This is a genomic window from Bartonella clarridgeiae ATCC 51734 (assembly GCF_000518185.1).
GTDB lineage: Bacteria > Pseudomonadota > Alphaproteobacteria > Rhizobiales > Rhizobiaceae > Bartonella > Bartonella clarridgeiae.
Genome location: NZ_JADC01000009.1, coordinates 346030 through 403700, shown reverse-complemented (window position 1 = coordinate 403700; position 57671 = coordinate 346030). Strand labels below are relative to the sequence as shown.

50 protein-coding genes, 1 tRNA gene and 2 pseudogenes (2 of these 53 only partly in view) are annotated in these 57671 nt (G+C 35.7%); 28 read left to right on the top strand and 25 right to left on the bottom strand.

The annotated features are described in order from the left end of the window. The 5 genes from T420_RS0102200 to T420_RS0102180 all read left to right on the top strand — a co-directional run. Positions 1 to 142: the 3' portion of a BAB2_0123 family type IV secretion system effector gene (locus T420_RS0102200; protein WP_155914827.1), read on the top strand. The gene continues 326 nt to the left of window position 1, outside the view; 142 of the gene's 468 nt are visible here — the last part of the coding sequence; its start codon lies beyond the left edge, outside the window; the stop codon is at positions 140 to 142. A gap of 229 nt (positions 143 to 371) precedes the next feature. Next, on the top strand, positions 372 to 707 hold the full coding sequence (gene fliN / locus T420_RS0102195; RefSeq protein WP_081475859.1) for a flagellar motor switch protein FliN: 336 nt from the start codon (positions 372 to 374) through the stop codon (positions 705 to 707). A gap of 28 nt (positions 708 to 735) precedes the next feature. After that, positions 736 to 1818, top strand: coding sequence for a flagellar motor switch protein FliG (locus tag T420_RS0102190; protein ID WP_013544798.1), 1083 nt, complete (start codon positions 736 to 738; stop codon positions 1816 to 1818). A gap of 17 nt (positions 1819 to 1835) precedes the next feature. Further along, a complete protein-coding gene (gene flhB, locus T420_RS0102185; RefSeq protein WP_013544797.1) occupies positions 1836 to 2906 on the top strand; it encodes a flagellar biosynthesis protein FlhB in 1071 nt (356 codons plus the stop codon). A 111-nt stretch (positions 2907 to 3017) separates the two neighbouring features. Next, complete coding sequence (locus T420_RS0102180) at positions 3018 to 3443, top strand: hypothetical protein (RefSeq protein ID WP_013544796.1); 426 nt, start codon at positions 3018 to 3020, stop codon at positions 3441 to 3443. Between the two features lie 742 nt (positions 3444 to 4185). Here T420_RS0102180 and T420_RS0102175 read toward each other — a convergent pair. From T420_RS0102175 to T420_RS0102135, 8 genes are all read right to left on the bottom strand, one after another. Continuing rightward, positions 4186 to 4653, bottom strand: a complete 468-nt coding sequence (locus T420_RS0102175) for a hypothetical protein (RefSeq protein ID WP_026501100.1) — start codon at positions 4651 to 4653, stop codon at positions 4186 to 4188. Next, entirely contained in the window at positions 4650 to 5093 is a 444-nt protein-coding gene (locus T420_RS0102170) for a hypothetical protein (RefSeq protein ID WP_013544793.1), read from the bottom strand. Before T420_RS0102170 ends, T420_RS0102175 begins: the two co-directional genes overlap by 4 nt. Before the next feature lie 72 nt (positions 5094 to 5165). Then, a complete protein-coding gene (locus tag T420_RS0102165) occupies positions 5166 to 5684 on the bottom strand; it encodes a rod-binding protein (RefSeq protein WP_013544792.1) in 519 nt (172 codons plus the stop codon). A 131-nt stretch (positions 5685 to 5815) separates the two neighbouring features. After that, entirely contained in the window at positions 5816 to 6205 is a 390-nt protein-coding gene (locus T420_RS0102160) for a hypothetical protein (protein WP_013544791.1), read from the bottom strand. Further along, complete coding sequence (locus tag T420_RS0102155) at positions 6205 to 6984, bottom strand: flagellar biosynthetic protein FliR (RefSeq protein ID WP_013544790.1); 780 nt, start codon at positions 6982 to 6984, stop codon at positions 6205 to 6207. Before T420_RS0102155 ends, T420_RS0102160 begins: the two co-directional genes overlap by 1 nt. A 7-nt stretch (positions 6985 to 6991) precedes the next feature. Beyond that, complete coding sequence (flhA, locus tag T420_RS0102150) at positions 6992 to 9073, bottom strand: flagellar biosynthesis protein FlhA (RefSeq protein WP_035450878.1); 2082 nt, start codon at positions 9071 to 9073, stop codon at positions 6992 to 6994. Positions 9074 to 10119: 1046 nt separating this feature from the next. Next, a complete protein-coding gene (locus T420_RS0102140; RefSeq protein WP_013544787.1) occupies positions 10120 to 11112 on the bottom strand; it encodes a bifunctional riboflavin kinase/FAD synthetase in 993 nt (330 codons plus the stop codon). Beyond that, positions 11112 to 11957 (bottom strand): TIGR01459 family HAD-type hydrolase, encoded by an 846-nt coding sequence (locus T420_RS0102135; RefSeq protein ID WP_013544786.1) that lies wholly within the window; start codon positions 11955 to 11957, stop codon positions 11112 to 11114. Before T420_RS0102135 ends, T420_RS0102140 begins: the two co-directional genes overlap by 1 nt. Before the next feature lie 1034 nt (positions 11958 to 12991). On the opposite strand from T420_RS0102135, the gene murJ reads away from it, so the two are divergent. From murJ to T420_RS0102110, 4 genes are all read left to right on the top strand, one after another. Beyond that, positions 12992 to 14554: a murein biosynthesis integral membrane protein MurJ gene (murJ, locus tag T420_RS0102125; RefSeq protein WP_013544785.1), complete on the top strand. Its 1563-nt coding sequence runs from the start codon at positions 12992 to 12994 to the stop codon at positions 14552 to 14554. A gap of 125 nt (positions 14555 to 14679) precedes the next feature. Beyond that, a complete protein-coding gene (trpS, locus tag T420_RS0102120; RefSeq protein WP_423775980.1) occupies positions 14680 to 15696 on the top strand; it encodes a tryptophan--tRNA ligase in 1017 nt (338 codons plus the stop codon). A 46-nt stretch (positions 15697 to 15742) separates the two neighbouring features. Beyond that, a complete protein-coding gene (locus tag T420_RS0102115; RefSeq protein ID WP_013544783.1) occupies positions 15743 to 16234 on the top strand; it encodes a universal stress protein in 492 nt (163 codons plus the stop codon). A gap of 54 nt (positions 16235 to 16288) precedes the next feature. After that, the gene (locus tag T420_RS0102110) at positions 16289 to 16879 is read left to right on the top strand and encodes a NifU family protein (protein ID WP_013544782.1); all 591 of its coding nucleotides are present in this window, start codon (positions 16289 to 16291) and stop codon (positions 16877 to 16879) included. A 573-nt stretch (positions 16880 to 17452) separates the two neighbouring features. On the opposite strand, the gene T420_RS0102105 is transcribed toward T420_RS0102110, so the two are convergent. Beyond that, positions 17453 to 18388 (bottom strand): heme o synthase, encoded by a 936-nt coding sequence (locus tag T420_RS0102105; RefSeq protein ID WP_013544781.1) that lies wholly within the window; start codon positions 18386 to 18388, stop codon positions 17453 to 17455. Positions 18389 to 18788: 400 nt separating this feature from the next. On the opposite strand from T420_RS0102105, the gene T420_RS0102100 reads away from it, so the two are divergent. Together T420_RS0102100 and tldD are read left to right on the top strand one after the other, a co-directional pair. Then, positions 18789 to 19325: an invasion associated locus B family protein gene (locus T420_RS0102100; RefSeq protein ID WP_026501098.1), complete on the top strand. Its 537-nt coding sequence runs from the start codon at positions 18789 to 18791 to the stop codon at positions 19323 to 19325. A 95-nt stretch (positions 19326 to 19420) separates the two neighbouring features. Further along, entirely contained in the window at positions 19421 to 20839 is a 1419-nt protein-coding gene (gene tldD / locus T420_RS0102095; protein WP_013544779.1) for a metalloprotease TldD, read from the top strand. A gap of 74 nt (positions 20840 to 20913) precedes the next feature. On the opposite strand, the gene T420_RS0102090 is transcribed toward tldD, so the two are convergent. The 8 genes and pseudogenes from T420_RS0102090 to T420_RS0102055 form a co-directional block, all read right to left on the bottom strand. Continuing rightward, a complete protein-coding gene (locus tag T420_RS0102090) occupies positions 20914 to 22167 on the bottom strand; it encodes a class I SAM-dependent RNA methyltransferase (protein ID WP_013544778.1) in 1254 nt (417 codons plus the stop codon). Beyond that, positions 22145 to 22872: pseudogene (locus tag T420_RS07490) on the bottom strand (SAM-dependent methyltransferase). The gene T420_RS0102090 and the pseudogene T420_RS07490 overlap by 23 nt, the downstream one beginning before the upstream one ends. 6 nt (positions 22873 to 22878) lie before the next feature. Next, positions 22879 to 24801, bottom strand: a complete 1923-nt coding sequence (gene dxs, locus T420_RS0102080) for a 1-deoxy-D-xylulose-5-phosphate synthase (protein WP_013544775.1) — start codon at positions 24799 to 24801, stop codon at positions 22879 to 22881. A 456-nt stretch (positions 24802 to 25257) separates the two neighbouring features. Beyond that, complete coding sequence (locus tag T420_RS0102075) at positions 25258 to 25512, bottom strand: exodeoxyribonuclease VII small subunit (RefSeq protein ID WP_013544774.1); 255 nt, start codon at positions 25510 to 25512, stop codon at positions 25258 to 25260. A 7-nt stretch (positions 25513 to 25519) separates the two neighbouring features. Then, entirely contained in the window at positions 25520 to 26638 is a 1119-nt protein-coding gene (gene ribB / locus T420_RS0102070) for a 3,4-dihydroxy-2-butanone-4-phosphate synthase (protein WP_013544773.1), read from the bottom strand. After that, a pseudogene (gene aroC, locus T420_RS06860) lies at positions 26628 to 27742 on the bottom strand (chorismate synthase). The gene ribB and the pseudogene aroC overlap by 11 nt, the downstream one beginning before the upstream one ends. Before the next feature lie 164 nt (positions 27743 to 27906). Then, the gene (fabI, locus tag T420_RS0102060; RefSeq protein ID WP_013544771.1) at positions 27907 to 28725 is read right to left on the bottom strand and encodes an enoyl-ACP reductase FabI; all 819 of its coding nucleotides are present in this window, start codon (positions 28723 to 28725) and stop codon (positions 27907 to 27909) included. A 131-nt stretch (positions 28726 to 28856) separates the two neighbouring features. Next, positions 28857 to 29747, bottom strand: a complete 891-nt coding sequence (locus T420_RS0102055) for a DnaJ C-terminal domain-containing protein (RefSeq protein ID WP_013544770.1) — start codon at positions 29745 to 29747, stop codon at positions 28857 to 28859. A 319-nt stretch (positions 29748 to 30066) separates the two neighbouring features. Here T420_RS0102055 and pdxH point away from each other — a divergent pair, with 319 nt between their 5' ends. Then, positions 30067 to 30690, top strand: coding sequence for a pyridoxamine 5'-phosphate oxidase (gene pdxH, locus T420_RS0102050; RefSeq protein ID WP_013544769.1), 624 nt, complete (start codon positions 30067 to 30069; stop codon positions 30688 to 30690). Positions 30691 to 30777: 87 nt separating this feature from the next. On the opposite strand, the gene ubiA is transcribed toward pdxH, so the two are convergent. Further along, on the bottom strand, positions 30778 to 31785 hold the full coding sequence (ubiA, locus tag T420_RS0102045) for a 4-hydroxybenzoate octaprenyltransferase (RefSeq protein ID WP_013544768.1): 1008 nt from the start codon (positions 31783 to 31785) through the stop codon (positions 30778 to 30780). A 90-nt stretch (positions 31786 to 31875) separates the two neighbouring features. Between ubiA and purD the strand changes: the two genes are divergently transcribed. Next, entirely contained in the window at positions 31876 to 33150 is a 1275-nt protein-coding gene (gene purD / locus T420_RS0102040) for a phosphoribosylamine--glycine ligase (RefSeq protein ID WP_013544767.1), read from the top strand. Here purD and T420_RS07120 read toward each other — a convergent pair. The 6 genes from T420_RS07120 to T420_RS0102010 form a co-directional block, all read right to left on the bottom strand. Further along, positions 33134 to 33706, bottom strand: a complete 573-nt coding sequence (locus tag T420_RS07120) for a YcxB family protein (protein WP_155914826.1) — start codon at positions 33704 to 33706, stop codon at positions 33134 to 33136. The two genes, purD and T420_RS07120, sit on opposite strands and share 17 nt — an antisense overlap. A gap of 138 nt (positions 33707 to 33844) precedes the next feature. Next, the gene (locus tag T420_RS0102030) at positions 33845 to 34375 is read right to left on the bottom strand and encodes a DUF6101 family protein (protein WP_013544765.1); all 531 of its coding nucleotides are present in this window, start codon (positions 34373 to 34375) and stop codon (positions 33845 to 33847) included. A 147-nt stretch (positions 34376 to 34522) separates the two neighbouring features. Continuing rightward, positions 34523 to 35932 (bottom strand): FAD-binding oxidoreductase, encoded by a 1410-nt coding sequence (locus tag T420_RS0102025; RefSeq protein ID WP_013544764.1) that lies wholly within the window; start codon positions 35930 to 35932, stop codon positions 34523 to 34525. Positions 35933 to 35934: 2 nt separating this feature from the next. Next, on the bottom strand, positions 35935 to 36897 hold the full coding sequence (locus T420_RS0102020) for an L-threonylcarbamoyladenylate synthase (protein WP_013544763.1): 963 nt from the start codon (positions 36895 to 36897) through the stop codon (positions 35935 to 35937). Next, positions 36897 to 37535, bottom strand: coding sequence for a ribonuclease HII (locus T420_RS0102015; RefSeq protein ID WP_013544762.1), 639 nt, complete (start codon positions 37533 to 37535; stop codon positions 36897 to 36899). The genes T420_RS0102020 and T420_RS0102015 overlap by 1 nt, the downstream gene beginning before the upstream one ends. A 712-nt stretch (positions 37536 to 38247) precedes the next feature. Beyond that, positions 38248 to 39006, bottom strand: coding sequence for an energy transducer TonB family protein (locus T420_RS0102010; RefSeq protein WP_013544761.1), 759 nt, complete (start codon positions 39004 to 39006; stop codon positions 38248 to 38250). Between the two features lie 258 nt (positions 39007 to 39264). Between T420_RS0102010 and T420_RS0102005 the strand changes: the two genes are divergently transcribed. The 5 genes from T420_RS0102005 (at position 39265) to T420_RS0101985 (ending at position 45580) form a co-directional block, all read left to right on the top strand. Continuing rightward, on the top strand, positions 39265 to 41466 hold the full coding sequence (locus T420_RS0102005) for a TonB-dependent hemoglobin/transferrin/lactoferrin family receptor (protein WP_026501097.1): 2202 nt from the start codon (positions 39265 to 39267) through the stop codon (positions 41464 to 41466). Between the two features lie 258 nt (positions 41467 to 41724). Further along, positions 41725 to 42768 (top strand): hemin-degrading factor, encoded by a 1044-nt coding sequence (locus tag T420_RS0102000; protein ID WP_013544760.1) that lies wholly within the window; start codon positions 41725 to 41727, stop codon positions 42766 to 42768. Positions 42769 to 42782: 14 nt separating this feature from the next. After that, the gene (locus tag T420_RS0101995) at positions 42783 to 43685 is read left to right on the top strand and encodes a heme/hemin ABC transporter substrate-binding protein (protein ID WP_026501096.1); all 903 of its coding nucleotides are present in this window, start codon (positions 42783 to 42785) and stop codon (positions 43683 to 43685) included. A 6-nt stretch (positions 43686 to 43691) separates the two neighbouring features. Next, the gene (locus T420_RS0101990) at positions 43692 to 44789 is read left to right on the top strand and encodes a FecCD family ABC transporter permease (protein WP_013544758.1); all 1098 of its coding nucleotides are present in this window, start codon (positions 43692 to 43694) and stop codon (positions 44787 to 44789) included. Beyond that, positions 44786 to 45580, top strand: coding sequence for a heme ABC transporter ATP-binding protein (locus T420_RS0101985; RefSeq protein WP_013544757.1), 795 nt, complete (start codon positions 44786 to 44788; stop codon positions 45578 to 45580). The genes T420_RS0101990 and T420_RS0101985 overlap by 4 nt, the downstream gene beginning before the upstream one ends. 343 nt (positions 45581 to 45923) lie before the next feature. Here T420_RS0101985 and T420_RS0101975 read toward each other — a convergent pair. Next, positions 45924 to 46014 (bottom strand) — tRNA-Ser (locus T420_RS0101975). Positions 46015 to 46311: 297 nt separating this feature from the next. Here T420_RS0101975 and T420_RS0101970 point away from each other — a divergent pair. The 10 genes from T420_RS0101970 to T420_RS0101925 form a co-directional block, all read left to right on the top strand. Beyond that, positions 46312 to 47544: a porin gene (locus T420_RS0101970; RefSeq protein WP_013544755.1), complete on the top strand. Its 1233-nt coding sequence runs from the start codon at positions 46312 to 46314 to the stop codon at positions 47542 to 47544. A gap of 602 nt (positions 47545 to 48146) precedes the next feature. After that, on the top strand, positions 48147 to 49973 hold the full coding sequence (thiC, locus tag T420_RS0101965; protein WP_013544753.1) for a phosphomethylpyrimidine synthase ThiC: 1827 nt from the start codon (positions 48147 to 48149) through the stop codon (positions 49971 to 49973). After that, on the top strand, positions 49970 to 50920 hold the full coding sequence (locus tag T420_RS0101960; RefSeq protein ID WP_013544752.1) for an FAD-dependent oxidoreductase: 951 nt from the start codon (positions 49970 to 49972) through the stop codon (positions 50918 to 50920). Before thiC ends, T420_RS0101960 begins: the two co-directional genes overlap by 4 nt. A 3-nt stretch (positions 50921 to 50923) precedes the next feature. Further along, positions 50924 to 51121 carry a sulfur carrier protein ThiS gene (thiS, locus tag T420_RS0101955; protein WP_013544751.1) on the top strand — a complete coding sequence of 66 codons (198 nt, stop codon included), beginning with the start codon at positions 50924 to 50926 and terminating at the stop codon, positions 51119 to 51121. 4 nt (positions 51122 to 51125) lie between these two features. After that, the gene (locus tag T420_RS0101950) at positions 51126 to 51899 is read left to right on the top strand and encodes a thiazole synthase (protein WP_013544750.1); all 774 of its coding nucleotides are present in this window, start codon (positions 51126 to 51128) and stop codon (positions 51897 to 51899) included. Beyond that, positions 51896 to 52501: a thiamine phosphate synthase gene (locus T420_RS0101945; RefSeq protein WP_013544749.1), complete on the top strand. Its 606-nt coding sequence runs from the start codon at positions 51896 to 51898 to the stop codon at positions 52499 to 52501. Before T420_RS0101950 ends, T420_RS0101945 begins: the two co-directional genes overlap by 4 nt. Then, complete coding sequence (locus tag T420_RS0101940) at positions 52492 to 53250, top strand: hydroxymethylpyrimidine/phosphomethylpyrimidine kinase (RefSeq protein ID WP_026501095.1); 759 nt, start codon at positions 52492 to 52494, stop codon at positions 53248 to 53250. Before T420_RS0101945 ends, T420_RS0101940 begins: the two co-directional genes overlap by 10 nt. 126 nt (positions 53251 to 53376) lie before the next feature. Beyond that, positions 53377 to 54201, top strand: coding sequence for a uracil-DNA glycosylase (locus T420_RS0101935; protein ID WP_026501094.1), 825 nt, complete (start codon positions 53377 to 53379; stop codon positions 54199 to 54201). Positions 54202 to 54285: 84 nt separating this feature from the next. Then, positions 54286 to 56913: an aminopeptidase N gene (pepN, locus tag T420_RS0101930; protein WP_013544746.1), complete on the top strand. Its 2628-nt coding sequence runs from the start codon at positions 54286 to 54288 to the stop codon at positions 56911 to 56913. A 298-nt stretch (positions 56914 to 57211) separates the two neighbouring features. Continuing rightward, positions 57212 to 57671, top strand: the beginning of a protein-coding gene (locus tag T420_RS0101925; RefSeq protein WP_013544745.1) for a PAS domain-containing sensor histidine kinase. The gene runs 1850 nt beyond the window's last position; 460 of the gene's 2310 nt are visible here — the first part of the coding sequence; the start codon lies at positions 57212 to 57214; the stop codon falls past the right edge of the window.

The following is a 57671-nucleotide window of genomic DNA, read 5'->3' as shown; positions in this document are numbered from 1 at the left end:
AACTGCACAAGCTCATGGACCTTCAGCAGCATCTGGTGCAACACATGCTCTTCGCCGGCAACCAATTATTCCTAAAGGCCTGCCTGTTTTTGTGCAACGTAAAATTCATAAGACATCTCTTAACAATAAAATACAACTTTAAAAAATAAAATTTAATACCTTTTAAGATAGAAAAATAGTACGGTGATAGAATGACGAATGACATAAACAAACCGGGAGCTCCTAAAGGAATCAATCCTACAGCAGTACCTCACCCCACAACTCCAAAAGTTGGAGAAGGTATAACGCCAAAACCTGGAATGCCAGGAGGTTTGGGAGCTGGAGCACCACGATCAGGAACAGCAGCTCCTAATCTTGGATCAAAACCTGGAATGCCAGGAAGTTTAGGAGCTGGAGCGGCAGGAAAAACAAATATTGGAGGTCTGGGTGCTCAAAATGCATCAAACAGTACAGGTGACACATCCAGTAATAAAGAACTCATTATGAGTATTCCTGTTGAAGTTCAAGTGGTCCTTGGTTCAACAACTATGCCAGTCGCAACCTTAATGGATTTGGGACGGGGTGCAGTTATTACACTTGACAAACAAATTGGAGATCCTATTGATATCGTCGTGAACGGTCGTATTATCGCACGCGGTGAGGTCATTGTTCTAGAGGATGATCCTTCTCGTTTTGGGATTAGTCTTACCGAAATTATTGATAAATAACTGATTTCAAATATTATGAAAGAGAAATATGACGCAGGTAAAGCAAATAAAAACTACAGAAGAGATCAATGATGTATCAGATAATATATCTTCTGATACAGAGAGTTCTTCTACAATCATCGATACACTCTCTGGACAACAAAAGGTTGCTGCGCTGCTTGTTGCTTTAGGAAAACCTGCCGCTGCACGTCTTTTAAAACATTTTACACCAGATGATTTACGCCGTCTTAGTGGGCAAGCACATACCTTACCTAATATCTCTCTTGCTGATTTTGAAATTTTGGTTCGTCAGTTCGAAGATGCTTTTGCAGAAGGAGTCTCTTTTTCAGAGGCTGGTGCAAAATTCGATAATTTGGTACAAGAAACGTTGCCAGAAGATGAAGCTGCGTTAGTTTTTGATCCTTCAAAAGCACCAGCACTACCTCAAGAAAATATTTGGGATATCATCAAAAAATTAAACATTGATGTTTTACAAAAACATCTTGTACAAGAACATCCACAAGTGATCAGCTATATTATTTCTCGTCTTCCTTCTGAAATAGCAGCAAAAATTTTGATGGCACAAACAATGTCTGTGCGTAGCGATCTTACGCGCAGAAGATTACATTTGCGCACAGTTTCACCGGAAATAGAAACGCTTCTTGATCAAGCGCTACGACCTATACTTCTAAAGAATAATGATGAAGGAGACAAAGCGCATCACAGTCAAGTAGCCATCATTTTTAATGAGCTTGATAAAGCGGATATTGACGAAATGTTAGCAAATCTCGATAATCTAAATCCAGAAGATATAGAAAAAATCAAAGCCAAACTTTTTGTTTTCGAAGATATTCCACGTTTGACAGAACGGGCACGATTGCTCCTTTTTGATGGAATTGCAGCCGATACTATCATTACAGCTTTGCATGGCGCAGAGAATCTCATGAAAGAACTTATTTTAAATTCTCTTTCACAACGGACACGCCGCATGGTAGAAACAGAGCTTTCTACAGAGAATGAAGCTATCCAACAAGAAGCCATTATCAATGCGCGTCGTAGTATTGCTCAAACAGCCATTAAACTATCAGAACAAGGAACAATTAATCTTTTAGGAGAAGAGGGAACGTCCTAAAGGCGCACTGAATCAACATGTCAGATGAAAAACCCGATAAAGAAAGCCAAACAGAAGAACCAACCGAATATAAAATTCGGAAAGAAGAAGAAAAAGGAAACCTTCCTTTTTCTCGTGAATTACCTATCTTTGCTTCACTTGTAAGCTTTAGTCTCATTTGCATTTTTATCTCCTTTCCAGCTATTTCAAAACTTACATTTTTTTTAGTCCAATGGTTTGAGCGTCCAGAATCTTGGCGTATTAACACTGCAGAAGATATCAAACATTTGATTTATCTGGTAGGTGGAAGCGTAGGCCTAGCCTTAGCTCCTATCTTAATTCTTATTCCCCTACTCAATATCGTTGCATCAGCAGTACAGAATGTACCAAGATTTGTCATAGAACGTATTCGTCCGCAGTGGTCGCGTGTCTCTCCTGCCAATGGATTTAAACGAATTTATAGTAAAGCAGGATTGGTTGAATTTTTAAAATCACTCACCAAGCTCATTGGTGTTAGTTTAATTGTTTATATGATATTTTTCAAAAGCAATACAATTTTTATCAATGCACTTTTAACAGATGCATCAGCTTTACCAGAATATATTCGTAAAGAATTGATTAGCCTATCGCTCTCTTTTACTGCAGCCGTTGTTGCTCTTGTAGGTTTAGATCTTGCATGGTCACGTTTTCACTGGCGTCAACAATTACGCATGACTAAACAAGAAATTAAAGAAGAACATAAAAACCTTGAAGGGAACCCTATGGTCAAAGCACGAATGCGTTCCTTAGCACGAGACCGTACCCGCCGACGAATGATCGCTAATGTTCCTACAGCAACCCTCATTGTAACAAACCCTACCCATTTTTCTGTTGCTTTGCGCTATAAACCACCGCTCGATTACGCACCAGTTGTGATTGCAAAAGGCCAGGATATTCTAGCATTACACATTCGTGAAATTGCTATCAAAAATGACATCCCCATTTTTGAAAATGTTACTTTAGCAAGAACGCTGTACAAACAAGTTGAAATCGATCAAACAATCCCAACCGAATTATATGAAAGTGTTGCTGCTTTAATTCGCTTTATCAACAATCAAAAAAAGTATTAAAATAATAATCTATCAACTTTCTTTCTTAAAATTTAAAAATAAAGAAGCATAAGTTTTTTAAAAGAAAAAATTAATAAATAATATTTAAGCAATAATATATAAAGTCAAAAGATGAAAAAAGATTATATAATTGAAATTCGTGAAATGGCTCTAGCAAAACAGGTCGCACAATTTATTCCAGAACTACGATTAATTGACGTGGGTGATTTTATTGCTTGCATTCACGCAGAGCGTTTCAATTATCTTTCTGATCTTATTGAGAGCGCAACGGAATTGCGTTTTTATCCTCATACAATGCGCTTTGCTCGAAATGCCAGTTATGAACTCGATTGGAATACAACACCAAGTATACTACTTCACATGGAATTTTCTAATGAAGGGGTCAACGCTTTTTTCCGCATCCTCATGTCTGCTGAAGAATTTGGAGTTGAACTGGATAATTGTATTTTTGATAATCCTTCCGATGAAGAAACCAATACCAGTGCTTTCATGAATGCGCTCAATAATGCACGAATACAAAAACCACTTGCGCATTAAGACAAAGCTATGCTTACCTATAAAAGTGTTTATTTACAAAATGAGAAAAAATTATGCGTAAAAAATTCTCTCCTCCTTACAAATGAGTATAAACTTAAAACACTATGCATTTTAGAAATAAACCTGAAATCTGAAAGCAAACGATAAGGTAAAGCTGAAAATTTTTTGATTCTATTCTGTTTTTTGTGATCCAATCACGCATGCTTTAGAAAAGAAAACTTCAAATCATACTATTATTGTCAGCAAAAAATATACAATAAACAATATGAAGGATATATCTGTTATTTGTCTCTCAGATCAAATTAATGGAGAAGAATGCAAGTTTCTTACAAGAGAAAAAATTGAAAATTCTTTCCACAATAGGTAATAGGATAGGCAATAGGTACATGATCGATCTTTTATAATTATAAACCTTATTCAACAGTATTTATATATTAAGAATAACTATTCATAAAAAAGAGTAAATTAAGTACACTTGCTATAATTTCCAGATTCATTATAGATTCTTCAGTGATAATAAGTCCTCTTTTTATGAATCTTATGAATTTTAGTTTTGAGATATAAAATTTGATAATTACGAAGAACATTAAAAGTAATATGAAAATTGATAAAAAACTAAAAAATAAGTAAAAAAAAACCAATTAACAGATAAGAGATTTCTTAAGAAAATATTATTCCCCAAATATAATCCTTTGGGAATTTATTTCTTTATATTAGTCTTTTAAAAAACTGACAAACATCTTTACTGTGTATTTTTCATGCCACGTATTTTATCAACTGAAAGATAATTAAACTGTTTAACAAGTAAATCTTTTAGGACGACTTTTGAAAAACGCTGATTGACATCATCAATAATCCGTTTTTTGATCATCTGAAATTTCACTTTTTCGATTGCACGTACATCAGAATAGCTCCCCCAAAAATACTGAAAAATAATATCATTAATCAAAACTCCTACTGGAATAGATATTTCTTTTTCAATTGTTTTGTCTACTACATAGGTGAGTTGCACAATGACATACCCCTGCACATCACCATCAACCAAAACTGGAACACTCATGATTTCCGTATTATTAGAACCAACCTCTACAGGAATGGGAGCAGTCTCTTCCGAACTGTTAGGGTCAACTGCACTCATTCTAAGGCCAAAAACTAAAGCACCTAACGCCACCAAACAAACCCACAACCCCATTGCAATCATTCTAATCATTTAAAACGCCCAGCATTAACCAAAACTGGATCATAAGTTCCATCTGTCTCTTCAGCGCGAGCAGCAACTTGCATAATTCGAGATAAATCTCTTACTGCTTCTAGATGAATACGAAGGAGTTCACTATTACGATTTAATTTGTCTTGTAAAGACGTTAACAAGGGTTGTATCTCAGCTTCAATATCCTGATCCATATAACGTTTTACATCGTTCATTGATTTATTAAGATCACGTAAACCACGTGTTTTACGTAAATTAATTTCTTCATAATCTGGAACACCATGATTTTCCAGCACATTGCTTTCATAGTCAACAACTTCTGACAGCCCCTTAATAGCAGCAGTAAGTTTAGTCATTGCCCAATCACGACCAATAAGATTATTATTAAGAATTTTTGTTTTCAATGTAATATTTTCATCATCATATTGTGTTACAGACATTTTCATTCCCCTCTAACAATATTATTCAATTCTCATCCTATTAAAAGATGATCGATTTATTTTTATTTGATGCTAACGCGTCAAATCTAGTTCATTTTTATAAATAACTGCATCGGCTAGTAAATGATGATCTTTGGCATCCAATGCCTGATCTGTTTCTAACGCAGACAATGATGAATCCGCTTCTTTCCTCATTTGATCAGAAACCAACATCTGTGCAATGCCAATTCCACCAGATATTGCAAATTCTTTAGCCAATTGTTCAGCCATCATTGATTTCCAAATTTGTCCTGCTTGTCCCTTTCCAAAAATCGATTGTATATCGGTTGCAAACATATTCTCAACAAAAGTTTGCAACACAAAAGCTTCAAAATCTCTAAAAACTGCAGTTTCCTTACTTTCTACAGATTGTGGTTTTACGTGTGTCTGTTGCACAATCCTATCAGCAAAACTATTCCCTTCGCGTTCAATCGCCTGTGTACGTGCAATTTTTTGTAAAGAGTACAATTTATCAACAGAAGTCCGATATTCAAGTGGATCTGCCGCACGGGCAACATCAAGCACAATATCAGAAGGAAGCTGAATAGCCATAGATTTCCCCTTTTTATTTAGCTCTTGCTTTTCTTTGCAATCAAGTTCTGTCTTATAAGATTTCTCTCCCTTTTTAAAGAAAGGAAGAAATCCTTATAATTAAGTTAATGATATAAATACCCAAACTTACGTCAAACTGATATCCCGCGCGTTTTATTTGTAATATACTCTTCTATCATATCATTAAATTGTTTTCTTTTTTCTATTGATTGCACTTTTTTACACTTATCCCCTAATTTTTTTGAACGACTAGAAGCTTCACGCACAACTTGTTTTTGCTGCACAATTCGCCCTTGGAGTTTCTCTTCAGATTTAGCAGTATGATGCAAACGCTTTGCTAAAAAAGGAGCATTCCAAAAATTGAAAGCCGAATCTTTTTCCATCAATGAAAAGAGCATACGCGTCTCTTCCTGACAAGAAAAAAGCTGGCCCTTCATATGTTCTAATTCAGCTGTATGATGTGCTTCAATAAGACTTTGTACTTTTAGAAGTCTTCTATAACGTTTGCTTTTTTGTATCATTAAGGCCCTTTCTTAAGCCAATCATGTAATTCAGAATTAAACAAGTGTAAAAGTTCTGGCATTAAAATATAAAGTAAAAATAAGCCTCCACACATAACAAAAGGTAATGAAATAAAATAAACTGGAATGGTAGGCGTTAATTTATTTAGTAATCCGATCGCAATATTAATCAAAATTGCATAAATAATAAAAGGTGCTGCTATCGATAATGTAGTTAAAAATGCACGCGATAAAGCTTCACGATAATCTGTCAAAGCAGCTTCTGGATTTGGAATAAAAGCCAGAGGTACAATATCATAAGATGCCAAAAGACCCCGAATGGTGATGATATGTAAATCGCTTGCAAAAAAAAGCATGATAGCCGCAAAAACTAATATATTCGCAACATGCGACTCGGGTGTTGAATCAATAATACTATGACCAGGTTGACCGGAAAATCCTATCGACATCCCAATAATTGAGGACATAAATTGCAAAGCCCATAAATAAGCATGAGCAATTACCCCAAAAGTAGCACCAATTAACATTTCAGCAAACAAAGCGCGTATAAGCAGTGCAAGATCCGATTTATCACTGAAAACCTTAAAGAAATCTGTGACCATAGGAAGAATAGCAAGTGAAAAAGAAATGCCAATAAATAAACGTAAGCTCATAGGAATACGTACACTGGAAATTCCTGGCATCAACATTAAACAAGTTCCTACCCGTGAAAAAATTAACAAAGCAATAGTCACCGATTGCTCAATTGAAAAAGATGTTAGGGGAAGAAAAAATGACATAAACCTCTTACCCTTTAGAGATAGTTCCCAATGTTTTAACTTCAACCCCACGAGCAATTTCTGCATGCGAAAGTACAGGCAAAGTTGGAAAAAGACGTTCGATAATCATACGTACATACGGCCGTGCTTCAGGAGATGTGATCAGCGCAAAACGCGTTGCTTTTTCCATATGTTGTCGAATAAGTGTTGTCGCATCCGTCCCAAACTTTTCAAGTTCAACTGGATTAATATCAAATTCAATAATGTCACCCTTTGTATCACGCTTTAACGCCTTATGAAAAACGAGATCCCAATGGCTTCCCATTCGCAACACATTCAAAATGCCATTTTCAGATAAATCACCACAAATCTGTTGTGACATACGCAACCGCACATGCTCAGCAATCAGTTCACAACGCCGCACATGAGGTGCTATTTCAGCAACCGCCTCAAGAATAAGATTAAGATTACGGATAGAAACACGTTCTGATAATAAAAGTTTTAAAATCGATTGTAAGCCTGAATAAGAAAGATGTGCAGGACAAATCTCTTCCAATAATTTACGATATTCGCTCCCCAAACGCTCAAGAAGAATACGCATATCTTTATAAGAAAATAATTGTGCTAAGTTATTGCGTAAAACCTCACTTAAGTGCGTTAACAACACAGAAAGATTATCGACTGCCATATAGCCTTCACGAATTAGTTCAGAACGAAATGTTTCTGAGGTCGAAAAAGCACGCATTCCAAAAGCCGGCTCAGACACATATTCACCTGGAATATTGGGAATAGGCTTATTGCCTGGCATAATAAGAACATCACCGATACGCATTTCGTAAGAAGCGATAACCGTACCATACAATTTGATCCAATAGCTTTTTCCCGGAATTGTATAATCATCGGATATCTGAATTTCAGGAATAACAAAACCATACTCCTGTGCAAATTTACGGCGCATTTTTGCAACACGATTAGCTAACTCAACTTTTTTCGGCAATAAATGTTGAGATAATTGCTTACCCATAGCAATTTCAACCTGCACTATTTCAAGAGATGCTTTTACTGATTGACTTTCTTCCAGATGAGCTATCTGGTTCTCTTTTTCATGCAAAGCTTCTTTTGCAAGTGCTTCTCTTTTTAAACGACGTGGAATAGAATAACCAATCGAAGCCATCAGAGCAGATAAAAGCAAAAAAGGAAAAGAAGGTAAACCTGGCATCAATCCCAACATCAATAACAGTAATGATGATACAAAAAGAGCTTTAGGATATCCTCCAAGCTGCCCCAAAACAGCTTTTTCAGCAGAACCGCGGGTTCCCCCTTTTGAAACCAAAAGACCAGCAGCCAAAGAAACAATCAATGCTGGTATTTGCGTAACAAGGCCATCCCCCACAGACAGCTTAGTAAAAACATCTGCTGCACCAGACAATGACATCCCATGCCGGGTTACACCAATAACAATACCACCAAAAATATTAACAGCCGTAATAATAAGACCAGCAATAGCATCACCACGTACAAACTTCGATGCCCCATCCATTGCCCCGAAAAATGAACTTTCTTCCTCAAGCTCCTGACGGCGATGCTGCGCTTCTTTTTCATCAATAAGACCTGAAGAAAGATCAGCATCAATAGCCATTTGCTTTCCTGGAATAGCATCCAGTGTAAAACGTGCTCCCACTTCAGCAATACGCGTTGCACCCTTGGTGATCACCAAAAAGTTAACAATAATTAAAATGGCAAAAACAACAAGACCAATAACAAAATCCCCACCCATAACAAATTGTGAAAAACCTTGAATCACGTGCCCTGCAGCTTTATAGCCTTCATCACCATGGGTCAAAATCACGCGGGTAGTTGCAATATTAAGCGATAAGCGCAATAAGGTTGCAATCAACAAAACTGTTGGAAAGGCTGAAAAATCAAGAGGCCGTTGGATCCATAACGAAACCATCAAAATCAAAACAGAAAATGCAATAGAAAAAGAAAGCCCTAAATCCAAAACAAAAGCAGGAACTGGCAAAAAGAGAACAGTAAGAATAATGATAATTCCTGCTGCAAATGCAACATCTCGACCAGAAAACTTATCTTGGTGAGCGATATTGATAATTGGACTATGCTGCTGCACATTTTTCTCCTTATACAATTACACTGAATACCCTTAATGAAAAGCATTTTAGCTCATTTTCAAAGCACATCCAGTTAATTTTCTTCGGCTTATCTTTGCTCCTAACTCATTACCCCATTGTGTAAAATAAGTAACAAAGCTTGTGCGAAAATGGTGTTTTACTACACAACTCTTCTAAATCAAAACGAAGATATAAACACAAAATATATCAAACTCTAAATAGACAAAGAATTATTTTAAGCTTGCCGAGTGGCTTATATCAGCATATATTACATCCTGTAACATTACGTGAATCATAAATTAATTTGAAGAGGAGAACTTGGTGACTGATATTATCAAAACTACTATGCTTTATTCGACGCTGATTGTTGGTATTAATGTTGCTATTGTAATCGCTTTAGTTGTGGGAGCACAATAAATAGCTATAGGCTTTTTTGATATTTTCTTGTTTTTGTACTCCATTTTTAAGTGATCTCAATAAAAAAATGAAGGTGTGATAATAAATTGAGTATTATCTTGTACCAGTATGCAGATAAAGATTGAAAATTTAATATACGAACAAAAATTATCTTTAAAATGGCGGTTTGCAATTGAATCCATTAAGAAATTTTTTTTATTTACTTCGTTTTCTTCAAACAACAACTCATACTCATGAAATAAAGACTATTATATCTCTATTGACCTCCAATCATATAAAAAGAAGCACTAAAATTATCAATTATTTTTAAAATCTCCTCTTTCCTTCTTCAAACCTGTCACTGATAAAGAATACAATTGATGCATCATGATCATTAAACACATTCTTCATTTCTTTATCAATTAGAAAGAATAAAAATTAAACATTGTGAAATATATCTTACACAAACAGCAAAGAAATAAACAATGATTAACTCAGATCTTAAAATATTTGTTTCGCCCACCTATAAACGAAAGCTCCATATTATCCATGATATTTTGGAATATAGTCTCGTGCTCATAGTAAGTTTAAGCACCATTTTTTCTGCTCTTTTTTCCTTTGCAAATTATTTCTAAGGTGTATTTTTAAAAGTCAATACTCTATCTAGCAATGAAAGCGGTTGCTTTGTCTTCAAAACCATTTGTGCTTCTTTTTCATCGTGTTGCATTTGCGTTATCAAAGGTTCTAACCCATCAAATTTTTTTTGTCCTCGTAAAAATTGTAAAAAAGAAACTGTACAATTTTCACCATAAAGATCATCATCAAAATTAAATAAATAAGTTTCCAGCACTGGTGCTCCATTAACAACAACGGTTGGTCGACGTCCAAAACTCGCAATACCATCATGTAAAGCACCGTTAGCACGACGAAATCGTACCGCATAAACACCATGTGCCAAACTCGTCTGAGGAGGCAAAAACTGATTGGCTGTAGGAAAACCCAAATGCCTCCCCAGCTTTTCACCTTGTACAACATTTGAACTTACCCGATAGTGATAACCTAGCAAATGAGCTACTTGTGACACTTGCCCTTTCAATAAGAGTTTCCTAATAAAGCTTGATGAAATCGTTTCTTTTTGTCGAGTACATAAGCAAGGAATTTGCACCACTTCAAAACCATATTCTTTACCTTTTTGACGAAGAAAGTTCAAATTTCCACTTTTTTGACAGCCAAAACGAAAATTGTCCCCCGTCACCACAACAGAAACATCAAAAGCTTGTTTTAAAATTACAGTGATGAATTCATCGGCCGAAAGAGCAGAAAATTGTTCATCAAAAGGTTGCTCTATTACTCCATGAAAACCAAGAATTTTAAAAATTTCAGCTTTTTCAGCAGCTTGTGTTAAACGATCAACAGAAGCTGAACCTTGAAAAAAACTTTTTGGATGTGGTTCAAACGTTAAAACAAGGGCTGGCCTCTTTTTTTCACGTGATAAATCAAGGGCTTTTTGTAAAACGGCTTGATGACCAAGATGAACACCATCAAAATTACCAATTGCAAGTACCCCACCACGCCAAGCTAAAGGAAGAAAATTATATTCCTGAAAACGCAAGAAATCGGACATTACTGAAGCATCCACATCATTGCATTTGGCTGATAACCATAATGATCGAAAAAAGCATGCAAAGCTTCTTTATCCACTACACCATTGTGCCTATAGTCATGATGGTGAATTCCCCCCATAATATAAAGGGAATCAAGACCGAAATGAATCGCCCCTTTAACATCGGTCAAAAGACCATCACCAATAGCAAGAATCCGATCTTTGTCTACTACCCCGCGGATTTTCTGCAATTTTTTAAAGGCACACTCATAAATTGGAGCATGAGGCTTTCCAGCAATACGTACTTCACCTCCTAATTTTTCGTACAAGCGCGCCAAAGCGCCAGCACACCAAATTTCTTGATTTCCAAAATGAACGACAATATCAGGATTGGCACAAATGAAAGGTAAATTCCTTCCCTGCAAACGACGAAACATCTCTTCATAAGCATCTGGTATTGCCTCTAAATCTTCAAGAAAACCACTACAAACAATCGCAGAAGCTTCCCATTCTTCAACCAATTCGCAGGATAACCCTTCTAATAAAACCACATCACGTTGTGGACCAATGAAAAAAACTTTACGTGGTGCAGAGCGAATAAGATCACGTGTCACATCACCTGAAGTGACAATTGCATCATAACACTCTATATCCACTTGCATCCTTTGTAATTGGATGGCAACCCCTTCTTGTGATCGAGGAGAATTCGTTAACAGAATAATACTTTTTCCCATTTGTCGAATTTTTTGTAATGCTTGCACTGCTGTTTCAAAGATCTGCACACCATTGTGTACAACACCCCAAACATCACAAAAAACAGCATCATATTGTCCTATCAGAGTATCGATATGCGTGAGTTCTTTCATAATACACCTGCTGATGTGTTCGCTATTTTTAAGCTACCTCTTATGTTTACATATCAATCGGTATATGCGAATTCTTTTATTTTTAATATATTGATTTATCTATATTTTAAAAAATTTAGAAACAATATCATAGGACCAAAGAAGAGCATTTTCAAACTCTCCTCTACATAGCACGTCTTTTTTTTTTCAATTGTTTATATTCATTTTTTGAACTCTTTTATGTCTTTTGTGCAAGATGATCAGAAATTATTATAAATATAACAACAAATTAGCAATTAAGATAGTTATAACAAGCTAGTTAAATAAATTACAGAGTGTTAAATGCTTTCTATGAGATAAATTCGTAATATAATACGAACTAATATTGATTTAATATATATAACAATATTTTTTAGATAAATTATGATATTTAATTCTGTTGTATTTATTTAATTTTAATAAAGATAATAATTTATCTTTCTCAAATCATATATAAATATAAAAAAACTGATGGAATTAGGTCCTATATGGATGATGAAAACAACTGTTACAGTTTCTATCAAAAAGTCAGTCTTGTATTAACAAAGCACACAGATTACAAGAAAATTTGATAGTTGCTTCAAGCAGAAGTTCCATACGCAAAGATTGCAAAGAAAACTATGAACCTTTTAAACAAGTTTTTTAGAAGGAAATGCGAGAAATGTGATTTTATACAGAATTTCATTTTCTTTTTTCCAATCTCTTCTCTCTTTGAAATTAATCGATCATAAAAGAAATTCTCTTTATGAACGAGCATCAAGTTAACAGAAAATATAGGATTTACATAACTCTCTTTTTGTAAAACTATACAGCTCCCTTTATTAAAAAATAATTGATCCATTTATACTCGTGAAAGAAAAACAGTATAATAACACAGGTGAGCTGTGCACTCTTCGCTCTTATTGACAGAAAAACAAATATCGTCATAGAATGCCCTTTTAATATTATATACGTATTATATTTATTATCGAGAATAGCTTTTATATTCCCCTTTATTACAAACCCGATATATCCTCATGAGCCTGATTAAAAAATTTGCAACAGTCGCTTCCGGAACTCTCACGAGCCGTCTTTTTGGCTTTATCCGTGAAATGCTCATGGCAGCGGCTCTTGGAACAGGTCCTGTATCCGATGCGTTTAACGCTGCTTTTCGTTTTCCCAACACCTTCCGTCGTTTTTTTGCTGAAGGAGCTTTTCAAGCAGCTTTTGTTCCTCTTTTTTCTAAAAAAATCACAAAAAATGGAACAGAAAATGCATGCAAATTCGCAGAAGAAGTCTTTGGTGTTTTGTTTTCATTACTCTTATTTTTGACCATTATCATGGAATTGAGTATGCCTTTCTTGGTCCGCACGCTGATTGCACCAGGTTTTACGGAAGATGCTACAAAATTTGACGCAACAATTCGTTTTACCGCTATCATGTTCCCCTATTTAGCCTGCATGTCGTTGGTAGCGATGATGGGGGGAATGCTTAATGCACTTCAGCATTATTTTGTTGCAGCCATTGCTCCTGTCTTTTTAAATATTATCTTGATATGTGTACTCGCCTACGCTTGGATCTATCAACTTGATGCGTGGCATATTGGATTAAATCTTTCCTGGGGGGTAACAGCAGCAGGTCTTCTTCAATTGACTCTGCTGGCAATAGCTTTACGTAAAAGCGGAATGAAAATTTCCCTCCGTTTACCCCATTTTAGTCCCAATGTACGTCAACTGTTAATTTTAGCTTTCCCTGCTGCCATCACAGGGGGGATTACACAAATCAATCTATTGATCAATACCAATATTGCCTCTAGTCAATCAGGTGCTGTCTCTTCTCTTGTTTATGCTGATCGTCTCTACCAATTACCACTTGGAGTAGTTGGAATCGCAATTGCAACGGTTCTTCTCCCCGAGTTAACAAAAGCCCTACGCAACAAAAAACATGGAGACTCCAATGAATTGCAAAATCGTGCAATTGAATTCTCTTTATTTTTAACCCTTCCTGCATCAGTTGCTTTTCTTTTGATCTCTAATCCCATTATCAGTCTGCTCTTTGAACGAGGTCAATTTACCAGCGGATCAACAAATAGTGTTGCTCAATTGGTGCAACTTTATGGAATCGGTCTTCCAGCTTTTGTGCTCATAAAGGTTTTTATTCCTAACTTTTTTGCTCGCGAAGATACAAAAACACCCATGATTTTTGCAGGCATTTGCGTTTTTATCAATATCAGCCTATCCTTAATATTATTCTCATTGTTGTCAGCACAAGGTATCGTCATCGCAGAAATCACCGCCGGCTGGCTTAATATCCTATTGCTTTGTAGTGTTCTTCTTAAACGAGGCTATTGGAAATATGATGCACAACTGATAAAGCGGATAATATCTCTCATGATTGCATCTTTCTTCATGGCCCTAACCTTGTATTATTCTATTAGTTTCTTCTCTGTCACTTTATCATCACAGACCTCATTTTTCCTCCGTGCAAGTACCTTAGCAGGGTTAATTTTTGTTGCAACATCGGTTTATTTTATCATTTGTCTTTTATTTGGAACCAATTATTTATCGCTCTTACGTCAAAATGTGAAACAGCGCCTCTAATATTTCTCTTGTTTTCAGAAATATGCTTCGCCACAACATATTAAGCACATGATATCATAAGAAAGGCCTTTTCTATGGACACCTTCACACCCCTTGTTTTTTCCGGTGTACAACCAAGCGGTCATCTGCATCTTGGCAATTATCTTGGAGCCATCAAACAGTGGGTAGATCTGCAAGCATCCTATAAGTGTCTCTATTGTGTTGTCGATATGCATGCTCTGACCACTAATCCGGATTCACTTAGTTTGGCAGAGTCCACCCGTATGGTAACAGCAGCCTTCTTAGCGGCTGGCATTGACCCTCAAAAACAGATTATTTTTAATCAATCACGCGTTTTTCAACATGCGGAATTAGCATGGATCTTTAATTGTATTGCCCGTATTGGCTGGCTCCAACGCATGACTCAATTTAAAGATAAAGCAGGAAAAAACCGTGAACAAACATCCCTTGGACTTTTTGCCTATCCAAGCTTGATGGCTGCTGATATTTTAGTCTATCGTGCGACACACGTTCCAGTAGGAGAAGATCAAACACAACATATTGAATTAACACGTGATATCGCACAAAAATTCAACAACATTTATGCTAACCGTATTGCAAATTTAAATTTTGGTGTCTCCATGCAAAATGGTCAACAAAGTGAGCAAGTTTTTTTTCCAATGCCAGAAGCCCTTAGAAATACAGCTATGCGCATTATGTCTTTACGTGACGGCACAAAAAAAATGTCAAAATCAGATCCTTCTGATTTTTCACGGATTAATTTGATCGATGACGCTGATCTTATTGTACAAAAAATACGTAAAGCAAAAACCGATTCTATTCCTCTTCCTGATACATTAACGGATTTACAAAAACGCCCAGAGATTAATAATTTATTGGGTATTTATGCTGCTTTTGCTGAAATCAGCAAAGAAAAAGCACTCTTAGAGTTTTCAGGCAAACAATTTTCAATTTTTAAATCAGCTTTAGCTGATATCATTGTTCATAAACTTGCACCAATAACACAAGAATTACGTCGTCTTTATCAAGAAAAAACCTATATTGATTCTGTTCTGTTTGATGGTGCACAACGTTCAAGTCTTTTAGCAGAAAAAAATATGAAAAAAATTCGTGAAATTGTCGGTTTTGTACACAATATATAAATCAAAATGGTCAAATTTTAACCGTAAATATTAGAAATAAGATGACATGCTCTCTAAGCGAAAAAGTCAAGAAATAGATCACAAACGAAAAATTCTGGTTATCATTGATGAAACACCAGAATGTCGGCGCGCTGTTATTTTTGCTGCGCAACATGCTAAAAACACGAATGGTACCTTAATTTTACTCTCTGTTATTGACAGCTCAGGATTTCAACATTTTCTAGGTGTCGATAAAATTATGCGAACCGAATCAACAGCCCATGCTTGTGTAATTCTGGAAAAAATGGCTGATGATGTGCGCACTACTCAAGCTCTTGAAGCAGAAACAATTATGCGTGAAGGAAAAAAAATTGATGAAATTTTCAAACTGATTAATGAAGATCAGGATATCGCTCTCATTGTTTTAGCTGCAAGTTGTCATACAGAACGACCAGGACCGCTTATCCAATCCATCGCTCATCGGGGAAGTACTTTTCCTATCCCCGTTACCATTATACCAAGTGACCTCCCTGAAGAAGAAATTGAAGTAGTTGCCTAAAACAGTACTTTTGTATGAATTTCTTCTGAAATCTTAGTAATGAAAGAATAATGTATGTTTATTCAAACTGAAAGCACACCAAACCCTACAACACTCAAATTTTTACCAGGCTGTATTGTCCTTCCTCAAGGTGTCTTGGAATTTTATAATCGCGAAGAAGCTGCTAAAAATTCTCCCCTTGCTGCCAAATTATTTAATATTCCAAATGTAAAGAGTGTTTTTTTGGGTTATGATTTCATTACTATAACCAAAAATGATGGAGAGTGGCAACATCTCAAACCAGCAATTTTAGGTACAATTATGGAACATTTTCTTTCCAATGATCCTGTTATTACCACAAATGTGATCACACAAACGGAAGCCCATATGCTTGATAAAGAATTTTTTGATGAAAAAGATGCTGATATTGTTGTTGTCATCAAAGAGTTGCTTGAAACGCGGATACGCCCAGCTGTAGCGAATGATGGGGGTGATATTACCTTTTGCGGTTTTGAAAACGGAATTGTTTACCTCAACATGCGGGGTGCTTGTGCTGGGTGCCCTTCCTCAACAGCAACCCTTAAACATGGTATTGAAAATCTTTTACGGCATTTTATTCCAGAAGTTTTAGGTGTTGAAGCTATGCCGCAAAAAGCCACACTGTGAAAGAACATTTGATAAAAAAGTACTCACTAAAAATTTTTTAATTGAATAGAAAGTATCTTTAACAGTTAAAAAATCAATATATTTTATTTTTCCCACATTCCAGAACAATAAGTTTTTTTATGATATAATTTAATAGGCCTTGCCTTGCAAATCTTGTCTTTGTATAAGAAGATTATAAAAAATAAATAAAATGCAAGTATTTTATAAAGAAGGAATTCTAAGCTTACAAATATTCCTGGCGTATTCTATAAGCATATTGTGAATAATAAATTTGCTGTTGTGTAAGTAATGGGATCGTAATTTATAAAATTAATAAAGAAAATAGAATTATTAACAATAATAATCATTATACTGTTGATAACTGAATTTATTTATTAGAATTTTTTAAATGAGTCATTACTTGTCAGTTAAAAAACAACAAAAATCACCCATAATTTTTCCAAAAATTGGAAATTAAAATCGATAAAAATTATATTTCGAGGAACTTTAGATTTCTCCAATAGAAACGCGGTATCTCTAGCATGCAATCACGGTATTCTATTAATATAGAACTTTTTCATCTATTTAAAAACACTACAGAATAATAAAACGCCCAATGATGGATTCAAGCAAAAGAGTGCCGAATATAGCAGACAAATAAAATAGTGAAAAGAAAAATACTTTCTTCGCCATAACGACGGTTTCGTCATTTTTCTTAGCTTTCCATAAACGATAAGAAAAATAAATGAAAATAGTGCTTAAGATTGTTGAAAAGATACCATAGATAATACCTGCAAAATCTATAATATAAGGACCAATAGCGCATATCGCCATAATAATAGCATAAATTAAAATCTGATTTTTTGTGGATTGCTCTCCCCGTACATTAGGCATCATAGGAATACCTGCTGCGTCATAATCAAAAGATGAGAACAAAGAAAGAGACCAAAAATGCGGTGGAGTCCACATAAAAATGATTAAAAATAAGAGGAAGCTTTCAAAACTCACCGTACCTGTTGCAGCTGCCCATCCAATCATTGGTGGAAAAGCCCCTGCTGCACCACCAATCACAATATTCTGAGATGTTACACGCTTTAACCAAATTGTATAAATAACAACATAAAAGAAAATTGTAAAAGAAAGAAAAAATGCTGTAAACCAATTAATGAAAATCCCCATAATCAAAACTGAAAACATAGAAAGAGCTAAGCCAAAAATAAATGCTTTTCTACGACTGATTTTACCAGTTGGAATAGGACGCTTTTGGGTACGTTTCATCACCGCATCAATATCAGCCTCATACCACATATTAAGGGCTCCCGCACCACCACCACCTAGAGCTACACACAAAATAGCTAAAAAACCATGTAATGGGCTCATAACATTAGGTGATAAAATTAACCCAACCAGAGCAGTAAACACAACAAGCGACATAACCCGTGGTTTCATTAATGTAACATAATTATAAACATCAGCTGCTATTGAGCTTAATTTACCATTTTTAGCCGGTAATTCTCTTGAAACAGACATTCCGTCACAGGACCTTTTTCATCTATGTTATCCACAAACAAACATTATCTAAAATATAGGAATAACCAATTAACAGTGTTTTTAAGTAAGAATGTATAATACACTTAATCTTCCCCATACCCAATACAGATTAGGAATGTTTGTAACAAAAATACATTTTTCCAATTGTATTCAAGAAATGTACTACAAAAACAATCTACCAAATATCGCATAGCAACGCTAAAAGATTATACTTCCATCGAATACTATCCTTTTTAAATTTTTATTTCTGTTCTGTGCATATAAATTTATATTTTCGAAAAAATATTGACTTTGTATTATATTTAAAAAAAATTCAAAATTTTACTTTTCATGAAAATCTATACACAATAATATGGTATCGATTCGGATAGGGCCTTCTATGACACTTCATCAATTTCTCAAAAAAAACTTTTTTAGCATTCTTATTTTTTGCATATTTTGTAATGTTACTACCAATTATGTCATTGCACAAACGTCCAATATGCAGAGTGTTCCTACCCCACAAACTTATGGTGCATGGACGAAAATTTGTTCTTTGCCACCAGGTACACCGAATGTACAATGTGAAATTGTACAAGATGTTCGTGCACAAAAGCGTCGTGATATTACTTTCCGTGTAGCATTTTACAAATTACCTCAAAACAAAGAAGTTTTGATGCGTGTTTTTGTTCCTATTCGCGTTGAATTACGATCTGGAATTATAATTAAAATTGATGATAAAGATGTGGGAAAAATGGATTATCGTCGTTGCTCAGGTGATAATTGTGTCGCTGAAGCGCTTCTTAAGGAGAATGTAGTAAAACACTTTTTAGAGGGTAAAATAGCAACTTACATTATCTTTACAACTCCTGAGCAAGGAATTGGAGGTTTGGTTGATCTCAATGGCCTTAAAGATGCCTATGCGACTTTACCATAATAAATAACTCACTACTAATATACCTTTGCTTTTTGTTTCCTAAATAAAATGAACAAATTCTCAGCTCTAAACACTAATAAAATAGGATAACTACTATGCAATCGCTGATTGACCGTTTTGATATTTCTTCATCAAAAGTGCAATCACTTATACAAAAAGCACTTCATAAGGCCGATGATGGTGAACTTTACCTTGAATATACAGAAAGTGAAGTTCTTTTATTTGATAATGGACAGCTTAAAAATGGTTCATTTCATCAGGATATAGGGTTTGGTTTACGTGTTGTTGCTGGAGAAACAACTGGATATGCTCACTCTGGTGAACTATCAGCTGCTGCACTTAAACGTGCAAGTGAAATAGCTAAAACTGCAACTTATAATAATCATGCGGGACCTTATAGTGTAGCTCCTAAACCGACAAATAAAAGACTTTATAAATCAGAAAGTCCTCTTGTTTCTCCCTCATTTGAAAAAAAAAGTGCGCTTTTGCAAAAAATTGATGCATATTTACGCGAAAAAAACGACAAATTGCATCAAGTAACTGTTGCTCTTTCCGGCTCATTACAGCATGTCGAAATCTTACGAGCTGATGGACATCTTGTTTTTGATATTCGTCCTCTCGTACGGCTCTCTATATCAGTGGTCGCTGCCAATGGTAATCGGCGCGAAAATGGCTCCTATGGCTGTGGTGGAAGACAAATGTTTGACCAGTTCATTTGTGAAGAAAATTGGAAAAAAGCTGCTGATGAAGCTTTACGAATAGCCTTAATCAATCTAGAAGCAGAAGAAGCACCAGCAGGAACATTTGATGTTGTATTAGGCAATGGATGGCCTGGTGTTATGCTTCATGAAGCTGTTGGCCATGGTTTAGAAGGAGATTTCAACCGTAAAAAGACATCTGCTTTTTCTGGACTTTTAGGCCAACAAGTTGCAGCACAAGGTGTTACCATTGTTGATGATGGTACAATCCCTGAATGCCGTGGTTCACTTACAGTCGATGATGAAGGAACACCATCAAATCGTAATGTTTTGATTGAAAATGGAAAACTCGTTAATTATATGCAAGATAGATTAAATGCCCGACTTATGGGAATGAATCCAACTGGGAATGGCCGTCGTGCATCATATGCACATGCACCAATACCACGAATGACTAATACAATAATGCTGGGTGGAGATAAGACACCTGAAGAAATTTTATCCTCATTAAAAAATGGTATCTATGCTGTTTCGTTTGGTGGAGGACAAGTAGATATTACTTCGGGAAAATTTGTATTTGATTGTACCGAAGCTTATCGAGTAGAAAATGGCAAAATCATAGCTCCAATCAGAGGTGCGACCCTTATTGGTAATGGACCAGATGCTATGAAACGTATCACAATGATTGGTAATGATAGCAAACTTGATAATGGCGTAGGAATGTGCGGAAAAGCAGGACAAAGCGTTCCTGTTGGTGTTGGACAACCTCATTTGCGAATTAATAACATGACAATTGGTGGAACAGCAGTTTCATAGAATGAATTGGATAAACTTAATCTGGAAATTTTTCAGTCTTATTCAAATTCAAAAGAGTCTTTTTATTGTATTAACTAAAGCTTCCAATTTGTCTTCGTTTTTCGTTTGCTTAAAGTTGCAACAATTTCAATGTGAGGTGACCATAAAAATTGATCAATTGGTACAACTTTTTCTATTGTATAACCGCCAGTAACAAGAATAGATAAATCACGAGCCAATGTAACAGGATTGCAAGAAATAGCCACCACACGTACCACTGTTGTTTTTGCCAATTCATTTACCTGTTTCTCTGCACCAGAACGTGGTGGATTAAAAACAATGCTATCAAAGCATTCGAGCTCCTTTGCAGAAAGTGGACGACGAAATAAGTCACGTTTTTCACAAACCACTGTTTTTAAACCGGTAGCAATACGTGCTGCCTGATCCAGATTGGCTAATGCTTTTCCATCATTTTCTATTGCATGAACATTCATCTTTTTAGCCATACGTAAAGTAAAAGTTCCTACTCCTGCAAATAAATCAGCAGCATTTTTTGCTTTTTTTAAATGAGTTAAAATAATATCACCCATAATAGTTTCCGCTTCAAAAGTCGCTTGAAGAAAACCACCAATAGGAGATTCAACACAAACATCTCCAAAATGAATCAATGGTTTTTCTCGTTCAACTAAGACTTCACCTTCAACAGATAAACGTGTAATTCCACATGAAAGAGCTGCACGTATCATTTTTTGACAGACAAACTCGTCTTGCACACCACAGCCCATTAAAGCAACATCAAAACCGTTTTCAACAGCTGTCACTATCACATGAAACCGTTTAGCGTTATTTCTTAAAAGAGCACATATCACCCTGATATTATCCAGTTTAGATAAAATCTCTGAACGAGTAACCGGACATTCTTTAATAGCTATAATATCATGAGACCGATAACGATTAAAACCAACAATATGACTTTTTTGAATCACAGATGCTGTTAAAGTAACTCGTCGACGGGTATAATTTCCACATTGAATTAATGGAGAAATAACAACATCAAGGCCATACTTTTTAAACGCATCAACAACCAATTGTCGCTTCCAAAGGTGATAAGCATCAAAATGCCAATGCTGAAGCATGCATCCTCCACATGCCTCAAAATGTTGACAAACAGCATCAACACGTTCTATTGATTTCTTTTTTAGAGTAATAGGTATACCGTATTTTCCATGAAGAGCAACATTAACAATCTCTCCAGGCAGAGTAAAAGGTACAGAAATTGAACCATATGCTGTCTTGGCAATACCAAGACCGTCCACGCCAATATGGTCAATTATAACATCGTTGCTCACTTTTTTCTCCGAATAACAAATATTCTAAATTACTATCACCACCTGTAATAGGTGAAGGAAGCAAACCTTTTGCAGTCCATCCTTATTAAGTATTCGACCAATCAAAAAGCTCTTTAGCAGTTTTTTTTCCACTAACGGATCTTTCAATATTTCTCTCTTACCAACACCCGCTCGACCAATTTCAAATTGAGGTTTTACCAATAAAACCGATTGAGAACTCTTCTGATTAAAGACAAAACAGATGGTAATGCAAGTTTAAGAGAAATCACACTGACTCCAATACAATAAGATCAATCTCATGACCACTTAAAATGTTCCTATTTCAAACACCTAACATTCAAGCCCTTTAATAAGATTACATTACTGTTGTCAAATAAACGAGCATCAAATTGATTGTGACCAACATAAACGGCTCTTCGTTCTAAAAGAACTTACGTAAATTCACCTGTCGATGCATCAATATCAATTGCAGTAATTTTATTTGTTATTACTGAGAACATATCAAGTGCATAAATAAGTTTTAATGCTGCACAAAATACATAACTTTACTTTGTACAGAGTCAGAAACTATAATCATCCCATCATCAGAAATCATTTTTCCAGCTTTAAAAACGATTTTTCTATCTACTTTAACTGTTTTCCGTGCAACTGCATCACATGCTCGTGAATGAGTTGCAAATTTTTTTCAATTAAAAGGATATCCAGTCTTTTTTATACTCGAGTTCGCAATATAGGCCGAAGTTTACGTCCTAAAGCACTAAAAACAGTATTAATAATACCTGTCGCATCAAGTCCAATTTGTGAGAGAACCTTATCTGGCAAACCATGATTTAAATATTTATCAGGAAACTTTAAGGTACGGACTTTTAAACCATGCTCTAAGAGCCCTTCTTGCGACAAAAACTGCAGTAAGTGTGCTCCAAATCCACCTATCGCTCCTTCTTCAATTGTCACTAAAACCTCATGCTCCCGCGCTAACCGACGCATCAAATCCCTATCCAAAGGCTTCGCAAACCGGGCATCTGCAACAGTCGTAGACAATCCTTCTACCACTAATTCGTCAGCTGCGACCAATACTTCAGACAATCGTGTTCCAAAACAAACCAGAGCGATCTTACTTCCTTCACACAAAACCCGCCCTTTCCCAATTTCAAGCAATTCACCCCGCTGCGGCAAATCCATACCAATACCCTCACCACGCGGATAACGAAAAGAAATGGGTCCCTGATCATAAGCTGCCGCAGTACGCACCATATGCATAAGTTCAACCTCATCAGAAGGTGCCATAATCACAAAATCAGGAAGAGTTGCCAAAAAAACAATATCAAAACTCCCCGCGTGCGTTGCACCATCTGCTCCAACAAAGCCTGCTCTATCAATGGCAAAACGCACCGGTAATTTTTGGAGCGATACATCATGGATAATCTGATCATAAGCACGCTGTAAAAAAGTAGAATAGATCGCAACAAAGGGTTTATATCCCTCACTGGCAATACCTGCAGCAAAAGTTACAGCATGCTGCTCAGCAATACCAACATCAAACATCCTTTTTGGAAATTTTTCAGCAAAAAAGTCAAGTCCTGTTCCATTTGGCATTGCTGCCGTGATGCCAACAATTTTATTATCATGTGTAGCCTCCTCTATTAAAGCTTTAGAGAACACTTTAGTATAAGAAAGAGAGTTACTTTGTGCTTTAACTTGTTTACCTGTAATGACATCAAAACGATTAACACCATGATATTTATCAGATGATGCTTCTGCAGGTGCGTATCCTTTGCCTTTATGCGTTACCACATGCACTAAAACAGGACCATCAGGACATTCGCGAACATTTTTCAACACAGGCAACAAATGCCCAAAATTATGACCATCTATCGGTCCAACATAGTAAAAACCAAGCTCATCAAATAAGGTTCCCCCAACAAAAAAACTACGCGCAAATTCTTCTGAATAACGTGCTTTCTCCAAAAAGAATTTTGGTAATTTTTTGCTTAAAATCTTTATCCGTTGACGTAAGTTACGATAAGATGGACGGGAAACCAATCGTGCAAGATGAGCACTCATAGCACCAGTAGGAGGTGCAATAGACATATCATTATCATTAAGGATAACAATCAAGCGTGCATCTAAAGCACCAGCATTATTCATCGCTTCATAAGCCATACCTGCAGATATAGCACCATCACCAATCACAGAAATAATGTTGCGTCTTTCCTCAGCTTTCAATGCACTAACCATCGCCATACCAAGACCAGCTGAAATTGAAGTAGAAGAATGGCCAGCACCAAATGGATCATACACACTTTCTGAACGCTTTGTAAAACCTGATAGACCACCCTCTTGACGCAATGTGCGAATTCTATCTCTGCGACCAGTTAAAATTTTATGGGGATAGGTTTGATGACCTACATCCCAAATAATCCTATCATCAGGTGTATTAAAAACATAATGTAGCGCAATAGTGAGTTCAATGACACCGAGACCCGCCCCAAGATGACCGCCCGTTACAGAAACCGTATCAATTGTTTCAGTGCGCAATTCATGAGCTAACTGTAGCAAATTAGACTCAGGTAACGCCCGCAAATCTTGTGGCAAATGTATCAGATCAAGTAACGGCGTTAATGGGCGAGACAAAAAGAACTCCTTTTTTAGTATAGAGCAATAATTATGTTATTTTGTTCTTTTGATATCTTTTTAGAATCCATACCTTAACTTAACAAGTGTTTCAATTGCTGGTTCTTTATAAAAAATTGCTATGTATGAACAGAATATAAAAAAATAAATAATAATGTAGATATCATCATGTATGTGAATATTCAATGAAGTGTAAAGAATTCTCATCATAACAGTCTATACACTGCATAATCATAATAACGTTTTTATCAATCACTTATTATAAAGAAAAAAGAACAATATTGATAAAAACAATGAGTGATAATTAATTGATATAATTACAATTATAAGCATATGTTTTGAGGATTCATACAAACCCTTTTGACTCATTTATGTTAAGAAATGAGATTAATAAAATCTGTTTCACATAAGTTTTTTGTACTTCTTGCGCTTAATAAAACAAAAAAATTACTTATATCATTCAGGATCCAGTGGTTCTACACCTTCCGGTTTCCCCTCACCTGAAAGTTGAATTTTTTCAACTTTAGCTTCAGCTACTTTTAGTAATCTATCGCAATGATTTTTAAGAGCTTCACCACGTTCATAAATATCAATCGATTGCTCTAAAGGAACATCTCCACGTTCTAAATTTTCGACGATCGCTTCAAGTTGCTTAAGTGCTTCCTCAAAACTCAACGTAGCAATATCTCCTTTGTTTTCTTCTTGTTTCATGTAATCCTCACAATATATCTATATCTGTTCTAGATATACGAATTCCAAAACCTTCTAAACCAACATAATGACGTTCTTTAGAAGCGTAGACAATAACAGAACTAATCCCTAAATGTCTCAAAATTTGCGCTCCTAAACCAATTTGGCGCCACTCTTTTTCACGTTCAATCGCCTGAATATGACTTTCTAAATCTTTTGTTGTTATTTCCTGATCATTAATAGCTGATTGACAACCAACACCAACAGAACCTCCTCGCAGATAAACAAATACACCGCGTTTCTCTTCTTCTATCATACGACGCATAATAACTTCAATATTTGACGCTCGACCAAAAACATCATTCAAAATGTTTTCACGGTGCAAACGTACCGGAATATCCTCACCATCACGGATATCACCAAAAACAATCGCAACATGCTGAACTGTTTCCCAAGGAAGTTGATAACTTTGGACCACAGCTGGCCCTACAGATGTTTCAATTTGCATTTCTCCGACATGTTTTATTAGCGTCTCTTTACGCCGGCGATAAGCAATAAGATCAGCAACTGTTATGGTATGCAACTGATGATCCTGTGCAAATTTTATAACCTCATCTCCATGTTTGACACTCCCATCATCATTGACTAATTCACCAATAACACCAACCGGTGGCAAACCAGATAATTTACATAAATCAACTGCAGCCTCAGTATGTCCTGACCGCATCAAAACACCACCTTCATGTGCAATTAAAGGAAAAATATGCCCCGGACGCACAAAATCATTAGCATTAGCATTTGGATTAGCAAGATTACGCACTGCTAATGTACGGTCATGCGCTGAAATCCCTGTTGTTATTCCATATTTAAAATCAACAGTAACAGTAAACTTAGTACAGTACATTGAATCATTATCTGACACCATAGGAGTTAAATTCAATCGTTGTGCTTCCTCCTTTGGTAAGGGCGTACAAATAATACCCGATGTATAGCGCATGATAAATGCCATTTTTTCTTCTGTACAATGGATAGCAGCAACGATTAAATCGCCTTCATTTTCACGATCATCGTCATCCATAACCACAACAATTTCACCGCGTTCAAAAGCCTGAATAGCAGAAACAACTTTTTTCTGATTATAAACCATTGCTTTTCCTTCCTATACAACCAACTTGACCGCGATTCCTCAGATAATGATCAGCAATAGCACAAGCAACCATTGCTTCACCAACAGGAACAGCACGAATCCCAACACATCGATCATAGCGCCCCTTTGTTATAACATCTACGTTGTTGCCATCAACATCAATTGAATGACAGGAGGCTAAGATCGATGATGTGGGCTTAACTGCAAAACGAACAACAATCGGTTGTCCATTTGATATTCCACCTATAATGCCTCCAGCATGATTAAATAAAACAGTGGTTTTTCATCACTTCCCACTCGCATTTCATCTACATTCTCTTTACCTGTCAAAAGAGCAGCAGCAAAACCATCACCAATTTCAACACCTTTAATTGCATTAATTGACATTAAAAATGATGCAATGTCTTGATCAAGTTTTGCATAAATAGGTGCTCCTAACCCTGGTGGAACATTTTCTGCAATAATCTCAACAACAGCACCAGCGGACGATCCATCTTTAAGTAATTTATCCATATACTTAGCGAAAACGCATGCTGCTTCAGCATCAGGTGTAAAAAAAGAATTATTATCAATCTCTGACCAATTCCATCGACTACGATTAATATGATGAGGGCCAATCGCTATCACAGCGCCCCGTACAATCAAACCAGGAACAACTTTGCGTGCAAAAGCACCTGCCGCAACACGTGCTACTGTTTCGCGCACTGAAGCATGCCCACCACCACGATAATCACGAATTCCATATTTAACATCATATGTAAAATCTGCATGACCTGGACGATAATGATGAACAACTGCATCATAATCCTCTGATCGTTGATTCGTATTCCGGATAAGAATTGAAACTGGTGTTCCTGTTGTTACTAATGTTGCACTATCACCTTGAGTTACAACTCCTGAGAGGATCTCTACTTGATCTAATTCTTGACGTCGTGTTGTATATTTTGACTGTCCTGGTCGACGTTTATCAAGATATGCTTGAATTTCTGCAAGAGTGAAAGAAATCCCTCGAGGACAACCATCAATAACACACCCAACAGAAACTCCATGACTCTCACCCCATGTTGTCACACGAAACAAATGACCAAATGTATTATGCGACATGGAAACAGTCCCATTTTTTCTTCAAATACACGCAACTATAGTTTAAAAATACACATAGCCATAGTGCGTTGAGCTACACGCTATATCATCTCACCAAGGCTATTATTGACCGTTTCAACTTTAGTCAAAGTGTTTCTGACAAAATAAAATTTATCAAGCAAACCCTACTCTTTAACAACAGAAATATCTGGTGCATCAACAGCCTTCATGCCTATAATATTATACCCTGAATCCACATGGTGCACCTCTCCCGTAACAGAACGAGATAAATCCGAAAGAAAGTATAGCGCGGAATCACCGACCTCTTCTATTGTCACTGTACGACGTAAAGGAGCATTATACTCATTCCATTTAAGAATATAACGAAAGTCACCAATACCAGAAGCAGCCAATGTTTTTATAGGACCTGCTGACAAGGCATTAACACGAATATTCTTCGGTCCTAAATCTACAGCTAAATATTTTACGCTAGCCTCAAGAGCAGCCTTAGCAACCCCCATCACATTATAGTTAGGCACAACTTTCTCAGCACCATAATAAGTCAGTGTTAAAATTGAACCACCATCTGGCATCAATTTTTCTGCACGCTGCGTAAGAGCTGTCAAAGAATAAACGGAAATATTCATTGTCATCATAAAATTTGATTCGCTGACATCAATATAACGACCACTTAATTCATCTTTGTTAGAAAAACCAATAGCATGAACTAAAAAATCAAGCTTACCCCATCTTCTCTCTATTTCACTAAAGACTGAATCAATAGATGCACTATCAGACACATCACAATGACCGCAAACAATCCCTTTTACTTCCTCGGCCAAAGGCTCAACACGCCTCTTCAGTGCCTCACCTTGATAGGTAAAAGCAAGCTCTGCCCCTGCAGCACTAGCTGCTTTAGTTATCCCCCAAGCGATAGATCGATTATTGGCTAACCCCAAAATTAGACCACGCTTACCGCATAATAAATCATTACTATTAGCCATTAGCATTGCCTCATCGCAACTAGAAATTAATATTATTCACTTGCCTATGGCACAGGTAAACTTTTTCTTCAAGCAGTTGGTTAAAAATCAAATTAAAACTATATTTTGTATCATAAGAAATTTTAACTTTTCTACATTTGAAAAAACTGTTCTAATGCAGGGTCTGCTTCTGGTAACATGATACGAACATGCACATAAAGATCATCTCTTTCTCCGTTTTTTAAATGAAGCCCTTTTCCTTTTAACCGTAAAACACGATCAGAACTTGACCATGCGGGAATTGTTACAACAACACGCCCTTCTAATGTCTGAACTTCTTCTTTTGATCCCAAAACAGCGTGTTTAAGAGGAACTGGCAAATCAAGATGAAGTGCCCTTCCTTCAACCCGCAAACGAGAATGTTTCTGAATTTGAACAGTTACCAAAGCATCTCCTGATCGCCCATATGGTACTTTTTCTCCCTGCCCTTTTAAACGAATAGTTTGTCCGTCCTCAATATAAGTTGGTAGTTTAATTTTTAATTTTTTTCCATTAGGAAAAATTGTTTCCACCTTTTCTGCACCAACCATCTGCTCTAAGGTTACTGAAATACTTGTACGAATATGGGCGCCTTGTTGAGACTGATTATATTGTGTAGAATTCGAAAAATTTCTCCCTCTTCCAAATAAATCACGAAAAATATCGCTTGCATCAAAATCTACACCACCTGAAAAACCAAAATCGCCCCCTCTTGCGCCTCCCGAAAAAGGATTATGTCCATCTCTAAAATGTCCTCCAGCATTATAAGTTTTATGAATCGGTTTTCCTTCTGCATCAATTTCGCCGCGATCAAATTGTATCTTTTTATCTTTATCTCCTATAATTTCATAGGCTTGATTCACTTCAGCAAACTTTTCTTTAGCTTTCGCATCACCCATATTATGATCTGGGTGATATTTCTTCGCTAATTTTCTGAATGCAGATTTAATCTCTTGCGGTTTTGCAGTGCGCGCCACACCTAGAACCGTATAGGGATCACGCATATTGTCCTCTTTCCAGCTTTGCCATTTTTTAATATCAACCGGTATATTGTTAGTATCTTTATTTTTGAATCAATCTATCTAAAGTAATTTTTACTTTATCTATATGTTTATGAAGAAATGAAAATACCATATGGAATAAATATTTTTTATATCCAATGTAATGTATTACAGCCCACACTAAAATTAGCATCATTGAAAAATCATGATAAAAACATGTAATATTATTAATTTTTCAAAATAAAAAAGAACAACCTTTTATCATCATTAGAAAAAACGAACCAGACAATCTTTCATTCACGCTAATTGATACAAGTCCATTATGAACAACACAAAACAAACAAATGATAATTTTGTTCCAATACAAGAACCCTTCGTACTTTTTACACGCTGGCTTGAAGAAGCAATAATAAGCGAAATCAACGACCCCAATGCTATGGCTTTAGCAACAGTAGATGTAACAGGATTACCTAATGTTCGCATGGTTCTTCTCAAAGATTTTAGTCCTAAAGGATTTACTTTCTATACAAACTACGAAAGTTGCAAAGGACAAGAAATTTTAGCATCAATGAAAGCATCGTTAGGCTTTCACTGGAAATCACTTCGTCGTCAAGTTAGAATCAGAGGAAGCATTGAAAAAGTCAGTCCTGAAGAAGCAGATGCATATTTTCAATCACGTCCACGTGGAAGCCAAATTGGTGCATGGGCATCTAAACAATCTCAAATATTAGAAAACCGTTCTGTTCTTGAAAAAGCAGTCACTGAATATACTGCACGCTATGCTGTAGGAAACATCCCACGCCCACCTTATTGGTCTGGTTTCTGTGTCAACCCTTTTTCTATTGAATTCTGGTGCGATCGTCCATTTCGTTTACATGATCGCCTACTCTTTACACGAGATTCTATTCAGCAAAACAATTGGAAAAAGCAAAAACTCTATCCATGATTTTCAAGTCTTTAAAGTAATACGTTTTCTTCTATATTATAATGAATTTCCGTCTCAATAACATTATATATTAATATTTCTATAATGTCACGAAATCACAGAGTATAATATCATCGAAATTCCTCCACATATCAAACCTGCAAAGATCAAAAAACCAACAAACGAATTAGACTTGAAAAGCTGTAAACATTGTAAACCATTGTCGATATCAATAACTTTAATTTGTATAAACATATGGACAGCTGCAATAAAAATCCCTAAAAAACTCAGAATGGGGACTTGCGCCAAATAAAATGCTAAGCTGGTTAATATTACAAAACCACTATATAAAATTGCCAATGCATATTTAGTTCTTTTCCCAAAGAGAAGTGCTGTAGAACGAACACCAACAATCACATCATCGTCTTTATCTTGGTGAGCATAAATTGTATCATACCCTATCGTCCACAGAATTGAACCTATATAAAGCACTATTGGCGCCGAACTTAAACTCCCATGCACAGCAGCCCATCCCATTAATGCTCCCCAATTAAATGCAATACCTAAAAAGAATTGCGGCCAATTTGTGATACGTTTCATAAAAGGATAAAGTGCAACTGCTACCAATGATGAAAGACCTAAAAAAAAGGTAAATACATTAAATTGCAATAAAACACCTAAACCTATAACACATTGTATTAATATGAAAACTTTTGCTTGAAACCGACTTACTTGCCCCGTAGGCAATGGACGAGAACGTGTCCGTTCTATTTGAGAATCAATTTCTTGATCAACAAGATCATTCCATGTACAGCCAGCACCCCGCATAGCTATGGAGCCTAGGAAAAATAAAAAAAGATACCAAACCCAATTAATGATAATCGACAAAAGAGATAATTGTGACATTTCACAAGAAAAAATAGCCATAGTTGTTGACCAAAAACAAGGCCACATCAATAACTTCCACCCAATAGGCCTATCCCATCGTGCTAATTGAGCATATAACCATAAAGAACAAGGAAGCAAATCGTAAACCCACTGTTTTGGAGCTGCATCTATAACTCGTCCCTGCTTTTCATAGGATTGAATATGCAAAATATCTTTACTTTTTTTCATTAAATGATTTTACTTTTATACTTGCGATAGAAACATTTCATTCTTATGACAGACAATCAATTTAACCATCTTTTATGATAGGAGCAAGTAATGAACGTTCTTCTTATAGGATCAGGTGGACGAGAACATGCTTTAGCATGGAAAATAGCAGCGTCACCACTGCTAACGAAATTATATTGTACTCCTGGAAATCCTGCAACAATGGAATTTGGTGAAAATATCGATTTGGACATTGATGATCATTGTAGTGTCATTAATTTTTGTAAAAAAAATGCCATTGATCTTGCAGTTGTCGGTCCAGAAGCTCCATTAGTGGCGGGTATAACAGATGCTCTTAATGCTGCTCATATTTGTGTATTCGGACCGAATCAAAAAGCTACTCAGCTAGAAGGCTCAAAAGGTTTTACAAAAGACTTGTGTTATAGAAATAACATTCCTACAGCTCCCTATCAACGATTCGATAATGCTTCGAAAGCTAAATCTTATATTCATCAACAAGGTATTCCTATAGTTATTAAAGCTGATGGCTTAGCTGCCGGTAAAGGTGTTGTGGTTGCTATGACAATAGAAGAAGCCTTTGATGCAATTGATGCCTGTTTTGAAGGTACATTCGGCGATGCAGGCAAAGAAGTCGTTGTTGAAGCTTTTCTAGAAGGAGAAGAAGCAAGTTTTTTTTGCCTTTGTGATGGCAAAATAGCTATCCCCTTTGGATCTGCACAAGATCATAAACGTGTTGGTGATGGTGACACGGGAGTTAATACAGGTGGCATGGGTGCCTATTCACCAGCTCCTATAATGACAGAAGAAATGGTTAACCGTACTCTCAAAGAAATTGTTATACCAGCTCTACGCGGTATGGCTGAAATGGATATATATTTTAAAGGTATTCTCTTCGTTGGATTGATGATAACACAAAAAGGTCCCCAATTAATTGAATTTAATGTGCGATTCGGTGATCCTGAATGTCAAGTTTTAATGATGCGTCTAAAAGATGATATTCTTCCGCTTTTTCTTTCAGCTGCTCAAGGAAATCTTCAAAAGAAAAATCTTCAATGGTCTGAAGAAACTGCTTTAACAGTTGTTATGGCCGCTAATGGCTATCCTGTTTCTCCTCAAAAAGGCAGTGTGATTCGCAATATTGATAAAGTAAACTCTCTCCCTAATGTAAAAGTTTTTCAAGCTGGTACAGCCTTACGCAATGGGGAATTAATTGCTAATAGCGGACGTGTTTTAAATATAACAGCAATAGGAAAAACCATAAAGCTCGCTCAAAAACGCGCTTATGAAGCAGTCGACTATATTGATTGGCCACAAGGTTTTGTACGCCGTGATATTGGATGGCGCGCCATCATGCGGGAAAATTAGATTTCTTGATTTTTTTTCTAGGACTCGTAATTTCACGTGATAGAATAGTGCGTAAATCGGCTAATTGTTCTTTAGTCATAATAGCTTTAGGAAGAATATTAAATTTTTCCTCTGAAATGTAAAGTGCAATAAAATTTGGGTACTCATGCCAATCATAAAACAAACGAAAAGGATAAGTACCGTGTATATAAGAATTTCGAATCGCAAGCGCATGATCATCCCATTGCCATATTTGTTTAAGGCCTATTTGTTGATTACTTTTCACCAATCGATGCGCTTTATGTGTCACTAAAACATAATAATTCAATGCCCAAATAATACAAATAATTGCAGCATAAATGCAAACCGTTTTGATAAAAGACTTTCCCCAATAATGCGCCCAATTTTGGCCTTCAATCATGATGAGAAAACCACAATAAATAAAAACACACATCAGCCACAATATTAATAAATTTAAAAATGTTCTCAATCTTCTGATATAACGACGGCCATGTGCTTTTTGCGCTTCTATTGCCTTCTCTTTATCAAGTTTGAAGACAAGCACACGCATTTTCATTTTTTCTGAATGCTTCAAATATGTAAAATTCTTTTCTATTTCTATTAGATAGGAATTTAATTATCATTGATAAAAAGGCAAAACGCAAATGAAATCAATACACATGATCACACAACATAAAAAAAATTAACATATACCTCACTGTAACGCAGTCTGATTATCAATCACCAAACGTAAACCTAATGAATCATTACAACGAAGTAAAAAACGTTTCTGTACAGAATAAGATGATACCCTGTGAAAAAATTGATGTAAAACAGAACGATCTTGAACCTTGATAATGCTATTATATTCATCAATCATAAGCATAGGAAGATTGTAAATCTGCGCCCATAATCGCCAATCCAGAAAAACATTATTTAATTTTCTAGAAACTAAAAGTGGAATACAAATCTCCTCATCTACATGGAATAGCTCTAATTTTATCGCTTTCCCACCTGAGAAAGTATCTACTATACGTGCTGCAATCCCCCTAAAATGGTGAGCTGGGATCAAACGTGATAAACTTGAGGAAGCACCAAATTTTAAAAAAACACCACGTTCATTTAACGAACAAATTATCTGATTGCCCGTTTTTGATACAAAATATGTCGTCATTTGTGGCAAATGGCACGGATCTAGTCGAAATTCAAGCACCGCCTTTGCCTGATTAAAGCATTGATTAGCCATATACACTGTTCCCAATTTTTTTAATAAAACATACAATCTAGTAGATTTTCCTCATTGGATTATTAACAAAGTTATATAAAAAATTTAGTTTCTTTTTGGTTATTAAATTCTAAATAAGAATGTACAAAAATATTTATTCTTCTGGAATCATAATATTTTTCCAGGATTCATAATTCCTAAAGGATCAAATATTTTTTTAATCTCTTGCATAATTTCTAATGAAACAGGTGATTTAAAATTACGTAATTCTTCTCGTTTAAGTTGGCCAATTCCATGTTCAGCAGAAAATGTACCCTGATATTGCATTGCTAAACAATGAATACGATGGGTTATTTTCGGCCATAATTTTAAAAATGCTTCAGTATCCGCTCCAATTGGCTGTGTAATATTATAATGAAGATTCCCATCACCGACATGCCCGAAACAAACTACCCGTGCACCTGGAATCATTTCTTCAACAATAAGGGCAGACTCAGCAATAAAATCAGGAATGGAAGCAATAGGTACAGCAATATCATGTTTAATAGATCCTCCTGCTAATTTCTGTGCAGGTGATATACTTTCACGCAATTGCCAAAAAAAATCTTGCTGTTTTAATGATTTTGCAACAACTGCATCATCAATAATAAAATTCTTTAAAGCCATTTCTAAAATAACATGCAACGCTGATAATGCATCATTGCCACTTCGTGATGATGACATACTAATCAAAACATACCATTCATGCTCATGATCAAAAGGAGATCGGATACACATCTTATAATCTAAAGCCATTTGAAAACTAAGTTTCCCCATAAGCTCAAAACCAGTCAACAATGTCCCACCATAGCATTGAGCAAGAGACAAAAGCTCTACAACTTTCGCTGGACTATCTAAGCCTACAAGAGCAACTTCTTGCCCTTCTGGTTTTGGAAAAAGCTTCAAAACTGCCGCGGTAATAACCCCCAAAGTCCCTTCCGCACCTATAAAAAGGTCTTTCAGATTATAACCGCTATTATCTTTCTTAACAAATCGCAAATCATCCAAAATACGTCCATCAGGTAAAACGACTTCTAAACCAAGACAAAGGTCACGCATATTACCATAAGCTAAAACCGCCGTTCCTCCTGCATTAGAAGATAGGTTTCCTCCTATCTGACAAGATTCTTCAGAAGCCAAAGAAAGAGGAAAAAAACGATTCATTTCATCAGCTTTTTTTTGTAATGTTTGTAAAACAACTCCAGCCTCTACTAAAGCAAAATTACCCTTAAGATCCAATGATCGAATCTTATTCAAACGTTCCATAGATAAAATAACACTGTGCCCACTATCATCTGGCTGCTGAGCACCTACAAGACCAGTATTTCCTCCTTGAGGAACAATCGGCGTGCACGTTTGACTAGCCAAATGCATAATCAATGATACCTCTTTTGTGGAAGATGGCCGTAAAAGTAATGGCGTTTTTCCATGAAAAAGTCGACGATTTTCAAATAAATATGGTGTAATCAATGCCTGATCTGTTATAGCATACTCGGAACCGACAATACTTCTAAAAGACTCAATCAAATCTTGCTCCATTTTTATTTCCCTTTTGGAGCTGCAGCACGTGTTAAACGATCATTAATAGCTTCCCCCAATCCATAAAATGGGATAGGTTCCACTGCAATGCATTTTACTTTAAGTGAATCCAATTCCTGCATATATTGAAATAAATGGAATGCTGCTTCTTCTAACCGACCTGTTTCACTAAGATTTAGAACAGCAATAGCATTTTCAAAACCTTCAATACGTTTAGGTCCAAATGCTAAAAGTGCTTCACCGCTTTCCACCCTTTTTACATTTAAACGTACAGAAGTATCAGGGGCATAATGTGACCTTAACATCCCTGGAGCTTCAATTGCAACTTGCTGATCCAAACGTTTTACAGACTTCTTTGCCACTCTTTCAATTTCTTCAATAGCTAATCCTCCCGGACGCAATATATAAACATTTTCATCACAAATCTTAATAATCGTTGATTCAAGCCCTATTTTTGAATCTCCACCATCAATAATTAAAGGAACTGATGTTCCTAAAGACGTAAATACAGATGTAGCTGAAGTAGGACTCAATTTTCCTGATTGATTAGCACTAGGCGCAGCCAAAGGACGGCCAAAATGCCGAACAATTTCCGCAAAACCACCTCTTGGAAAGCGAACAGCCAACGTATTAAGACCAGCAGTTGTTAAAGGATGAATATTATGATGAACCTTTAATGGCAGAACCACTGTTAAGGGCCCTGGCCAAAATGCTTCCATTAATCGACGTGAAAGCAAATCAATTTCCACATAACATTCTGCCATAACTATGTCACTTACATGAACAATAAGAGGATTAAATGGTGGGCGTCCTTTTGTAGAAAAAATAGAAGCTACTGCCTTTCCATCTGTCGCATCACCAGCTAATCCATAAACAGTTTCTGTCGGTAAAGCTACCAACTTCCCTTGTTGAAGAATCGTAACTGCTTGCTTTATTGCCTCACTATTAAGTGGTAGAATCATCATTAAATACTATCCTTATAGCGTTCTTTAAGAGGAGAAAAACTATAACGATGTAATCTTACAATAGGTCCATACTTATCGATAGCTGCACGATGTGCTGCCGTTGCATAACCTACATGCTTCTCTAAACCATAATTTTGATAAACTTGTCCAGCGTATTGCATCATCCTATCACGCATCACTTTAGCAATAATAGATGCCGCCGCAATTGAAACCGAAGACTGATCACCTTTAATCAAAGCAATTGCAGGACACGGCAGATTAGGAGGAACATCACGCCCATCAATCAATGCATAATGCGCTGAAATGGCAAGACCTGAAATACAACGCCTCATTGCTTCTAAAGTTGCTTTTCTAATATCAGACTTATCAATCGTCCGAGCACAAATACTAGCAACCGAAATCGCCAATGCATTTTGTAAAATTTCATAATAAAGTTTATTACGCTGTTGGCTAGAGAGTTTTTTTGAATCATTCACGCCTTCAGGAATACAGTCTTTATCTAAAACAACTGCTGCTGTTACCACAGGACCAGCTAAAGGCCCACGCCCAACTTCATCAACACCTGCTATATAAAAGAACCCTTTTTTTTGCAAATCCAATTCATATGAAAAATTTGGCTGAAATGGTACATTAAACATATCTGACAATCACGAATATGAAAAAATATACATCCATTTTTGCATCACTACCCATTTTCTGCAAGCCCTATAGTAAATTATCATCACGCTGCATAACAATTAAATAGTTCACCTCAATTTTTTATATAAATGCACTGCTTATTTTCGTACACAGAAAAATAGTTTTACTTTCAAAAGTAATTACTTCCCTTTTCTTTACTCACCTCCTCTATCTCTTTCCATTGTGAAAAAATATACACATAGATTTCAGTTTATCTTTCAATCTTAACAAAAATTACAAGATAATAAGCTCATTAGTTTTTTGATCGAGTAACTTACACTTTTTAAAAGTAATCATAGTTTCATAAATCTTGGCATTGTTATAAACTTAATTTTTATCAACTCGAGCTTTGCTACAAACCTCATTTTATCATAAACCCTAGCTTTGGTGTTCTAAACAACTTTATCTTTTCCATAAAAGCTTATGTAGATATTTATAGATGTGAACATTATTAATAACGTAGTATAAATTAATAACGTAGTATAATCAAAAATACTGGCAGTGCTGTAAGCTTATTATCTCTATAAATCTAACAGGAACTATTATGAAATCAGTTACTTTCGTTCTTTAACATAGTTACGAACAGCATCAACTTTGATCTTACCCCCCGAAAAGACCCTGGATACAATACTAAGGTTTAATTTTGTATAGTAATTTTCTCTTTATTTGGATTTAGCTAAAGATCAAAGATACCCTAATAGTTTTATCCACCATTTCACGTGGTGGTGGAGGAAAAATGTCAACACGTTTAAGTGTCATCATAGCCAACCAATCAAGTTCCTGATTACCAGAAGAAAGCATAATACGGCTCGCAAAAATATCGCCTTGCTCGCTCACCTTAAATTCTAACTGCACGACTCCCTGCACACTACTAATACGCTGTCCCACAATATAATTTTTTTGTTTTTCTAATTGCGCTTGCACCTTTGCTAACCACTGTCCTGATAACGCATTATCAAACAACGCTGTATTATTATCCCTACTCGCAGTAAATGAGTGCGCTTTTTTTACATTAATTTTCTTCGCTGTAACATTTAGTGTTGATAATTGCTTTTGTATAAAAACTTTACGATTTATTTTTGATGGAGAAGATTTTTCCAAAGGTTTCAGCACTGTAAAATTACTTTTTTCTACGATAGACTCAAGCTCTTCTGCAATCTCGTGCTCCTCTGGGTGAACTTTACTAAGCTCCGACTTTAATATTTCTTCTTGCTTTAAAACACCAAGCTCTAATATCTCAGAATCTGCATTGACATTAGGATGCATAATTTCTGGCTCAACAAGCAGCATAACCATCGGTGGAAATACAATATCATTCATATAAATACTTTTAAAATAAAGTTGCGCTCCTATTCCAATATGTAAAGCAAGAGCACCCCCAAAAGCACCTATCCAAAGAGCTGATATCCGCCAAATACTTGCACCCTTCATAATCTCCTCCACCACCATTCTAAGCTAAATAGTTGATGCCCAGTTCTATTAAAAGAGGCTGTCCTCAAAGCGCAACTTTTTTCTTGACGATTTTTATCATGTTTAATATTATCGCGTTGATATTATGAATCACAATTATATTTGACTCATTAATTATGTAATCAGATTGTGTAATTAGTAAGGCGAATGTTTTAGCATGTGATAACTTAAAGTATTTAGGTATAGAGGGGGTGTTTTTAAGAAAAATTATGGTGAACTATGCGAATAAAACGAAATGTCTATAAAAGATATGTAACTTTATCTATGCTATTATCAGTTTACATGCCTTCATTTGTTTTTGCACAAAACAACGATAAGGATTTTATAACTAAACTTAAGCCAATTGTAATTGAAAAAAAAATAGAAAATCCTTTGAATAAAGCGACGGTCTTGACTGATCGTGAAACTGTTCAAAATATTGATAAAAAACAAATAAATGATATTTACGATGTCAACCATCTTAATCCCTCTATAAACTATAGTACAGATAATAATAGTTTTATAATTCGTGGTCTAAATTCCAATCGTGTTTTAACAACGATGGATGGTATTCCTCTTCCATGGCTTAATGATGGGGTACGTGGTATTAAAGGTGGAAGTTCCGCATTTACCTTTAATTCACTTTCTACAATTGATATTGTTCGTGGTTCGGATTCTAGTATTCATGGTTCTGGTGCACTAGGTGGGATTATTGCATTGCGCACTCTTAATCCTGAAGACCTCCTCACAAAAGAAAAAAACTGGGGTGCCCTTACAAAAGGAAGCTACAATTCTGTTGATAAAAGTTGGCACGTAGATCAAGCTTTTGCAGTGCGTGCGAATCAAATCTTATTGCTTTTTCAGGGTTCTCGTACAGAAGGTCATCAACGTAAAAACATGGGTACTGTAGAGAGTTATGGAGATAAGCGCACACGTGAAAATCCTGCTGACTTTGATAAAAATAATTTGCTTTTTAAAGTCCATCAATATCTTAATGATAATCATCGGCTTGGCTTTACAGCAGAGCGCTTTGCTTACAATAAAGAAACTCATTCATTGAATACTTCAACTGAAATATTTTTGCCAAAATCTGTTTACAATGAGAAACACACACACCGTAAACGTTTTTCTGTCTCCTATGATTATAACGGCAATGGAGATGCTACTTTTGATGCATTTCATGGGCAATTTTATTGGCAAAAACAATCAAATAATCACACCTTAAATGGGTATCGTATACAAGCACCAAAAGGAGATTATTTAAGAGATAACTTTATGCGCAATACTGGTTATGGCTTTAATGCTCATAGTTTTAAAAAACTTGATATTGGTTCTGTAAATCATAAGTTAAAGTTTGCTACAAATGTTTTTGCTTCTAAATTTCATCAATATGCATCGGGTAAAGATAATTGTCATTTAAGAGGAAATGAGCGTGGATGTGTATTCCTAGGTACGAACAAATCAGATGCACCTGATACAAATAGCCACGGTTTTGGTTTGGCTTTCGAAGACGAAATTGGTTTTTCTAACAATGATATTCGTTTTATCCCTGGAATACGTTATGATTGGTATAAACATATCCCTCAAAAGACACCTGCTTTTGAAAAAGCATTAGGTTCCAGAATAATGCCTAAAGAAAATAGTAGCTCACATTTTTCTCCCAAAATACGGATGGAATGGGATGCTAATAATCAAGTATTATTTTATACTCAATGGGCACAGGCTTTTCGTGCGCCGAGTGTTTCGGAGCTTTACTTAACCTTTATCAAACCTTCTTTTTATTATATGATTGGAAATCCTAATCTTAAACCAGAAACTAGTAATGGATATGATATTGGTTTACAATACAAAAATATGCATTTTAATGGTTCTTTCAGTGTTTTCACCAATGAATATAAGAACTTTATTGATGTTATAGATAAGGGGCCTTCACAAGAATTTATATATGCTCGCAAACATTATATAAACCGTGCACATGTGCGTGTTTCTGGTGTCGAAACGAAAGCACATTTCACCTTGATGAATGGTTTTTACAGTAATGTTTCCCTTGCTTATGTAGAAGGAAAAGATCTCGATAAAGATGAATATCTTAACTCAATCCCAGCTTTTAAAACAGTTTTTGGATTAGGATATGAGAAAGAAATTTGGGGAACAGATGTTGTACTTACTTTAGCTGCTAAGCGTGATAAAGTGGAAGGAGATTCTGATTACGCTAAAGTTCCAGGTTATGGTGTAGTTGATATATTGGGTTGGTGGAAACCTTTCGGTGAAAAAGGTCCAGTTATAAGAGCTGGTATTTATAATCTTTTTGACCAAAAATATTGGAATGCAACTGATCTGCCTTCTCCTTCTCCTATACCTAAACGTCAACCACTACCACCAAAAGATTATTTCAGTCAGCCTGGTCGTAACTTTAAGGTATCGTATGTGCAAAAATTTTAACTATTGCTGTCAAGTCTTTAAACTATTGAGGAAATCATAATTGAGAAAAGGGTATGTTATTGCGTTTTAATCCTTACTTGATTCTAATCTAAAAATTGAGAAAAGGATTATAAATATTTTTAATTTATCAGATTCAATTTTTTTTATTATTAATAGTAGCAATTTATTTATTTGGCAGGCTGGGTCATTGTTTACAATGGCTCAGCGTAGTTTTTTAGGATGAAGTAAAATTGACTCTAAATAAAGTAAGGAAAGTCTATGTCTTATACAGCTGAAATGATTATTAAACTGCGTGAAGAAAAAAAAGATATGCGCAATCGTGATTTTGCTACTTCGATTGGTATATCTGAAGCAGAATTCATCGCAGCTTATCGTACAATCGGGAAAGCAAAAAGATTAAAAGTTGACATTCCTATTCTCCTTGAAAATGCTCCTAAAGTTGAAACCGTCATGGCATTAACACGCAATGAATATGCCGTTCATGAAAAAACAGGATGTTTTGAAAAAATTATTCTGAATGAATATATCCCTATGACATTTGGAGAAATTGATTTGCGTATTTTCCCCAAAAAATGGGAATTTGGTTTTGAATATGAAATGATGGTTTTTGGAAAACCTACAAAGAGCCTACAATTTTTTGATCAATACGGTACCGCTATTTTTAAAGTCTATTCTAAAGATATGACAAATATAGAACAATGGAATGCACTTATTGAAAAATTGCTCCATGAAGATCAATCATCTGCTCTTGATATTCTTCCTACTCCTGCACCTATACAATATGATACAAAAAATTTGGATATTGAGAAATTTCGTGACCGTTGGAGAAAAATGACTGATGTGCATCAGCTCCATGAAATTACTGCCGAATTTAAAATTGGTCGACATGATGCTGTAAAACACGCTGGAAACGAGTTTACTGATGAATTAAGTTTAGAATCTATTGAAATTATGTTGAACAAAGCCGTTCAACAAGAAATACCAATTATGTGTTTTGTTGGCAATAAAGGCTGCATCCAAATTTTCAGTGGGCAAATTAAAAATATTAAACAAATGGGACCTTGGCTCAATATTCTCGATGAAAAATTTCATTTACATATGCTTGTTTCTGGCGTTAACAAAGTATGGCATGTTCGTAAACCTATAAGCGAGGGTTATGTCAGTTCTCTTGAAGTTTTTGATCAAAATGGTGAAATGATTGTTCAATTCTTTGGCATGCGAAAAGAAGGTCAAAAAGAATGTGAAAATTGGCGTTCTCTATTGAATGATTTGCCTTTATACCAAGAAATAAAGGTTACTTAAAGGATAAGACTTAGATGTTGATACCTGTTTTGCATAAAATATCAAGCCTTTTTCTTTTGTGTTTGTTGTTCTCCTTTACTTGTTTTTCTAGACAAGTAATTGCTGAACCCACAACAAGTTTTCCTGAAAATGCACGAATTGTTTCTGTTGGTGGCGCTCTTACAGAAACTGTTTATGCATTAGGGGCTCAAGATCAACTTGTAGCCCGTGACAGTACAAGTATCTATCCACAAGCTGCACTCAAACTTCCTGAACTTGGATATATGCGTAATCTTTCACCTGAAAGTATTTTATCTCTTTCTCCAGAAGGTATATTACTTATTGAAGGAAGCGGTCCTCCTTCAACAATTGATGTTCTCAAAAAAACATCAATCCCTCTCGTAATCATACCAGAAAACTTTTCTCGTGAAAGTGTCATAGAAAAAATTCGCCTTGTTGGTAAAGCTCTACATCGAGAAGTTCAAGCAACTGAACTGATTGAAAAATTGAACCGTAATTTTATGAATAATGATAAACTTTTAACAAAAATAACTAACCCAAAACGCGTTCTTTTCATTTTTTCAGTACAAAACGGAAGCGTTATGGTATCTGGAACAGATACTGCAGCTGACAGTATGATAAAACTTTCAGGAGGTATAAATGCCATTTCTGATTATAAAGGATACAAACTTTTAAATAATGAATCGTTATTAAAATCAAATCCTGATTTCATCTTGTTTGTAAATCACAGTGGAAATTCAACTAAAATTGATACAATTTTAGCTATACCAGCAATTCAAGGAACACCTGCAGCTCAAAATCATGCCATTAAACAAATAGATGCCATGTATTTTTTAGGTTTTGGTCCACGCACCGCAGACGCATCAAAAGAACTTATTAATATGCTTTATAGCACAGAACAAAATGGCAAAAGTTGAGAGAAAATGGTTGAGAATATTTCTACAGCGCATATATCTGAAATAATAGAAAATACGAAAGAAAAACCCACCAATCGAGGAAAAATTGCACTATTAAGTTTAATAGCGATCCTTATCTTCAGTATTTTTAGCGCGCTATTCAGTGGTGCATCAAATGCTTCTCTCATTAATCTCATTCATGTAATTCTTACACAAGATTTTTCAGTAGGTAGTAAGACATATGATTATCTTATACTTATCGATATAAGACTACCCCGTATTATCTTAAGTTCATTGGTTGGTGCAACTCTTGCTGTTTCTGGCGTTATTATGCAAGGACTCTTTCGTAATCCTCTTGCAGATCCTGGAATCGTAGGTGTATCAGCAGGTGCGAGTCTCGGAGCTGTATTAGCCATTGTTATTGGTATTTCCTTCCCACCTTTTTTTATTCCTCTTCTGGAATCTTACAAAATTGTCATAGGTGCATTTTTGGGTGGTCTTTTATCAACAATAGTTCTCTATGTAATAGCAACACGACAAAGTTTTACTTCTATTGCAACAATGCTTCTTGCAGGTATTGCTCTTAGTGCTCTCAGTAGCGCTATCGTTGGAAGTTTAATTTTTACTGCCAATGATCAACAATTGCGTGATATTACTTTTTGGAATCTTGGTTCTCTTTCGGGTGCCACATGGTTAAAAGTTGGCCTTATCTTACCTATTGTTTGGATTGGTCTGCTTTTTTCTCCCTTTTTATCACATGCGCTTAATGCACTCGCACTGGGAGAAGCTATCGCTCAACATATTGGTTTTCATATTCAACGGATTAAAAATATTGCTGTTTTACTTGTCGCTCTCATGTGTGGAGGGGCAGTTGCTGTCAGTGGTGGTATTGGTTTTATTGGTATTGTTGTTCCACATATTTTACGTCTGCTTATTGGTCCTGATCACCGCTATCTCATTCCCTGTTCTGCTCTCTTAGGAGCAACATTACTCACTTTTTCTGATACCTTTGCGCGTTGTATTATTGCTCCAGCAGAATTACCCATTGGAATTGTCACAGCACTTTTTGGTGCGCCTTTTTTCCTTTGGATCCTTATACACCAACGAGGGATAAATTTTTCATGATTGAGGCAATTAATATCTGTATTCAACGCGGGAAGACATATATTCTTAATCATGTTCATCTTCAAGCTAAAAGTGGGGCTCTCACTATCATTATTGGTCCAAATGGATCTGGAAAAAGTACCTTTATAAAAGCACTTAGTGGAGAAATTCCTTATAATGGCAAAATGACTCTGAATGGCCATGATATCAAAAAAACACAAGCTAATAAAATGGCAATGATACGTGCAGTTTTGCCCCAATCAACGACACTAGCATTTCCATTTTTGGTTCATGAAGTGGTAAGACTTGGTCTTTCTATCAACCAAGTTAACATCACAGAAGCTCAATTAAAAAGCCTCCCCCAAAAAGCCTTAAAACGTGTTGGTTTAGCAGACTATGGAAACCGATATTATCATCAATTATCTGGTGGTGAACAAGCTAGAGTCCAACTTGCTCGTGTACTTTGCCAAATATGGGATCCCGTTTATAATGGAGTTGCTCGTTGGCTAATATTAGATGAACCTATTGCCAACCTTGATATACAACATCAGCTTATTGTCATGAATATTATAAAAAATTTTTCTCATTGTGGTGGTGGTGTTCTTGCTGTTCTACATGATCTCAATCTTGCTGCTCATTATGCAGATAAAATGATATTATTAAAACAAGGAAAAATTTATTGTGAAGGAGATGCTTCCACTGTTTTAACAACAGAAAATCTGCGTAAAGCTTATCATTGCTCGCTCAGGGTTTCTGAAATACCTAAAAAAAACATTCCTTTCATACTACCACAAACAGCATCTCATTTATAACACATATAATACAACATCTTTTTCTGAGAAAAGGCTTGATTTAATCCGAAAGTCAAAGCTTTCCAATAAACTTTTTCAAATAAAATTGTTTTTTTATTATAGCTATTTCTGTATTCTGTAGAGCAATTTGGCATTTTACACTCAAATTTATTAGCTCATCATTTAGCCATGAAATTAATGATACTTCATTTACGGCTTTTTTCTATAGTAGAGCTTTAAAAAAATTAAATGAAGAAAGTTGAAATTAAAAAAAAACGCTTTATAGAAACAAAAGTCCTATTTTCAGATCTTAATTATACCTGTTTTAAGCTTAAAAAACATAAAAATATACTATGTTTATAAATGGCGGAGAGGAAGAGATTCGAACTCTCGAGAGCCTTTTGAGCTCTACTCCCTTAGCAGGGGAGCGCCTTCGACCACTCGGCCACCTCTCCAACTAAGGTTGCATAAACAGTATCAGTAAAAAATTCAAGATATTTTCGATTTTTTTCAAAAATATCTGAAATTTTAGTTCTAATTAACTAGATCAAAAAAATAATGGAAGAATGTTGCTTTTTTATCACAAAAACTTAAATAGTGTATGAATCACTTTTAACAAGATTATTTCATATTTGTATCTCCAAATAAAGATTTGTATAGTTAACATTATGTAATGTTGTGTTTAGTTCCCTCGTATTTTTTATTAAGCAGACATATTATACACATTATAATAACCCAACTGGAGATCATTTATGAATATTAAAACCTTCCTTTTAAGCTCTACATTGGTTCTTTCTGGAATTCTTGAAGCTCAAGCAGCTTCAGCCATTACAGCAAAGCCAGAACCTATAGAATATGTACGTGCTTGTGATGCATACGGCTCAGGGTATTTCTATATTCCTGGAACAGAAACGTGTATTCGTGTCTCTGGTAATGTCCGCGCTGATGTTGCAGGTGGTGATAATATTGATGCGAAAACCGATGCAGATTTAGCAAATAGTCAAAAAACTTATCGCACAACTTCACGCTTAACCCTTATTTTCCAAGCTGCTTCTGAAACTGAATTAGGAACACTTCGTTCATACGCAGCAATTCGTTCACAATGGAGTAAAGGAAAGGATAGTTCTGGTGGACAACTTCGTGCTGCTTATATTGAACTTGGTGGTTTTCGTGTAGGTCTCGACGAAACAATCTTCAATAGTTGGACCGGTGGTTATGGTAAAGTTATGAATGATGACAGCATAGCACCAGCAGGTGATATACGTACTAATGTTATTTCTTACACTTTTAATGCTGATTCCGGTTTTTCAGCTATTATAGGAGTCGAATTGGGTAACGCTTCAGGCCCTTCTCTTAAAACAAGTGCTGGTGAGAATATCAACTACTATTATATCGATAAAGATAGCAAAATTGTTCGTGTTGATGATACTGATCTTCCCAGTAAACAAACAAAAGACTACAACCCTAATATCTTATTTGGCATGAAATTTATGCAAAAATGGGGTGGTGTTTCAACTGTTATTGCTTATGATGCTTACTACAAAAAATGGGCTGGTAAGGCACGTGTAGATTTTAATGTTAATAATAATTTGAATCTTTGGGCAATGGGAGGTTATAAAAATAACTTAGATTACTATATAGTAGATACAGTAGGTACTAATAATGTATTGTCGCGCCAAAATACGACCATCTACGCAAATTGGGGTGGTAAGTGGGCAGCATGGGGTGGTGCAACTTACAAAATCACTCCAAAAGCAAATTTGAATGCTCAAGTATCCTATAGCGCTATAAAAACTTTCGCAACATCCGTTAATGTTGCATATAAACTGGTTCCAGGATTTATTATTACACCTGAAATAACTTATATTTCTTGGAAAGATGACCGTACTTTTAAAAGTAAAGAAAATAATATAAAAAGCTACAACAATGCGTTGAATGGAAGAAGTGCTTTGCAAAGTATGATTCGTTTCCAACGTTCATTCTAATCTCTTTAAAATTGTGCTTATAGAAACTGGTAGCTTGAAGTTACTAGTTTCCTTTGTTTTTTTTGACGACATCTGTCATAATCACAAAATATCTTATAATCTTGAATTCATTGATAGTTGTCTATAAAATAATAACTTCATTACATATATTATTAAGTGCTCTAATAGTAATAGAGCTATATTTTTTCTATCAATAAATCGCTTATGAATTAAGTCATAAGAATATATTTTTACTTATGCTATTTTTTTAATATTATAGGTTGGTTACTTACAATAGTGTCTTGATCCCATTAAAAAAAACATTCCAGAATTATTCAAAATATATCTTTGCAATTGACATTATCAGCATTTCAGCTGATCATAACTGCACAAATAAATGCTCTGACCGGGAGTGGAGTACATATACAGATTACTAAAGATATTTTTATTGACTTCCTCAAAATAAAATTTCCTGAACTTTGTCATTTGTCAGATGTGCATTGATACAAAAAATGATATTGTGCGTAATCTCTTATTAAAGAATCCTTGATTTATTGAGTTGAACGTATCCCTGATAACCTTGCAAAGCGTTTTTTCACTACGAATTTATAAGGAGAAAGTTTGTGCAAAAAAATACTCCATCAATTAGTTTTTATCCCTTCCCTGCTTCACGCAAAATTTATCAACAGAGCCTTCTCTTTCCTAACGTGCGTGTACCATTACGTGAAATTTCACTAACAGACAGTAATCATGAAGAAACTTTAAAGGTTTATGATACCTCAGGTCCTTACACCGATGAAGATGCGACTATTGATATTACAAAAGGATTACCTGCCATTAGCACACCTTGGTTATCTGAGCGTTCTGATATCGAATCTTATCCTGCCCGATTAATTAAACCTGCAGATAATGGTTTTACTCATGATAAAAACCTTGCACCAACTTTTGAACAAATGCGTCCCGTTTTTCGCGCAAAAAATGGTAAAGCAGTCACACAAATGGCTTATGCACGCGCAGGTATTATTACAGCAGAAATGGAATATGTTGCTATACGTGAAAATGAAGGTTTGGTAGCAAAAGATCAACAAAAAATGTCGGGTGAAACATTCGGTGCATCAATACCAGAAACGTATACTGCAGAATTTGTTCGTAATGAAATTGCCTGCGGACGCGCTATTATTCCTCAAAATATCAATCATCCAGAATGTGAACCAATGATTATTGGGCGTAATTTTCGTGTTAAAATCAATGCTAATATCGGTAATTCGGCAGTCACTTCATCCATGGCAGAAGAAGTTGAAAAGATGGTTTGGGCCATTCGTTGGGGCGCAGATACAGTTATGGATCTTTCAACAGGTCGTAATATTCATAATATTCGTGAATGGATTATTCGAAACTCTCCTGTTCCCATTGGAACTGTCCCGATCTATCAAGCGCTTGAAAAAGTGCATGGTATTGCCGAAAATTTAACATGGGATATTTTTCGTGACACCTTGATTGAGCAAGCAGAACAGGGTGTTGATTATTTTACTATTCATGCAGGATTAAGATTACCATTCATACCTTTAACCATTAACCGCATAACAGGTATTGTTTCACGAGGTGGCTCTATTATTGCTAAGTGGTGCCTTCATCACCATAAAGAAAATTTTCTGTATGAACATTTTGATGAAATTTGTGACATTGCACGCATGTATGATGTCTCTCTTTCATTAGGAGACGGATTGCGTCCAGGTTCTCTTGCGGATGCAAACGATGAAGCCCAATTTGCCGAACTTAAAACTTTGGGAGAACTAACAAAAATTGCATGGGCAAAAGATGTACAAATTATGATCGAAGGACCTGGTCATGTACCAATGCATAAAATTAAAGAAAATATGGAAAAACAACTAACCCTTTGCCATGAAGCACCATTTTATACTTTAGGTCCTCTTACAACTGACATTGCTCCCGGATATGATCATATCACATCAGCAATTGGTGCTGCTATGATTGGTTGGTTTGGTACTGCCATGCTTTGCTATGTAACACCTAAAGAACATCTAGGACTACCAGATAAAAATGATGTAAAAACTGGCGTGATTACTTATAAAATTGCAGCTCATGCTGCTGATCTTGCGAAAGGCTTGCCCGGAGTACAATTGCGCGATAATGCCCTTTCACGTGCACGATTCGATTTTCGGTGGCGTGATCAATTTAATCTTTCTCTTGATCCAGATACAGCACGCGCTTTCCATGATGAAACAATGCCTAAAGAGGCGCATAAATTAGTGCATTTTTGTTCTATGTGTGGACCAAAATTCTGCTCAATGCGTATTTCCCATGATATCCGTGATGCAGCAACAATAAGAAAAAAGGAAGGCATGATTGCTATGGCTGAAAAATATCAAAAAAATGGTGATCTCTATATAGAAAATGCTCCTTCTAGAAAAGAGGTAGCAAACAGTTGAAAAATATTCTTATCAAAGGTGCAGGCGTGGGCGGTTTAACAGTTGCTTTTATGCTACAACAAAAGGGTGTTCCTGTTACTGTATCTGCCCCTCTTCATTCTCCTATAGGAACTGCAAGCTGGTATGCAGGAGGCATGTTAGCACCTTACTGTGAAAAAGAAAGTTCTAAGCAAATTGTCGAAGATCTTGGTGTACAAGCTATGCAATGGTGGAGTGAAATACTTCCTGAAATTGTAATACAAAAAGGTACTTTGGTCGTTGCTCCTACACGAGATATAGCAGAGCTCGAACGATTTTCAACACATACAAATAATCATAAAACCATAGATAATACAGAAATAGCAAATCTTGAACCTGATCTTTCTGGACGTTTTAACCGTGCACTTTTTTACGAAACTGAAGCGCACCTTGATCCTCGCAAAGCACTGATCACTTTAAAAGAGATTCTTATAAAAAACGGTGCTTGTTTTGTTGATATAGGAATATCCGAAGAGAATTTTAATATTATTATTGATGCAACAGGGACAGCACGTTTAGGCAAAGATAAAAATATAAGAGGAGTTCGTGGTGAAATGCTTCTAGTGCGTAGCACAGATATTAAAATTTCTCGTCCAATTCGCCTCCTCCATCCACGTATTCCAATCTATGTAGTACCCAGACAAAATAATATCTTTATGATTGGAGCAACAATGATTGAAAGTGATTTTAGTGGTGCTATCTCCGCAAGATCAATGATGGAATTTCTTAATGCAGCTTATACTCTGCATCCTGCTTTTGCCGAAGCAGAAATTATTGAATCTGGAGTTGGTGTTCGTCCATGCTACCCTAATAATTTGCCTTATGTTCACAAACATGACAATTATATCTATATTAATGGTTTTTATAGACATGGTTTCCTTTTATCTCCAGAAATGGCAAAACAAGCGATAAAATTAGCGTTGGAATAAAACATGAAAATATCTGTCAATGGTGAAATAATTGAAACAAAAGTAACCTACCTGAAATTAATTCTTGACGAGTTAGGTTATGAAGGCAACTGGCTAGCAACAGCTGTTAATGGTGAAGTTGTTTCTATTGATGAACGAAGTCAATTTGTCTTGCATGAAGGAGATAGAATTGAAATTCTAACCCCAATGCAAGGAGGTTAAAACGATGTTGAATTTTTATGGACGCGAATTCTCTTCTCGCCTTTTATTAGGTACGGCTCAATATCCCTCACCAGAAATCCTTCGCAAAGCTATTCATAAATCTGGTACAGAAATTATAACAGTTTCATTACGCCGAGAAACTGCAGGTGGAAAACAAAGTGGACAATTTTGGCAGTTTCTTAAAGAACTTGATATAACAGTGCTTCCCAATACTGCTGGCTGTTATACTGTTAAGGAAGCTGTAACAACAGCCCAATTAGCACGAGATCTTTTTAAAACGCCTTGGATTAAGCTTGAAGTTATTGGTAATCCGGATACATTACAGCCAAATGTTTTTTCTTTAGTCGAAACAGCGCAAATTTTAAATAATGAAGGGTTTCAAATTTTTGCTTATACAACGGACGATCTTATTGTTGCTGAAAAACTCTTTGAAGTTGGCTGCCGTGTCATTATGCCTTGGTGTGCCCCTATTGGATCTGCAAAAGGTCCTCGTGATACTGATGGATTGCGCTCTATCCGTGCTTATCTTCCTGATCTTACTCTTGTTATTGATGCCGGTATTGGACGTCCATCGCATGCTACCATTGCTATGGAACTTGGCTATGATGCAGTATTACTCAATACAGCTGTTGCTAAAGCAGGTGATCCTGTATTAATGGCTGAAGCATTTTCTAAAGCTATTACATCAGGACGTATGGGTTACAAAGCAGGATTACTTGAAGCACGCAATGTAGCAGTTCCTTCAACACCAGTTATTGGCAAAGCAATATTTTCATGAAACTTGACCCATTTTATCTCATTGTTGATAGTGCTGATTGGGTTGAACGTTTAATCCCCTTTGGAGTTAAACTGATACAGTTACGCATAAAAGATAAAGATACGGAAACAATTATTCAACATATAAAACGAGCGAAGAACATATGTGATAAATTTAAAGCCCAATTAATCATTAACGATTATTGGAAAATAGCAATCGATGAAAAATGTGATTTTATTCACCTTGGACAAGAAGATTTAAAAAATACTGATATTTCAGCAATCCGTAAAAGTGGTATAAAATTTGGTCTTAGCACTCATGATGAACATGAACTCGATATAAGTCTATCTATTTCTCCTGAATATATTGCACTTGGTCCTATTTATCCGACAATTTTAAAAAAAATGAAATGGGCCCCACAAGGACTAGAAAAAATCAAACAATGGAGAAAGCGAATTGATTCTTTGCCTTTAGTAGGCATTGGTGGTTTAACACCAGAACGAGCAATTGATGTTTTAAAAGTTGGAGCAAATAGCGCTGCTGTTGTAACTGATATTATTTTAAATAAAAAACCCGAAAAACGTGTCCAACAGTGGATAAAGGTGACCCAAGCATGGCGTTAGTGTCTTCTATACTCATCGTTGCAGGTACAGACCCAACAGGAGGAGCTGGTATTGTTCGTGATATAGAAACAGCAACATATTTTCAAACAAAAGCAAGTTTAGCAATCACAGCTGTTAACGTGCAAGATAACAATCATGTTGCTGAAATTATACCTATGAGTAGAGAAACTATTGCTGCACAAATGCGTGTTGCCCTCAAAAATAATTCAATACATGCAATCAAAATCGGTATGACAGGAACCCAAGCGATTATAGAAGGGATCTGTGATATCTTAAAAGACTATCATCATATTCCAACCGTTCTTGATCCTGTGCTTATAGCCTCATCAGGAGGGCAACTTACCACAGAAAAAATCATAGATATTATGCTCAATAAACTGTTTCCTCATATTGATCTTTTAACACCTAATATGGTAGAGCTCGCTCTTCTCAGCCAAAGCCCTTTGGCTTCTAATCATGAAGAAGCAATCCAACAAGCACAAAAACTTCTTTCATTTGGTCCACGCCATATACTAATAAAAGGCGGACATATCGAAGGTAATTTTGCAACTGATAGCTTAATTGACAAAACTGAAGTTATAAATATTTCCTCTCCGCGTTTAAAAGGAACAATGCGTGGAACAGGTTGTATCCTTTCAAGTGCTATTGCTGCACATCTAGCATTAAAACAATCGATGATTGAAGCCATAAAAAATGCGAAAGCCTACACTTACACATTACTTCTGAAGCATTGTCAAAAGAATCTTTAAAATCTAATACTATTCCATTTTCTGAGAAAATACTGAACTTCCATTAGCAACAAACATATTATAAATCTTGAAGAATAATTCTTCTTGGTTTATTGATTTATGGATCAGCTAAAAGCAAAAAGTGAAATGTCAAAAAAAATAAAAGATTTAATCTTAAGTGAAGATCTGCTCAACTTCTATAAAGAAAGCGGAGTTGATACTGCGCTCACTGATGTTCCTATTGATCGCTTTAATCAACCCACTACTCCTTTAGAACCGCAATTAAATCAAGCATACAATCCCCCCCATCATAAACAAATATCACCAACCATAAAACCGTATGCTCTTCCACCCTATAATCCCAATAACACACAACCTGCTCTTTCAGCTATAGAGATAGCAAAAAATGCCCAAACACTTGATGAGTTGAAATCTGCTCTCCTCTCTTTTAACGACTGCTCATTAAAACTAACAGCTAAAAATACTTGTTTTTCGGATGGAACAGCAGGAAGTCCCCTGATGCTCATAGGTGAAGCTCCAGGACGAGAAGAAGATATACAAGGAATTCCATTTGTAGGAAAAGCAGGAATATTACTCAACAAAATACTAGCATCAATTGGTCTTACAAGACAAAATGTTTACATAGCAAATACTATTCCCTGGCGTCCACCAGGAAACCGCACACCAACGCCACGCGAAGTTGCATTATGTCGTCCCTTTATTGAACGTCAAATTTTTCTAGCCAAACCTCGTATCCTTATAGCACTAGGAGGCACTGCTACACAATTTTTTACAGGGGTTCAGAGTAGCATTATTCGAATAAGAGGGAAATGGCTTACTTATGAAAATGAAAATCTTAAAATACCCGTTATGCCAACCTTTCATCCTGCTTATCTTTTACGAACGCCTAGTCAAAAAAAGCTCACATGGATAGACTTTTTAGAAGTAAAAAACCGTTTAAATAATCTTTAGTCATTTTTTAGATTCTGCCTTTTCTTAAAAAATAAGCAGCATTTCAATAAATTATACTCCCAAAATATAGCAAGGAAAACAATTATGAAACAAGAAACAATTCCTGTTTATCGTTTAGAAGATTATCAACCAACGCCCTATGCTATACCTAAAACACAACTTGATTTCTGTCTGGAACCAACAAAAACTGTCGTTAAAGCGACATTGTCTATTGAACCTCGTAAAAATATAAAAGAATTAACACCTCTCGTACTTTCCGGTGATGAGCTGACATTAGTTTCTGTTACTATCAATGGCAAAGAACTAGCCAAAAATGCTTATAAAAGCACTCCTTCAAACTTAGAAATTACTGCTCCTCCCATGACTCCTTTCACATTACAATTGGTTACAAAATTGAATCCCGAAAGTAACCGTCAACTTATGGGACTTTATCTTTCAAACGGTGTCTATTGCACACAATGCGAAGCAGAAGGCTTTCGTCGCATTACTTATTTTTATGATCGTCCAGATATTCTTTCTACCTATTCAGTAAAAATTGAAGCAGATTCTCAAACGACCCCAATATTGCTTTCTAATGGTAATCTAATTGAAACAGGAACCCTTGAGAATAATCGGCATTTTGCTATTTGGGAGGACCCTTATCCAAAACCATCTTATCTCTTTGCTTTAGTTGGTGGAAATCTTGACCAACTTGAAGATCATTTTATCACTGCTTCTGGACGGCATATCAAACTTGGTATCTATGTGGAAAAAGGTAAAACTAAACAAGCAACTTATGCGATGGATGCCCTCAAACGTTCGATGCGTTGGGATGAACAGTGTTTCGGGCGTGAATACGATCTGGATGTTTTCAATATTGTTGCTGTCTCTGACTTCAATATGGGCGCAATGGAAAACAAAGGTCTCAACATCTTTAATGATAAATATGTCCTTGCAGATCCTGAAACAGCAACTGACAAAGATTATAGAAATATTGAACGCATCATTGCGCATGAATATTTCCACAATTGGACTGGTAATCGTATTACCTGTCGTGACTGGTTTCAACTTTGTTTAAAAGAAGGATTAACTGTCTACCGTGATCAGGAATTTTCTGCAGACCAAAATATACAAAGCCTGCAAAGGATTGAAAACATAAAAATGTTGAAAGCCAACCAATTTCCTGAAGATTCTGGTCCTCTAGCTCATCCTGTACGTCCTCGTCAATATAGTCAAATCAATAATTTTTATACTACAACTATCTATGAAAAAGGAGCAGAAATAGTACGCATGGTGCATACTATCTTGGGCCCTTCACTCTTTCGTAAAGGTATGGACCTCTATTTTCAACGCCATGACGGACAAGCTTGTACTATTGAAGATTTTATAGCTTGTTTTGCTGAAGTAGCGGATCAAGATTTCTCACAATTTATGCTATGGTATGAACAGGCAGGCACTCCTCATGTAGAAATTGATAGCCATTATAATGATGGTATTTTAACAATTCATGCAAAACAACATATTCCACCAACACCACAACAAAATAACAAAAAACCTATGCTTATTCCCATTGCCTTTGGTCTATTAGGACATGAGGGAAAACCACTCAACTATGAAATTGATACAACTATTCAATCAGATGTTATGTTACTATCTAAGGAAACTCAAACCTTTCAATTAAAAGGACTGCGTGAAAAACCTGTCTTATCACTCCTGCGAGATTTTTCTGCTCCTATTACTTTACAAACTCCATTTAATGAAAACGAACTGATTTTTCTTGCTCAAAATGATAGCAATCAAATCAATCGTTGGCAGTCATTGAATACTCTCATAACACAAGCCCTTATTGGAGCAATTCAAGACAAAACACTCGAAAAAGCAACCATGCCCTCTAATTTATTAAAGCTGATTGAGATTATCATCAAAGATGCAAACCTAGAACCAGAATTTCGGGCATTTTGTTTAAATTTACCAAGCGAAAGTGAACTTGCACATGCAATCGGTAATAATATCGATCCAGATCGAATCTACTATGTACGTAATCAATTTTTAGCTTCTATTGCACACACCCACCAAGAACTTTTAAAAGAATTCTATGTACAAATGCAGGTAAAAGAACCCTATTCACCAAATGCTGAGCAAACTGGGAAAAGAGCATTACGCAATATTATATTAGACTATCTCTCTATCGCCGAAGCTAATCCAAAGCGTGCTGCTACACAATATGCAGTGTCTGATAATATGACTGATCGCATTGCCAGCATAACAATTTTAGTACAACGCTTTAACAAAAGCGAACAAGCACAGGAGGCTTTAAATGATTTTGAAAATCGATATCATCACGATCCTTTGGTCATGGATAAATGGTTTTCAATTCAAGCAATGGTTGCAGGAGCATCAACACTTGATTATGTTCAAAAACTCACAAAACATCGACTTTTTTCAAAAGATAATCCTAATAGAGTACGTGCTTTGATCGGCGCTTTTGCCTCTGGTAACCAGACAGGTTTTAACAGGACTGATGGTGCATCTTATCATTTTCTTTGCCAAACTATTTTAGAAATTGATCCCAAAAATTCACAACTTGCTTCACGGCTATTAACAATTATGCGCTCTTGGAGACAATTGGAACCTATTCGACAGAAAAAACTCGAATCTGCATTAAAAACAATTGCAGCAGCACCAAAATTATCAAGCGATGTGAAAGATATCATCAATCGTACACTTGCTTAAAATAAAAATACTTATAATCAAATTATTATAATATCCTTTATCAATTAATCGACTGTCATTCTTCTGAAGCTCTTATAACAAATAACCCATAAACAGGATTTTAACCTCTTTATGGGTGATATTAAAATTCTTTTAATTTTCATAATTTATATTCATAAGAATAAAATTATTCTTTTTTTAAAAAAAAGACTAGACAGAAGACTCTTGTTTTGATTCATTAAGCTTGTTGAATTATTATGAGTACCAAAACAGTTTTCTAGTTACATTATTCATGATTCATGATTAAAGGATCCCATAAATGGCTAAATTGGACGCGTATAACGCGGCCACAAGAACGCATTCTGATTCAAAACCAAGCGCTTCAAATCGCAAGGTAGGGATATCACGTATTTCTAATTCAACTTATCAGAAACTCCTCTTTATAGAACCCTGGTTACGACGTTCTATTCCGTTCGCCATTATTATATCTCTGATTGTGCTAACAACAATACGCTTTGCATCACTGTATAATTGGCGCCATACAATCGACAAAAATGCGCGCTCCACACTCTCTCTTTTATCTTCCTATATCGTAAATAAAATTGACCGTGATTTATTGGCTTCCACTCAGCAAAAAAAAGCAGCTGTTCTTTCTCCTAATCATTTACAAAATATTCTAATAAATTTTCATCACCACAACTTCACTAGTATTAATCCTACGATAGCTATCATTGATCAAAATAGAAATGTTCTAGCCTCATCTAGTTCAGACATAATTT

Excerpts from the sequence above, each read along its gene's own strand:
- T420_RS0102005 (WP_026501097.1), top strand. The coding sequence starts at position 39,265 with ATGCGAATAAAACGAAATGTCTATAAAAGATATGTAACTTTATCTATG.
- ubiA (WP_013544768.1), bottom strand. The coding sequence starts at position 31,785 with ATGAAAAAAAGTAAAGATATTTTGCATATTCAATCCTATGAAAAGCAG.
- T420_RS0102180 (WP_013544796.1), top strand. The coding sequence starts at position 3,018 with ATGAAAAAAGATTATATAATTGAAATTCGTGAAATGGCTCTAGCAAAA.
- T420_RS0102020 (WP_013544763.1), bottom strand. The coding sequence starts at position 36,897 with ATGATGATTCTACCACTTAATAGTGAGGCAATAAAGCAAGCAGTTACG.
- T420_RS0102100 (WP_026501098.1), top strand. The coding sequence starts at position 18,789 with ATGACACTTCATCAATTTCTCAAAAAAAACTTTTTTAGCATTCTTATT.
- T420_RS0102110 (WP_013544782.1), top strand. The coding sequence starts at position 16,289 with ATGTTTATTCAAACTGAAAGCACACCAAACCCTACAACACTCAAATTT.
- T420_RS0102165 (WP_013544792.1), bottom strand. The coding sequence starts at position 5,684 with ATGGCTATTCAGCTTCCTTCTGATATTGTGCTTGATGTTGCCCGTGCG.
- fabI (WP_013544771.1), bottom strand. The coding sequence starts at position 28,725 with ATGGCTAATAGTAATGATTTATTATGCGGTAAGCGTGGTCTAATTTTG.
- T420_RS0102115 (WP_013544783.1), top strand. The coding sequence starts at position 15,743 with ATGCTCTCTAAGCGAAAAAGTCAAGAAATAGATCACAAACGAAAAATT.
- purD (WP_013544767.1), top strand. The coding sequence starts at position 31,876 with ATGAACGTTCTTCTTATAGGATCAGGTGGACGAGAACATGCTTTAGCA.
- T420_RS0102190 (WP_013544798.1), top strand. The coding sequence starts at position 736 with ATGACGCAGGTAAAGCAAATAAAAACTACAGAAGAGATCAATGATGTA.
- T420_RS0102170 (WP_013544793.1), bottom strand. The coding sequence starts at position 5,093 with ATGTCTGTAACACAATATGATGATGAAAATATTACATTGAAAACAAAA.
- T420_RS0101995 (WP_026501096.1), top strand. The coding sequence starts at position 42,783 with ATGTTGATACCTGTTTTGCATAAAATATCAAGCCTTTTTCTTTTGTGT.
- T420_RS0101935 (WP_026501094.1), top strand. The coding sequence starts at position 53,377 with ATGTCAAAAAAAATAAAAGATTTAATCTTAAGTGAAGATCTGCTCAAC.
- T420_RS0101950 (WP_013544750.1), top strand. The coding sequence starts at position 51,126 with ATGTTGAATTTTTATGGACGCGAATTCTCTTCTCGCCTTTTATTAGGT.
- T420_RS0102140 (WP_013544787.1), bottom strand. The coding sequence starts at position 11,112 with ATGTCCGATTTCTTGCGTTTTCAGGAATATAATTTTCTTCCTTTAGCT.
- T420_RS0102105 (WP_013544781.1), bottom strand. The coding sequence starts at position 18,388 with ATGTCTGTTTCAAGAGAATTACCGGCTAAAAATGGTAAATTAAGCTCA.
- ribB (WP_013544773.1), bottom strand. The coding sequence starts at position 26,638 with ATGGTTTATAATCAGAAAAAAGTTGTTTCTGCTATTCAGGCTTTTGAA.
- T420_RS07120 (WP_155914826.1), bottom strand. The coding sequence starts at position 33,706 with ATGAAAATGCGTGTGCTTGTCTTCAAACTTGATAAAGAGAAGGCAATA.
- pepN (WP_013544746.1), top strand. The coding sequence starts at position 54,286 with ATGAAACAAGAAACAATTCCTGTTTATCGTTTAGAAGATTATCAACCA.
- flhB (WP_013544797.1), top strand. The coding sequence starts at position 1,836 with ATGTCAGATGAAAAACCCGATAAAGAAAGCCAAACAGAAGAACCAACC.
- T420_RS0102030 (WP_013544765.1), bottom strand. The coding sequence starts at position 34,375 with ATGGCTAATCAATGCTTTAATCAGGCAAAGGCGGTGCTTGAATTTCGA.
- T420_RS0101990 (WP_013544758.1), top strand. The coding sequence starts at position 43,692 with ATGGTTGAGAATATTTCTACAGCGCATATATCTGAAATAATAGAAAAT.
- T420_RS0101940 (WP_026501095.1), top strand. The coding sequence starts at position 52,492 with ATGGCGTTAGTGTCTTCTATACTCATCGTTGCAGGTACAGACCCAACA.
- T420_RS0102000 (WP_013544760.1), top strand. The coding sequence starts at position 41,725 with ATGTCTTATACAGCTGAAATGATTATTAAACTGCGTGAAGAAAAAAAA.
- fliN (WP_081475859.1), top strand. The coding sequence starts at position 372 with ATGCCAGGAAGTTTAGGAGCTGGAGCGGCAGGAAAAACAAATATTGGA.
- T420_RS0102160 (WP_013544791.1), bottom strand. The coding sequence starts at position 6,205 with ATGATACAAAAAAGCAAACGTTATAGAAGACTTCTAAAAGTACAAAGT.
- T420_RS0102010 (WP_013544761.1), bottom strand. The coding sequence starts at position 39,006 with ATGAAGGGTGCAAGTATTTGGCGGATATCAGCTCTTTGGATAGGTGCT.
- T420_RS0102025 (WP_013544764.1), bottom strand. The coding sequence starts at position 35,932 with ATGGAGCAAGATTTGATTGAGTCTTTTAGAAGTATTGTCGGTTCCGAG.
- T420_RS0101970 (WP_013544755.1), top strand. The coding sequence starts at position 46,312 with ATGAATATTAAAACCTTCCTTTTAAGCTCTACATTGGTTCTTTCTGGA.
- T420_RS0102175 (WP_026501100.1), bottom strand. The coding sequence starts at position 4,653 with ATGATTAGAATGATTGCAATGGGGTTGTGGGTTTGTTTGGTGGCGTTA.
- tldD (WP_013544779.1), top strand. The coding sequence starts at position 19,421 with ATGCAATCGCTGATTGACCGTTTTGATATTTCTTCATCAAAAGTGCAA.
- T420_RS0102155 (WP_013544790.1), bottom strand. The coding sequence starts at position 6,984 with ATGTCATTTTTTCTTCCCCTAACATCTTTTTCAATTGAGCAATCGGTG.
- murJ (WP_013544785.1), top strand. The coding sequence starts at position 12,992 with ATGAGCCTGATTAAAAAATTTGCAACAGTCGCTTCCGGAACTCTCACG.
- pdxH (WP_013544769.1), top strand. The coding sequence starts at position 30,067 with ATGAACAACACAAAACAAACAAATGATAATTTTGTTCCAATACAAGAA.
- T420_RS0101985 (WP_013544757.1), top strand. The coding sequence starts at position 44,786 with ATGATTGAGGCAATTAATATCTGTATTCAACGCGGGAAGACATATATT.
- T420_RS0102015 (WP_013544762.1), bottom strand. The coding sequence starts at position 37,535 with ATGTTTAATGTACCATTTCAGCCAAATTTTTCATATGAATTGGATTTG.
- T420_RS0102055 (WP_013544770.1), bottom strand. The coding sequence starts at position 29,747 with ATGCGTGATCCCTATACGGTTCTAGGTGTGGCGCGCACTGCAAAACCG.
- T420_RS0102135 (WP_013544786.1), bottom strand. The coding sequence starts at position 11,957 with ATGAAAGAACTCACGCATATCGATACTCTGATAGGACAATATGATGCT.
- T420_RS0102075 (WP_013544774.1), bottom strand. The coding sequence starts at position 25,512 with ATGAAACAAGAAGAAAACAAAGGAGATATTGCTACGTTGAGTTTTGAG.
- thiS (WP_013544751.1), top strand. The coding sequence starts at position 50,924 with ATGAAAATATCTGTCAATGGTGAAATAATTGAAACAAAAGTAACCTAC.
- T420_RS0101945 (WP_013544749.1), top strand. The coding sequence starts at position 51,896 with ATGAAACTTGACCCATTTTATCTCATTGTTGATAGTGCTGATTGGGTT.